This is a genomic window from Nitratiruptor sp. YY08-26 (genome assembly GCF_016593215.1).
GTDB lineage: Bacteria > Campylobacterota > Campylobacteria > Campylobacterales > Nitratiruptoraceae > Nitratiruptor > Nitratiruptor tergarcus.
Genome location: NZ_AP023063.1, coordinates 1 through 55,970 on the forward strand (window position 1 = coordinate 1; position 55,970 = coordinate 55,970).

General features: G+C 38.2%; 63 protein-coding genes and 1 pseudogene (1 of these 64 running past the window's edge). 40 read left to right on the plus strand and 24 right to left on the minus strand.

Annotated elements, in window-relative coordinates:
* Positions 1–95 precede the first annotated feature (95 nt).
* From dnaA to JG738_RS00035, 7 genes are all read left to right on the plus strand, one after another.
* The gene (gene dnaA, locus JG738_RS00005; protein WP_084274948.1) at positions 96–1,418 is read left to right on the plus strand and encodes a chromosomal replication initiator protein DnaA; all 1,323 of its coding nucleotides are present in this window, start codon (positions 96–98) and stop codon (positions 1,416–1,418) included.
* A 176-nt stretch (positions 1,419–1,594) separates the two neighbouring features.
* Entirely contained in the window at positions 1,595–2,662 is a 1,068-nt protein-coding gene (dnaN, locus tag JG738_RS00010; protein WP_201337775.1) for a DNA polymerase III subunit beta, read from the plus strand.
* A gap of 45 nt (positions 2,663–2,707) precedes the next feature.
* On the plus strand, positions 2,708–5,026 hold the full coding sequence (gene gyrB / locus JG738_RS00015) for a DNA topoisomerase (ATP-hydrolyzing) subunit B (RefSeq protein WP_201337776.1): 2,319 nt from the start codon (positions 2,708–2,710) through the stop codon (positions 5,024–5,026).
* Positions 5,027–6,475, plus strand: coding sequence for an EAL domain-containing protein (locus JG738_RS00020; protein WP_201337777.1), 1,449 nt, complete (start codon positions 5,027–5,029; stop codon positions 6,473–6,475).
* Positions 6,462–6,851: a preQ(1) synthase gene (queF, locus tag JG738_RS00025; protein ID WP_201337778.1), complete on the plus strand. Its 390-nt coding sequence runs from the start codon at positions 6,462–6,464 to the stop codon at positions 6,849–6,851. The genes JG738_RS00020 and queF overlap by 14 nt, the downstream gene beginning before the upstream one ends.
* The gene (locus JG738_RS00030) at positions 6,848–7,291 is read left to right on the plus strand and encodes a glycine zipper 2TM domain-containing protein (protein WP_201337779.1); all 444 of its coding nucleotides are present in this window, start codon (positions 6,848–6,850) and stop codon (positions 7,289–7,291) included. Before queF ends, JG738_RS00030 begins: the two co-directional genes overlap by 4 nt.
* Before the next feature lies 1 nt (position 7,292).
* Positions 7,293–8,891: an FAD-dependent oxidoreductase gene (locus tag JG738_RS00035; RefSeq protein ID WP_201337780.1), complete on the plus strand. Its 1,599-nt coding sequence runs from the start codon at positions 7,293–7,295 to the stop codon at positions 8,889–8,891.
* Here the strand turns inward: JG738_RS00035 and JG738_RS00040 are convergent.
* Positions 8,850–10,076 carry an APC family permease gene (locus tag JG738_RS00040; RefSeq protein ID WP_201337781.1) on the minus strand — a complete coding sequence of 409 codons (1,227 nt, stop codon included), beginning with the start codon at positions 10,074–10,076 and terminating at the stop codon, positions 8,850–8,852. The two genes, JG738_RS00035 and JG738_RS00040, sit on opposite strands and share 42 nt — an antisense overlap.
* 89 nt (positions 10,077–10,165) lie before the next feature.
* Here JG738_RS00040 and JG738_RS00045 point away from each other — a divergent pair, with 89 nt between their 5' ends.
* From JG738_RS00045 to JG738_RS00115, 15 genes are all read left to right on the plus strand, one after another.
* The gene (locus JG738_RS00045; RefSeq protein WP_201337782.1) at positions 10,166–10,867 is read left to right on the plus strand and encodes a succinate dehydrogenase/fumarate reductase iron-sulfur subunit; all 702 of its coding nucleotides are present in this window, start codon (positions 10,166–10,168) and stop codon (positions 10,865–10,867) included.
* Positions 10,867–11,538 (plus strand): Crp/Fnr family transcriptional regulator, encoded by a 672-nt coding sequence (locus tag JG738_RS00050; protein WP_084274956.1) that lies wholly within the window; start codon positions 10,867–10,869, stop codon positions 11,536–11,538. The genes JG738_RS00045 and JG738_RS00050 overlap by 1 nt, the downstream gene beginning before the upstream one ends.
* A gap of 61 nt (positions 11,539–11,599) precedes the next feature.
* Positions 11,600–12,475: a YfdX family protein gene (locus JG738_RS00055; protein WP_201337783.1), complete on the plus strand. Its 876-nt coding sequence runs from the start codon at positions 11,600–11,602 to the stop codon at positions 12,473–12,475.
* Between the two features lie 39 nt (positions 12,476–12,514).
* Positions 12,515–12,961 carry a DUF1931 family protein gene (locus JG738_RS00060; RefSeq protein WP_201337784.1) on the plus strand — a complete coding sequence of 149 codons (447 nt, stop codon included), beginning with the start codon at positions 12,515–12,517 and terminating at the stop codon, positions 12,959–12,961.
* Between the two features lie 9 nt (positions 12,962–12,970).
* Positions 12,971–13,552 (plus strand): HdeD family acid-resistance protein, encoded by a 582-nt coding sequence (locus tag JG738_RS00065; RefSeq protein WP_084274959.1) that lies wholly within the window; start codon positions 12,971–12,973, stop codon positions 13,550–13,552.
* Between the two features lie 86 nt (positions 13,553–13,638).
* Positions 13,639–15,495 carry a DUF505 domain-containing protein gene (locus JG738_RS00070; RefSeq protein WP_201337785.1) on the plus strand — a complete coding sequence of 619 codons (1,857 nt, stop codon included), beginning with the start codon at positions 13,639–13,641 and terminating at the stop codon, positions 15,493–15,495.
* A 262-nt stretch (positions 15,496–15,757) separates the two neighbouring features.
* Positions 15,758–16,393: a peroxiredoxin gene (locus tag JG738_RS00075; protein WP_370583689.1), complete on the plus strand. Its 636-nt coding sequence runs from the start codon at positions 15,758–15,760 to the stop codon at positions 16,391–16,393.
* A gap of 290 nt (positions 16,394–16,683) precedes the next feature.
* Entirely contained in the window at positions 16,684–18,030 is a 1,347-nt protein-coding gene (locus JG738_RS00080) for an FAD/NAD(P)-binding oxidoreductase (RefSeq protein WP_201337787.1), read from the plus strand.
* Positions 18,031–18,086: 56 nt separating this feature from the next.
* Positions 18,087–18,815, plus strand: a complete 729-nt coding sequence (locus JG738_RS00085) for a Rieske 2Fe-2S domain-containing protein (RefSeq protein WP_201337788.1) — start codon at positions 18,087–18,089, stop codon at positions 18,813–18,815.
* A gap of 8 nt (positions 18,816–18,823) precedes the next feature.
* Positions 18,824–19,294, plus strand: a complete 471-nt coding sequence (locus JG738_RS00090; protein ID WP_201337789.1) for a thiosulfate oxidation carrier protein SoxY — start codon at positions 18,824–18,826, stop codon at positions 19,292–19,294.
* Positions 19,295–19,303: 9 nt separating this feature from the next.
* Positions 19,304–19,645 (plus strand): thiosulfate oxidation carrier complex protein SoxZ, encoded by a 342-nt coding sequence (locus JG738_RS00095; protein ID WP_201337790.1) that lies wholly within the window; start codon positions 19,304–19,306, stop codon positions 19,643–19,645.
* 8 nt (positions 19,646–19,653) lie between these two features.
* The gene (locus tag JG738_RS00100) at positions 19,654–20,058 is read left to right on the plus strand and encodes a hypothetical protein (protein WP_201337791.1); all 405 of its coding nucleotides are present in this window, start codon (positions 19,654–19,656) and stop codon (positions 20,056–20,058) included.
* Between the two features lie 88 nt (positions 20,059–20,146).
* Positions 20,147–20,452 carry a DUF309 domain-containing protein gene (locus tag JG738_RS00105; RefSeq protein ID WP_084274967.1) on the plus strand — a complete coding sequence of 102 codons (306 nt, stop codon included), beginning with the start codon at positions 20,147–20,149 and terminating at the stop codon, positions 20,450–20,452.
* Positions 20,433–21,704 carry a SagB family peptide dehydrogenase gene (locus JG738_RS00110; protein ID WP_201337792.1) on the plus strand — a complete coding sequence of 424 codons (1,272 nt, stop codon included), beginning with the start codon at positions 20,433–20,435 and terminating at the stop codon, positions 21,702–21,704. Before JG738_RS00105 ends, JG738_RS00110 begins: the two co-directional genes overlap by 20 nt.
* A gap of 11 nt (positions 21,705–21,715) precedes the next feature.
* The gene (locus JG738_RS00115) at positions 21,716–22,309 is read left to right on the plus strand and encodes a hypothetical protein (RefSeq protein ID WP_201337793.1); all 594 of its coding nucleotides are present in this window, start codon (positions 21,716–21,718) and stop codon (positions 22,307–22,309) included.
* Here JG738_RS00115 and JG738_RS00120 read toward each other — a convergent pair.
* From JG738_RS00120 to JG738_RS00155, 8 genes and pseudogenes are all read right to left on the minus strand, one after another.
* Positions 22,306–23,739 carry a CHAD domain-containing protein gene (locus tag JG738_RS00120; RefSeq protein ID WP_201337794.1) on the minus strand — a complete coding sequence of 478 codons (1,434 nt, stop codon included), beginning with the start codon at positions 23,737–23,739 and terminating at the stop codon, positions 22,306–22,308. The two genes, JG738_RS00115 and JG738_RS00120, sit on opposite strands and share 4 nt — an antisense overlap.
* 45 nt (positions 23,740–23,784) lie before the next feature.
* Positions 23,785–24,381 (minus strand): YeeE/YedE thiosulfate transporter family protein, encoded by a 597-nt coding sequence (locus tag JG738_RS00125; protein WP_201337795.1) that lies wholly within the window; start codon positions 24,379–24,381, stop codon positions 23,785–23,787.
* Positions 24,382–24,390: 9 nt separating this feature from the next.
* Entirely contained in the window at positions 24,391–24,891 is a 501-nt protein-coding gene (locus JG738_RS00130) for a YeeE/YedE thiosulfate transporter family protein (protein WP_084274972.1), read from the minus strand.
* Between the two features lie 137 nt (positions 24,892–25,028).
* Complete coding sequence (gene pckA, locus JG738_RS00135; protein WP_201337796.1) at positions 25,029–26,606, minus strand: phosphoenolpyruvate carboxykinase (ATP); 1,578 nt, start codon at positions 26,604–26,606, stop codon at positions 25,029–25,031.
* An 86-nt stretch (positions 26,607–26,692) separates the two neighbouring features.
* A pseudogene (locus JG738_RS00140) lies at positions 26,693–27,031 on the minus strand (ferredoxin-thioredoxin reductase catalytic domain-containing protein); the annotation flags it as partial.
* 60 nt (positions 27,032–27,091) lie between these two features.
* A complete protein-coding gene (locus JG738_RS00145) occupies positions 27,092–27,727 on the minus strand; it encodes a protein-L-isoaspartate(D-aspartate) O-methyltransferase (RefSeq protein ID WP_084274975.1) in 636 nt (211 codons plus the stop codon).
* Positions 27,724–28,431 carry a carbon-nitrogen hydrolase family protein gene (locus tag JG738_RS00150; protein WP_201337797.1) on the minus strand — a complete coding sequence of 236 codons (708 nt, stop codon included), beginning with the start codon at positions 28,429–28,431 and terminating at the stop codon, positions 27,724–27,726. Before JG738_RS00150 ends, JG738_RS00145 begins: the two co-directional genes overlap by 4 nt.
* Positions 28,421–29,446 (minus strand): ribonucleotide-diphosphate reductase subunit beta, encoded by a 1,026-nt coding sequence (locus JG738_RS00155; protein ID WP_084274977.1) that lies wholly within the window; start codon positions 29,444–29,446, stop codon positions 28,421–28,423. Before JG738_RS00155 ends, JG738_RS00150 begins: the two co-directional genes overlap by 11 nt.
* 113 nt (positions 29,447–29,559) lie before the next feature.
* Between JG738_RS00155 and JG738_RS00160 the strand changes: the two genes are divergently transcribed.
* The gene (locus JG738_RS00160) at positions 29,560–30,054 is read left to right on the plus strand and encodes an LOG family protein (protein WP_201337798.1); all 495 of its coding nucleotides are present in this window, start codon (positions 29,560–29,562) and stop codon (positions 30,052–30,054) included.
* A 5-nt stretch (positions 30,055–30,059) separates the two neighbouring features.
* Here JG738_RS00160 and JG738_RS00165 read toward each other — a convergent pair whose 3' ends face one another.
* The 6 genes from JG738_RS00165 to purB all read right to left on the minus strand — a co-directional run bounded on the left by JG738_RS00165 (position 30,060) and on the right by purB (position 35,929).
* The gene (locus JG738_RS00165; protein ID WP_201337799.1) at positions 30,060–30,449 is read right to left on the minus strand and encodes a DUF6858 family protein; all 390 of its coding nucleotides are present in this window, start codon (positions 30,447–30,449) and stop codon (positions 30,060–30,062) included.
* Between the two features lie 80 nt (positions 30,450–30,529).
* A complete protein-coding gene (locus JG738_RS00170; protein WP_201337800.1) occupies positions 30,530–31,351 on the minus strand; it encodes an SDR family NAD(P)-dependent oxidoreductase in 822 nt (273 codons plus the stop codon).
* Complete coding sequence (msrB, locus tag JG738_RS00175; RefSeq protein ID WP_201337801.1) at positions 31,344–31,715, minus strand: peptide-methionine (R)-S-oxide reductase MsrB; 372 nt, start codon at positions 31,713–31,715, stop codon at positions 31,344–31,346. The genes JG738_RS00170 and msrB overlap by 8 nt, the downstream gene beginning before the upstream one ends.
* Positions 31,705–32,232 carry an O-acetyl-ADP-ribose deacetylase gene (locus JG738_RS00180; protein ID WP_201337802.1) on the minus strand — a complete coding sequence of 176 codons (528 nt, stop codon included), beginning with the start codon at positions 32,230–32,232 and terminating at the stop codon, positions 31,705–31,707. Before JG738_RS00180 ends, msrB begins: the two co-directional genes overlap by 11 nt.
* Positions 32,223–34,592 carry a ribonucleoside-diphosphate reductase subunit alpha gene (locus JG738_RS00185; protein ID WP_201337803.1) on the minus strand — a complete coding sequence of 790 codons (2,370 nt, stop codon included), beginning with the start codon at positions 34,590–34,592 and terminating at the stop codon, positions 32,223–32,225. Before JG738_RS00185 ends, JG738_RS00180 begins: the two co-directional genes overlap by 10 nt.
* A complete protein-coding gene (gene purB / locus JG738_RS00190; protein WP_201337804.1) occupies positions 34,592–35,929 on the minus strand; it encodes an adenylosuccinate lyase in 1,338 nt (445 codons plus the stop codon). Before purB ends, JG738_RS00185 begins: the two co-directional genes overlap by 1 nt.
* Positions 35,930–36,073: 144 nt before the next feature.
* On the opposite strand from purB, the gene JG738_RS00195 reads away from it, so the two are divergent.
* Positions 36,074–36,913 (plus strand): RluA family pseudouridine synthase, encoded by an 840-nt coding sequence (locus JG738_RS00195; protein WP_236583167.1) that lies wholly within the window; start codon positions 36,074–36,076, stop codon positions 36,911–36,913.
* On the opposite strand, the gene JG738_RS00200 is transcribed toward JG738_RS00195, so the two are convergent.
* From JG738_RS00200 to hisF, 5 genes are all read right to left on the minus strand, one after another.
* Positions 36,896–37,840 carry an NAD(P)-dependent oxidoreductase gene (locus JG738_RS00200; RefSeq protein ID WP_201337806.1) on the minus strand — a complete coding sequence of 315 codons (945 nt, stop codon included), beginning with the start codon at positions 37,838–37,840 and terminating at the stop codon, positions 36,896–36,898. The genes JG738_RS00195 and JG738_RS00200 overlap by 18 nt on opposite strands.
* Before the next feature lie 81 nt (positions 37,841–37,921).
* Entirely contained in the window at positions 37,922–38,050 is a 129-nt protein-coding gene (locus JG738_RS10465; protein WP_255322335.1) for a hypothetical protein, read from the minus strand.
* Entirely contained in the window at positions 38,034–39,104 is a 1,071-nt protein-coding gene (gene rlmN, locus JG738_RS00205; protein ID WP_201337807.1) for a 23S rRNA (adenine(2503)-C(2))-methyltransferase RlmN, read from the minus strand. Before rlmN ends, JG738_RS10465 begins: the two co-directional genes overlap by 17 nt.
* A complete protein-coding gene (locus tag JG738_RS00210; RefSeq protein WP_201337808.1) occupies positions 39,101–39,634 on the minus strand; it encodes a purine-nucleoside phosphorylase in 534 nt (177 codons plus the stop codon). Before JG738_RS00210 ends, rlmN begins: the two co-directional genes overlap by 4 nt.
* Positions 39,631–40,395: an imidazole glycerol phosphate synthase subunit HisF gene (gene hisF / locus JG738_RS00215; protein WP_201337809.1), complete on the minus strand. Its 765-nt coding sequence runs from the start codon at positions 40,393–40,395 to the stop codon at positions 39,631–39,633. The genes JG738_RS00210 and hisF overlap by 4 nt, the downstream gene beginning before the upstream one ends.
* 49 nt (positions 40,396–40,444) lie before the next feature.
* On the opposite strand from hisF, the gene nth reads away from it, so the two are divergent.
* The 15 genes from nth to JG738_RS00290 all read left to right on the plus strand — a co-directional run bounded on the left by nth (position 40,445) and on the right by JG738_RS00290 (position 52,497).
* Entirely contained in the window at positions 40,445–41,101 is a 657-nt protein-coding gene (gene nth / locus JG738_RS00220; RefSeq protein ID WP_236583168.1) for an endonuclease III, read from the plus strand.
* Positions 41,102–41,332: 231 nt separating this feature from the next.
* Positions 41,333–42,154 carry a 16S rRNA (adenine(1518)-N(6)/adenine(1519)-N(6))-dimethyltransferase RsmA gene (rsmA, locus tag JG738_RS00225; RefSeq protein WP_201337811.1) on the plus strand — a complete coding sequence of 274 codons (822 nt, stop codon included), beginning with the start codon at positions 41,333–41,335 and terminating at the stop codon, positions 42,152–42,154.
* Complete coding sequence (locus JG738_RS00230) at positions 42,111–43,940, plus strand: ribonuclease J (RefSeq protein ID WP_084274992.1); 1,830 nt, start codon at positions 42,111–42,113, stop codon at positions 43,938–43,940. Before rsmA ends, JG738_RS00230 begins: the two co-directional genes overlap by 44 nt.
* 8 nt (positions 43,941–43,948) lie before the next feature.
* On the plus strand, positions 43,949–44,908 hold the full coding sequence (locus JG738_RS00235; protein ID WP_201337812.1) for an SIS domain-containing protein: 960 nt from the start codon (positions 43,949–43,951) through the stop codon (positions 44,906–44,908).
* Positions 44,905–45,681 carry a pseudouridine synthase gene (locus JG738_RS00240; RefSeq protein ID WP_201337813.1) on the plus strand — a complete coding sequence of 259 codons (777 nt, stop codon included), beginning with the start codon at positions 44,905–44,907 and terminating at the stop codon, positions 45,679–45,681. Before JG738_RS00235 ends, JG738_RS00240 begins: the two co-directional genes overlap by 4 nt.
* Positions 45,656–46,051: a secondary thiamine-phosphate synthase enzyme YjbQ gene (locus JG738_RS00245; RefSeq protein ID WP_201337814.1), complete on the plus strand. Its 396-nt coding sequence runs from the start codon at positions 45,656–45,658 to the stop codon at positions 46,049–46,051. The genes JG738_RS00240 and JG738_RS00245 overlap by 26 nt, the downstream gene beginning before the upstream one ends.
* Positions 46,044–47,222 (plus strand): replication-associated recombination protein A, encoded by a 1,179-nt coding sequence (locus JG738_RS00250; protein ID WP_201337815.1) that lies wholly within the window; start codon positions 46,044–46,046, stop codon positions 47,220–47,222. Before JG738_RS00245 ends, JG738_RS00250 begins: the two co-directional genes overlap by 8 nt.
* Positions 47,223–47,307: 85 nt before the next feature.
* On the plus strand, positions 47,308–47,625 hold the full coding sequence (locus tag JG738_RS00255; RefSeq protein WP_201338688.1) for a metalloregulator ArsR/SmtB family transcription factor: 318 nt from the start codon (positions 47,308–47,310) through the stop codon (positions 47,623–47,625).
* A complete protein-coding gene (locus tag JG738_RS00260) occupies positions 47,622–48,035 on the plus strand; it encodes an arsenate reductase ArsC (protein WP_201337816.1) in 414 nt (137 codons plus the stop codon). The genes JG738_RS00255 and JG738_RS00260 overlap by 4 nt, the downstream gene beginning before the upstream one ends.
* Entirely contained in the window at positions 48,036–48,266 is a 231-nt protein-coding gene (locus JG738_RS00265) for a thioredoxin family protein (RefSeq protein WP_201337817.1), read from the plus strand.
* A gap of 1 nt (position 48,267) precedes the next feature.
* Positions 48,268–49,215 (plus strand): permease, encoded by a 948-nt coding sequence (locus JG738_RS00270; protein ID WP_201337818.1) that lies wholly within the window; start codon positions 48,268–48,270, stop codon positions 49,213–49,215.
* Positions 49,212–50,465: an arsenic transporter gene (locus JG738_RS00275; RefSeq protein WP_201337819.1), complete on the plus strand. Its 1,254-nt coding sequence runs from the start codon at positions 49,212–49,214 to the stop codon at positions 50,463–50,465. The genes JG738_RS00270 and JG738_RS00275 overlap by 4 nt, the downstream gene beginning before the upstream one ends.
* A 97-nt stretch (positions 50,466–50,562) precedes the next feature.
* Positions 50,563–51,669: an OmpP1/FadL family transporter gene (locus tag JG738_RS00280; protein WP_201337820.1), complete on the plus strand. Its 1,107-nt coding sequence runs from the start codon at positions 50,563–50,565 to the stop codon at positions 51,667–51,669.
* Positions 51,659–52,096, plus strand: a complete 438-nt coding sequence (locus JG738_RS00285) for a DUF4395 domain-containing protein (RefSeq protein WP_201337821.1) — start codon at positions 51,659–51,661, stop codon at positions 52,094–52,096. The genes JG738_RS00280 and JG738_RS00285 overlap by 11 nt, the downstream gene beginning before the upstream one ends.
* Positions 52,084–52,497, plus strand: coding sequence for an Rrf2 family transcriptional regulator (locus tag JG738_RS00290; protein WP_201337822.1), 414 nt, complete (start codon positions 52,084–52,086; stop codon positions 52,495–52,497). The genes JG738_RS00285 and JG738_RS00290 overlap by 13 nt, the downstream gene beginning before the upstream one ends.
* 7 nt (positions 52,498–52,504) lie before the next feature.
* On the opposite strand, the gene JG738_RS00295 is transcribed toward JG738_RS00290, so the two are convergent.
* Entirely contained in the window at positions 52,505–52,843 is a 339-nt protein-coding gene (locus JG738_RS00295) for a P-II family nitrogen regulator (RefSeq protein ID WP_201337823.1), read from the minus strand.
* A 34-nt stretch (positions 52,844–52,877) separates the two neighbouring features.
* On the minus strand, positions 52,878–54,161 hold the full coding sequence (locus JG738_RS00300) for an ammonium transporter (protein WP_201337824.1): 1,284 nt from the start codon (positions 54,159–54,161) through the stop codon (positions 52,878–52,880).
* Positions 54,162–54,251: 90 nt separating this feature from the next.
* Here JG738_RS00300 and JG738_RS00305 point away from each other — a divergent pair, with 90 nt between their 5' ends.
* Positions 54,252–54,962 (plus strand): sigma 54-interacting transcriptional regulator, encoded by a 711-nt coding sequence (locus JG738_RS00305; RefSeq protein WP_201337825.1) that lies wholly within the window; start codon positions 54,252–54,254, stop codon positions 54,960–54,962.
* Here the strand turns inward: JG738_RS00305 and JG738_RS00310 are convergent.
* Positions 54,952–55,614 carry a hypothetical protein gene (locus tag JG738_RS00310; RefSeq protein ID WP_201337826.1) on the minus strand — a complete coding sequence of 221 codons (663 nt, stop codon included), beginning with the start codon at positions 55,612–55,614 and terminating at the stop codon, positions 54,952–54,954. The genes JG738_RS00305 and JG738_RS00310 overlap by 11 nt on opposite strands.
* 13 nt (positions 55,615–55,627) lie before the next feature.
* Positions 55,628–55,970, minus strand: the 3' portion of a protein-coding gene (locus tag JG738_RS00315; RefSeq protein ID WP_201337827.1) for a methyltransferase domain-containing protein. Its footprint extends 125 nt past the window's final position; the window shows 343 of its 468 coding nt (coding positions 126–468); its start codon lies off the right edge, out of view; its stop codon occupies positions 55,628–55,630.

Below are 55,970 nucleotides of genomic sequence, written 5' to 3' on the forward strand. Positions count from 1 at the left end.
ATTCTCACAAAAAATTGTAGCCAATTTTCGGCTATTTTAGATACAATAGCACTATTATTCACATCACGTTGAAAAAATTATTCACATAAAGGGCACTGGTGCTTGGTGAGAAGATCATTGAAAAATTAAAAGAGGAGATTCCTCAAATCGAGTATGAGCGCTATATCAAAAACCTTCGCTACGATGAGAAACGTTCAAAAGTTGATCATGCCGTCTTCATTGCTCCCAATCTCTTTGTAGCCAATTGGGTAAAGAGAAAATATAGTAAAAAGCTCTCACAGCTTTTTGAGCTTGAAACAGGAGTTGAAACCTTTGTAGAGATTACAACAAAAAAAGAACCAAGCATCAAAAAACTTGCAGAAAAAAAACCAGAAATAAATCAACCAACAACAAGTACAAAAATCAATCCAACATATACTTTTGAAAATTTTGTCGTAGGAAGCTCAAACCAGTTTGCCTATACTGCTGCACACCGCGTTGCAGAAAAGCCAGGAGAGGTGTATAACCCTCTTTATATCTACGGCGGAACAGGGCTTGGAAAAACACACCTTCTTCACGCTATAGGTAATTTCAATCTTAAAAAAAGCAAGACTATTATTTATGCAACCATTGAACAGTTTATGAATGATTTTACCTATCATCTGCGCCAAAAAACTATAGAAAACTTTAGAGAAAAGTATAGAAAATGTGATATTTTACTTATTGATGATATCCAGTTTCTCAGTGGCAAAGAGGGAACGCAAGAGGAGTTTTTCCATACCTTTAATGAACTCCACACAGATGGTAAGCAGATTGTCCTTACAAGCGATCAACCTCCCAAAAAGATTGCTGGACTTGAAGAGAGACTCAAAAGCCGCTTTGAGTGGGGACTCATAGCAGATATTCAACCACCAGAACTTGAAACCAAAATAGCAATTATCAAAAAAAAGTGCGAGCTCAACGGTATTCAGCTTGAAGACGAGATTGTCAACTATCTTGCTGCAAATATGGATAGTAATATTCGAGAAATTGAAGGAATTATTCTCAAACTCAATGCATACTCCACTCTTGTCAATCAAGAGATTACCATGGAGCTTGCAAAAAATGTCCTCAATGAGCAAAAAAGAGAGCAGCAAAAAGAGATATCTCTGAAAGAGATTGTAGATGTAGTAGCGAATGAGCTCAATATCAAACCAAGCGAAATCAAAAGCAAAAGTCGTAACCGTCAAATAGTCAATGCAAGACGTATTGTCATCTACCTTGCACGCAACCTCACACCAAACTCTATGCCATCACTAGCACAATTTTTTGGCATGAAAGATCACACATCAGTAAGTCATGCAATGAAAAAGGTTAAAGAACTTATGGAAAAAGATGCCAATTTCAAAGTCCAAATCGACGAGCTCCTCCATAAAATCAAACACGCAAACAGTGAATAGATGTGAACAAAAAACTTATCCCTCAAAAGAGATATTCTACCTAACAAAGCCCTTTACCTAACTTTTTCACAAATTCACGCCATGATACTACTAAATCTATCTAATTTAAATAATATAAAGCAAACTTTAACGAAATAGAATATACAATATTAAAAAACCCTTAATCGGAGAGCACAATGAAAATCGAAATGCAAAAATCGCTGCTCGAGCAGATCCTTTCACAAATGCAACCTTTTTTGGAAAAAAAGGATCTCAGCCAAATTACATCACACGTATACTTAGCAGCATCAAATGGTATCCTTACCATCAAAGCTACCGACTATGAAACAGGATTAAAAACCCAAACAGATTCTATCAATCTCATTAAAGAGGGAAAAGCTACTGCAAATGGTAAAAAATTCCTTGATATTGTACGCATACTAAAAGATGGTACCATCACAATAGAAACAAGGGATGACCATCTCCAAATCAGTCAAAATCAGTCTAAATTTAAGCTTCCAATGTTTGATGCAGAACAGTTTCCAAAATTCCCAGAAATTGATGCAATGCCAAAAATCGCTATAGAGAGTGATAAGTTTATAAGTTCTTTAAAAAAAATCACTCCTGCAATAGATAATAACAATCCTAAATTTGAACTCAATGGAGCTCTTATTGATATAAAAAGTGATCGCATAAACTTTGTAGCAACAGATACAAAGCGTCTTGCTCTCGTTACACTTTTGCAAAATATGGATAAAGAGTTCAACCTTATAATTCCTAAAAAAGCAATTATTGAAATACAAAAACTCTTCTTTGATGAAATCGATATGCACTACGATGAGACCTATTTCATTCTCAAAAACAATCAATATCTCTTTTTTACCAAACTCATAAGTGGTAAATATCCAGATTATGAACGTATTCTTCCAAAATCTTTACAATATGAGATGACCCTTCCAAAAGATAAGATGATTGAAGCAATTAAGCAGATTACTATTATCTCTAATGAGATTAAACTTACATTTTTAAAAGATAGGATCATTTTCAAAAATCTCTCACAAGAGAATATTGAAGCGCAGACAGAACTTGAAGTAGAAACCCCTTTTGAAGAGAAGTTTATCATGGCAGTAAATAGCCGTTATATCCTTGACTTTCTTACACACATCGAAGATAATGAATTTTTAATGGGTATCAATGAGCCAGAGCTCCCATTTGAGCTTAAAAAAGAGAACTTCATCACTATAGTTATGCCTATCGTTATCTAAAAAAAGATATAATAGAGATAATTTTACTAAAGGGATAGAGAATCAATGAGTCAATATAGTGCCGAGAAAATAAAGGTTCTCAAAGGTCTTGAAGCTGTTCGTAAACGTCCAGGGATGTACATTGGCGATACGAGCATCAAAGGCCTCCACCATCTTATCTATGAAGTTGTAGATAACTCCATCGATGAAGCGATGGCAGGATATTGTGACAAAATCGAAATTACTCTTACAAAAGATGGAAGCGCAAAAATAAGTGATAATGGAAGAGGGATTCCTGTCGATATTCACCCCACTGAAAAGATCCCCGCTGCAACAGTTGTACTCACAGTACTTCATGCAGGAGGAAAATTTGGTGGCGATAGTGCTTATAAAGTAAGTGGAGGTTTGCACGGCGTTGGTGTGAGTGTAGTAAATGCTCTATCGAAAAAGCTCATTATGACTATTAAACGCGATGGAAAAATATGGCGTCAGGAATTTGAAAGAGGTATACCTATTACTGACCTTGTAACTATTGGTGAGACAAATCGCACAGGTACGACTATTGAGTTTTGGCCAGATGATGAGATTTTTGAAACTGTCAATTTTCAATACGATATCCTTGCTCGCAGATTCAAAGAGCTTGCATACCTCAATCCAAACATTACAATAACTTTTAAAGACGAAAGAGAAGAGAAAAAAGAGGTCTACCATTTTGAAGGGGGACTTTCTCAATTTGTAGAGGATCTCAGTAAAAAAGAGCAGATTACTAAAACAATCCATTTCCAAGACAAAGTTGATGATGTAGAAGTCGATATTGCTCTGCTCTATAACACTGGCTATGATGAGAAGGTTTTCAGCTTTGTCAATAATATCCGCACACCAGAAGGTGGTACCCATGAGAGCGGATTTCGCGCAGGACTTACACGTGCAATTTCAAACTACATAGCGCAAAATGCCAATCAGCGTGAAAAAAGCATTAAAATCACGGGAGATGATGTACGCGAAGGGCTTGTGGCTGTAGTCAGCGTCAAAGTACCTGAGCCACAATTTGAAGGGCAAACAAAAGGGAAGTTGGGATCTTCTTATGTGCGCCCTATTACGCAAAAGCTCACCTATGAAAAATTAACAAAATATTTTGAAGAGAACCCCATCGATGCTAAAGCAATTATGCAAAAAGCACTAGCAGCTGCAAGAGGAAGAGAGGCTGCTAAAAAAGCGAGGGAGCTGGTACGTAGAAAAGATAGTATGAGTGTGGGTACCCTTCCTGGTAAACTTGCGGATTGTCAAAGTAAAGATCCTGCAATTAGCGAGCTCTTTTTGGTTGAGGGTGATAGTGCAGGAGGAAGCGCTAAGCAGGGGCGTGATAGAGTTTTTCAAGCGATTTTGCCTTTAAAAGGAAAAATACTTAATGTAGAAAAAGCGCGGCTTGATAAGATCTTAAAATCTGAAGAGATTAAAAATATCATTACTGCTCTTGGATGTGGCATCGGCGAAGAGTTTGATGAAAATAAACTTCGCTATCACAAAATAATCATTATGACAGATGCAGATGTAGATGGGAGCCATATTCAAACACTTCTTTTGACATTCTTCTTTCGTTTTTTGTATCCTGTGGTGGAAAAGGGTTATCTCTATATGGCGCAGCCTCCTCTTTATCGCTATAAAAAGGGAAAAAAAGAGGTATATCTCAAAGATGAGCATGAGCTCAACCAGTTTTTGATAGAAAATGGTGTAGATGTATTGCTAGAAGATGTGAATCTTGGCAGATACGATCTCATAGATTTTCTCAAACTTGTTGCACATTACCGGATGATTTTAAAAGATCTTGAAAAGCGCTACGCTCTCATTGAAGTGGTACGCTATCTCATTGAAAATAGAGATCTTCCATCACTCCCAAATGAGGAGCTTTATAAAAAAATTGAGGTTTTTCTTGGACAAAAAGGATTTAATATCCTCAATAAGACGATTGATGAGCAAAAAATCCATCTCTATGTACAAACGGAAGATGGACTTGAAGAGATCATTATAGATGATGAGCTTTTTACCAATCCATTCTATGTAGAGGGAGTCTATATTTATGAAAAAATTGAAGAGAGAATGCCAGAAGAGTTTAGGGATAAAGATCTCTTAGAAATTTTAGAAAAAGTAGAAAAAAATGCCAAAAAAGGTGCCTATATTCAACGCTATAAAGGGCTTGGTGAGATGAATCCCGAACAGCTTTGGGAAACTACAATGGATCCGCAAAATAGAAGGCTTTTGCGTGTGACTGTAGATAATGCAGAACATGCAAGTGAGATTTTTACACTCTTTATGGGTGATGAGGTAGAACCACGCAAAAAATATATTGAAGAACACGCCAAAGATGTCAAACATCTGGATGTATAAGTGTACTCTTTAAATACCGAAAGAAGGGAGAAATTTCTCCTTTCCCTTCGCACTTCTATTCCTATTGTACTTCTTACTGCTCTATTAGTCTATGTGATTTTTACAGAAAATCGCTCCCTTGCTTTTAATCTATTTTTAGGTGTGGGAGCACTCTTTATTGCCGTTTACTATATTTTTCTCATGATATTTCGTGCAAAAGAAGAGAAGATTCTAGATGAAATCACTGATACTTTTGATAGACACTATTTTGAAAAATATTTTAGTAAACTTGCACAAAAGAAAAATTATTTGATACTTCTTTCTGTTGATAATATAAGAGAGATAAATGAGCGCTATGGTCTTGAAAATGGAGATAGAGTTTTAAGAGAGTTTGCAAAGATTGTGGATGGTTTTTTTAGCCTCTATTTTGGTTCTGTTCCTATTGCTAGGCTCAAAGCAGGAGATTTTCTGCTTCTTGTAAGAAGTAATGCACAGCTCCAAAAGGTCTTAGAGAAATTTTTGCAAACATATGATAATAGCTTTATAAACAATATTGAGATCAAGCTCTATGCAGCCTATCAACCTCTCAATCATAAAAGTCTCAAATTTCTTATTGATCGTCTCTATGAAGATCTCTACTTTTGTAAAGGAGAATGTAAAAAAGAGACAAATAAAGGTGCTTTGTATAGTAAAAAGAGGGAAAATATAAGTGATTTTGATAAACTCATTGAAGAGATAGTCAAACAAAAACATTTCTCTTTGCTTTTTCAGCCTGTATATAATCTTAAAACCGAAAGTTTTGATTTTGCTGAAATTATTGTGAAACTCTTAGATGATGAGGGAAAACTTATTCATCCAAGTCAATACATTCCTACTATTAACCGTTTAGGTCTTGAAAATGCATTTGATATTGCTTTAACAGAAGCTCTTCTTGAAATAATTGTATCTCATAAACTCATTATGGATTTTTCCTACTGTTTTAATATCTCTCCCTATTCTGTGCGTAATAGGCGCTTTACACAGAGATTTTTTGAAACTTTTGAGAAATATGATGTTTCAAAGAGACTTTTTATCATAAAATTGTATGAAAACAGTATCTATAAAGATGTAAAATATTTTAGGAGTGTGATTCAAGGATATCAAACGGAAGGATTTTCCATCGCTTTTGACAATTTTGGGGCTTGCAATGCATCGATAGAGTATATTAAAAGTATCGATGTAGATTATCTCTTTTTTGATAAGTTCTTTACAAGAAATATTGAAAATATACGTTATCGTACACTTTTGCAAACGTGGATTGATGCATTGCATACATTAGGAATGAAAAGTGTTGTAAAATTTATTGATAATCAAGAGATCCTTGAGAGAGTAAAAACTTTGAATGTAGATTTTGTAGAAGGATTTGCTATTGCAAAGCCAATGGAAAGCAAAGAATTTTTAGAGTGGAGGAGTAAAAATGCGCTATGGTGAAAAAGAGATAAAAGAGTTTGATCCCAAAAAAGATTTAGAAATATGGGAAAACAAGCACGAAAAGAGTTATAAAATTCGTATAACTCTCCCAGAGTTTAGTTGTCTTTGCCCCAGAAGCGGATATCCAGACTATGCTACAATCTATCTTGAATATATTCCAAATAAGCATGTTGTAGAGCTTAAAGCACTTAAACTCTATATTAACTCATTTCGTGATCGCTATATCTCGCATGAAGATAGTGCTAATGAGATTTTTGATACATTGTATGAAAAATTGCAGCCAAGATATATGAAACTGGTTGCAGATTTCAACCCACGCGGAAATGTCCATACTATAATAGAGATAGATTCAGACCAATTGGAGAAGGAAAAATGAGACAGATAATATTTTCTGCTTTATTATTACTCTTTTTTTGGGGATGTGCACAAAGAGGCTATACCACAGCGCAAATAAATGAAGTAAGTTATCCTCGCTATGGAAGAGTAATTGCTGCAAGAGCTGTGAAAGTGCACGATACAGGGGAAGGAACTATATTAGGAGCGATTATTGGAGCTATCATTGGCCACCAGTTTGGAGGTGGAAGCGGTAACGATATAGCGACTGCTGCAGGTGCAATTGCAGGTGGAGTAATTGGAAGTAGACTTAATGAAGCAAATGCCCAAGAGCTTATTATTCGCCTCGATAATGGTGAAGAGATTGCAACAGTGGTGCGAGTCGATTATGCAAAAGGTTTTTGGTTCCGTAGAGGAGATAGAGTCAGAATATTTTTGAAGCGAAATCGCATAGTCAAAATTGAGCCAGTTTTTGGGGAGTAGGATGCAAATAGTAATTATTGGAAGCGGTGGAGCAGGTCTTGTAGCAGCACTTGAAGCAAGAAGTCAAGGTGCTGAGGTTGTAGTTGTGACAAAAAATTATCCTACGCAGGCACAAACCTCTATGGCGCAAGGTGGTATCAATGCGGTATTGAGCGAAAATGACTCTATAAAGAATCATATAGAAGATACACTGCGTTCTGCTGCTGGGCTTGGTGAGAGGAGAGTTATCGAATTTGTTTGCAATGAAGCTCCAAAAGCTATAAAGTGGCTTGATAGCATTGGTGTTCCTTTTAGTAGAAAAGAGGAAAAAATTGCGCAAAGAAGACTAGGTGGTGCCTCAGCGCCACGCGCATGTTATGCGCAAGACTATACGGGGCTTAAGATTTTACACTCTTTATATGATAACTGTATAAAAGCTGGTGTGAAGTTTTTGCATGAAAAGTTTCTTCTCAATATCATTACTGAAGATGAGAGAGCTTATGGCGTAACGCTCCTTGATATTCGCACAGCAAAAGTGGAGCAGCTCTTAGCTTCGTCAATTATTTTAGCAACTGGCGGATATGCAAAAATCTATGGAGAATTTAGCACTAATGGCAATGGAAGCTTTGGAGAAGGCGTTGGGGCTGCTATGCGAGCTGGAGCGAAGCTGAGCGATCTTGAATTTGTTCAGTTCCATCCTACAGCATTAGCGAAAAGCTCGATTTTGATAAGTGAAGCTGCAAGAGGCGCTGGAGGCAAAATCATTAATCAAAATGGTGAGCGTTTTGTTGATGAGCTCACAACCCGCGATAAACTCTCACGTGCAATCTATGAGCAGATAGAAAGAGGAAATCAGGTCTTCTTGGATATAACCCATTTGGGAGAGGATTTTATACAAAAAGAGCTTCCTCAAGAGCGAAAACTCTCACTCATCTATGAAGGGATCGATCCAGCAAAAGAGCCAGTACCTATTAAGCCTGCTGCGCACTACACTATGGGGGGAATTGATACCGATATAAATTGTGCTACCAATATTAAAGGGCTCTTTGCTGTGGGAGAGTGTGCTAATGTAAAACTCCATGGTGCAAACAGGCTTGGAGGCAATTCGCTTTTAGAACTTGTGGTGATGGGGAGAGTTGCAGCAAAGAGTGCTGTGCAGATAAAAGATAAACCTCAAGAGAAAAAATATGAAAGAACTGTTATAGATGAGCAGTTTATCAAAGCTGTTTTTGGGTTGCCAAATAAAATAGATTTCATGGAAAGAAAGGATTTTTTGCATAAAGTGCTCTATAGAAATGCTGGAGTTTTTCGCGAAGAGCTCTCGCTCAAAGGGGTGCTGAGCCTTGTACGCCAACACCAAAAAGAGCTCGCTTTTATGGGTATCAAAGATAAAAGCCCTCTCTATAACAAAGAATTGGTACAATTTTTAGAGTATGGCAATATGCTCGAAATCACTGAAGCAGTGCTCGTAGGAGCAATCCAAAGAAACGAGAGTAGAGGCGCACACTTTCGCACGGATTATCCCGAACAAAATAGTGCTTTCGATGCACACACTTTTATATGGAAAGAGGATGGCGTTTTATGTGCTGATTTTCAAAAGGTCCCAGAAGAGTTTAAGTAAAAGTAGCGTTGCATTAATAAAAATAGCGATATAGGGTATAGATAGAGGAACTTTGAATCCAGAAAAGTTTGGCTCTTTTTTCTTAATTTTTATGAGTGCTATGTTGATGAGGATAAAAACGATAAAAATACCATAACTTGTAAGCTCAGCAAGTTTAACAAGATCGATAAAATAAGCAAAAAGAAGTATAAATAATCCTGTAATGAGAGTAGCGTAGATTGGTGTTTGGGTAGCAGGATGAATAGTTGCTAAAAATTTTGGAAAGACTTTCTGTTGTGCTAGACCATAGAGCATCCTTGAGACCATAATAATCTGCACAAGTACTCCATTGACAATAGCAAAAAGCGCTATGATTCCTAAAATATGATGCTTATCTCCGGTGAGCTTTTTGAATACCTCATCCAAAGGTGCATCACTCTCTCCTAAAGTTTGGGGATCTAATGTAATGATACTCACAAAAGCGACAAGTATATAGAGGAGTGTTACAAGGATGAGTGTGATAATAATGGCTCTAGGCATTGTTTTTTGTACATCTACTACCTCTTCAGAGAGTTTGACAATATCTTCAAAACCGATAAATGCATAAAATGCTAGAAAGCTTCCCAGTGCGATATGGATCCAGACATCGATTTTTAATGGAGGGATATAATGCTCAAATGGGATATTTGTTACATCTATCGATACAAAACCGTAAAAAATAATGAGCAATAGACCAAAAATTTCGACAAGGGTAAAGAGTGCAGTTAATGTAACAGACTCTTTTACTCCCCATACTGCAACGCTAGTTAAAAAGAGCAGTATCAAAAACTCTGTTGCGAGCTCACCTATATCTACTAAGGGCTTGAGATAACCATAAAATCCACTAATTATTGCAGAAGATGAGAGAATGCCAGTGATAATGATAACTAAACCCACAAGAGTAGAAATATCTGGTAGAGAGAATGCACGCTCAAGATAATAGGCTTCTGCTGATGCATAAGGGTAGCGCGCTGCAAGTTCAGCGTAGCAAAGAGCCGTAAAAAGAACTGCAATGCATGCAAGTAAAAAGGAAAAAGGTGCATAATATCCACTTATTTGTGCAATTTTTCCGATAAGCACATATATTCCAGCCCCTATTATATTGCCAGCTCCATAAAAAACGAGATAAGGAAGTGTGACAACGCGTTTAAGAGAAGTTTTACTCATATTTTTCTCCATCTGTTTTCTTAATATAATTGTAATCAAATTGCACTATAATTACTTATAGAAATGCATAATAATGAGAAGAAGTCGATATGAAGATAAAAGTACGAAGATATCATCCACATTTTGAGCCTCCATCAATTGTAATGGAGTATGAAGTTCCTTGTGATCTTACACTTTTAGAGAGTTTGGAATTTATCAAAAAAGAAAAGGATAGAACTCTTACATTTTCTTCTATGTGCCGCAGTGGAGTATGTGGTAGTTGTGCCGTGCGGGTGAATGGTAAAGAGGTGTTAGCGTGTGAATATAGCGTGCAAGAGGGTGATTATATTGAGCCTTTGAATTTTGTGGATTGTATCCGCGATTTAGTGGTCGATTTATCTCGTCCTTTAGAAAAGCTCAAAAGTGCTAAAACATATCCTCTTGTGATGCATGAAGGGATGAGTGAAGAGGAAGAGAAACTTATAGAGCGGCAGAGTGATTGTATTTTATGCCATAGCTGCTATAGTAGCTGTCCTATTTATGAGACAAATGCTTCCTTTTTAGGACCATTTGCACTCAGTAGAGCATACCGATATGTTGCTGATAGCAGAGAAGAGAATAAAAAAGATCATATCGATGCAGTAGTAACTAATGGCATTTGGGATTGTACACTTTGCGGTAACTGTACAGAGGTTTGTCCTCAAGGAATTGATCCAAAAAATGATATATTGATGTTGCAAAGCTGGGCTGTTAAATTTGGTCATACTAATCCGCATATGGCTGGTTTTGGCAGTTTTGGATTGGAGTTTTGATGGAGGCGAGAGAGTATAATATTGAGCTCTTTTCTGCTGTGCCAAAATTCATCATCGATGATATTAATCGCTATGGCAAAATTGTAGAGTTTTATAAAAATATGCCTGCTATGAGCAGTGACGATACAATGAAGTATTTCTATTTCATTATTGAAGGGCGTATTAAAGTCTATCAGTTCAATTTTGAGACATCAAAAGAGCAGACTATTAAGATCCTTTCACGAGGGGATATGTTTGATGTAATTGTTCTTTTAGACAATAAACCCCATGATGTAGTTACTGAAGCCTATGAAGATTCTAAGGCACTGCGTGTTCCATTGGATCGCGTACGTGAATGGATTGATACCAATGCAGATTTTAGAAAACTTTTTTTTCGCTATGTTGCAGGTGAGATGCGCAGTCTCGAAGAGCTTGCAACAGATCTCTCCCTTTTAGATACTTCCACGCGTTTTATAAAGCTTTTGCTCAAACACTTTGACCCCCAAACTGCAAAACTCAAACTCATTCACGATCTCCCTCATGAAGAGTTGGCCTCTTTAATAGGAACTGTCCGACATGTGGTAAATCGCCATATTCAAGAACTCAAAAAAGAGGGCTCACTAGAAGTCGAGAGAAAGAAGATAAAACTTACTAATATTGCCAATCTATTAGATAGGTTGCAACTAAAGTAGCAGTTTTGTTGATAAAAAAGTACTAAAATTTTATCAACCAAAAAACTTAAGGAGGTTGATAATGAAGAAACTGCTACTTTCATGTGTAGCTGCTGGTCTTTTGGTCACTGGTGCTTTTGCATCTACTGCAACAAAAGCCGAATCAAACAAAGCTGTGAGCCAAGCAAAAGAGCAAGTTGCTAAAGAGCAAAAAGAGGTAAAAATTGTTAATGAAGCAGTAGAGGCAGTTGCGTTGACAAATAAAGTATTAGTGGAGCTAGATAAAGGTCAAAAGGATGAGGCCATTAAAGATCTAGAAAAGGCTATAGGAAAACTTGAAGTAGTTCTCTCAGCTCCTAACGCACCTGCACTTATTCCAATCGATAGTGCTATTGAGGTAGTCGATTTTCCTGGAAGTGTTCAAGATATTAAAACAGCTCTCATTAGCGCAAAGGCACTGCTTGCAGAGAATAAAGTTCAAGAAGCAAGAGCAATCCTTGATACATTGCGCAGTGAGATTGTGCTCAAAGTTATCAATTTACCATTGGCATCATACCCAGCTGCTTTGAAACTTGCAGCAAAATTCTTACATGAAAACCGTGTAGATGAAGCAAAAAATATTCTCAATCAAGCTTTGGCAACGTTTGTTGAGGTAGATGTAGTGACACCTATTCCTCTTTTGCAAGCGATTCATCTTGTAGAAGTTGCAAAAGATGCTGCAAAAAAAGATAAAAAAAGAGCACTTGATATGCTCAAAAGTGCTAAAAATGCCCTTAAAAAAGCAGAAGCTTTAGGATATACAAGTGATTCTGATACAACATATAAGATGCTTGTAGAAGAGATAGAAAAAATTGAAAAAGAGGTCAAAGGTAAAAATAGTGCAGAAAAACTCTTTGAAGATCTCATAGCAAAACTCAAAGAGTTCAAAGAAAAAGCGGTCAAAACAATCAATAAATAATCTAGGGGCTTTGCCCCAAAAAAAAATAAAGGAGGAAACATGGCAGTAGTTGGATTTCATCATCTAGAGGAACTTTTTAGAAGAGGTGCAAGTCTTAATATCAAAAAAGGACATGCAAAAGAGGTAACTGATATTGTTGAGCAAAAGTTGTATGATTTGCTCCTTATGGGACAAAAAGCTGCAAAATATAATGGGCGAGATGTGATTTGGAAGTACGATCTTCCTATTACAAAAGGTTTGGAAGAGACAATAAATGAGTTTAAAAAGCTTGAGCAAGAGTTGGATCTCAAAGATATTTTAGAGCGCCTTGCAACATATCCTCCACTCTTAGAGCTTGAAGCTGAGCTTGAAAAGAGTCTACCTGAAATTGTGGGTGGTTTGACCCTTGTTTTAGCACGCATTATGAAAAAGATTGATGAAGAAAACAGAGCCGTATCTCATGAGCTTATTGAAAAAGCCAAAGAGGTAATGGATCTGACCCTTTAGGAGGATATTATGGTCGGATACAATAATCTACTTCAAGATAAAGAACTGTTAAAAAAGTTTGAGAAACACTCCAAAATTGCTGGAGTGATTTTTCTCCTTTTGGGATTAGTTGGGATCTTTTATCCTGTGATTATGTCACTTACTGCTGCATATTTTGTAGCATTTTTGTTTATTTTTAGTGGTCTTACATTTGGGTATCACACTTGGCAGACTGACAAAAAAGATTGGTTAGGATGGCTCAAAGCCTTCATCTATCTACTCACAGGTATTTTAGTCACCATCTTTCCAGTCCCTGGAGTTGCAGCACTTGGTATTATTTTGGCAATTTACTTTTTTATGGATGGATTTGCATCTTTTGCGCTTAGCTCTCAGATGAAAGGACAAAAGTATAACTGGCTTATTATTCTCAATGGTATTCTCTCCATTATTTTGGGAGTTATTTTTCTTGTTTACTGGCCATTTGGATCTTTAGTTTTAGTAGGGCTATTTGTTGGAATAAGTATGTTTTTTGATGGTATTGTTCTCCTTTCTATGAGCTCTGTTGTAAAGAAACTGGAAGACGAAGACTCTTCAAACGACTCCAATGCATGAGGTTTTGCCTCATGCACTGCTACCTAAGTTGCTGAAAATCTATATAAATCACTATAAAATCTTTTAAAAAATTCAAGGAGAATGGTATGGTTATTAAAAAAGAGGCTGCTAAAATATTGCTGGCTTTACATAGGAGTGATGACAAAACAATCAACGTTGAAAAACTAAACAGTGAAGCAGTAGAGGAACTTAATCTCTCTGGTCTTGTACGCTTTCCCATACCAGCAAAAATTGAGCTTACATACAGTGGTGCAATAGTGGCACAAATCTTGGCTGATGTGGAAAATAGCATTGAAAAGATTGAAGATTGGAAAGAGAGCTTCAAATGGGTCAGCTCTGAAGTGATTGCTATGATTGATGCAGCCATGAAGGGTAAAAACAAAACAACAAAAATAAGTAATGATGAGCTTGAGAGACGTGGATTTGCAAAAGATGGAGAATTAACTCAAGCAGCTTTGGATCTCTTTAACGCGTATGCAATTACTGAGCCGGAACTATCCATTGATGCAAAACTGGCAGAATATATTCGAAAATCTCCAATGGGACCGACTGATGCACACTATTTGCCAATTGAAGGAAACAGCAAAGATCTGCTAGAAGCAATGCGACTGATTGCCTACTCTGTACCTCATGGAGACTTTTTTACCTTCACTGAGCTTGGACAAGCAGTAAAAGAGACATTGAGCTTAGGTGGTTGGGCAAATGAGGGAAGTGTATTGGATATCTCAATTTTAGATTCAATTGCTTTGGTGGCAGATGGCGAAGATGTGGATGTAGATACGCTTTTGCAGTTGGAAACTCTTGGCTATGTTACCGATGTAGATACATTAACAAAGGCTGGAGAAAAAGCGTTAGAAGTCTATAGAATTTTCAAAGATAAAACAGAAAAACCACTCTACTCTTTTGCAATAGAAAAAGAGGAAGTAGAAACTCTTAAAACAATTGATCGAATCTGGAAAGAGAAATATACCTCCAATCCTGAAGAGACAGCACACTTTGATGAGATCAAAAAGGAGCTTGTAGATAGAAAAGTAAGAGAATATAAAAAGATTTTAGAAAAGTACGGCAGACGACTAGATGAGATGCCAAAGAAAAAGCAAGAGATTGCCAAAAAATTTGGTGAAGCAAAAGATATGATCAAATGGTTTGAAGAAAATTTTGACTTAAGAGAGCATCTATACAGCTTAGAGGCATTTGGACTTATTAGTGAGGGAGTTGATAGCAAAGGAAGATCGGTCTACTATGTAACTGAAGATGGACAAAGAGTGATTGAAGATCAAGCTGATGAGCGAAGTATTCACTCTTGGAGTGTGAAAACCCTAACTATTTCAAATAAAATCTTTAGCTCACCAAACAGAGAGTGGGTAGAAGAGGCAAGAAAAGAGCGAATTTTAGGAACTTATGAGCCAAGTAGCTCAGGTCTTTTGTATGAAGAGCTTGCAAATAAGGAGAAACTCCCTTTTATGACTCGATATGAGATGGATATTTTTAAAATGATTTCAGATGCTGGAGTGGCATGTGAAGAGATTTTGAATGAGTCACTCCATGAAGATGAGTATATACATCGAAAAGAAGCTCTTGATAAACTTGAAGCAAAAGGATTTATTGAGATACTTCCTGATGGACATATCATTGAGACTGAGTATGGAAAACTTATGGATGAAGCTTTAAGTGGTGTTCCTGAAGGTTTTGGTGTACCAGTTAATCCTACAATTTATAGGGTTGTTAAAGCGATTGCTGAGACTGGAAGTATGTATGTCAAAGAGCAAAAGGTGCGCATCATGCCAGAAAATATCAAAGAAGCGATCAAAAGAAGTGGGCTTAGTAAAGAGAGCTTTGAAAAAGCCTATGTAGCTGCAAGAGAAGCAAAATTTTTAGGCAAAAACAGTGTTAATGAAGCGGGTCTAAAGATGCTTGAAGCTGTTGAAATTCTCAATAGTTAATTGCAACAAAAGTTGCAGAAGAATTTAGCAAAGTGATGTAAAATATTTTTACAAATATCCCATGAAGGAGGAAAATATGGGATTTAATGAAAAGTTACAAGAGATCTTAGATTCTCAGGTAGATGTTGTCAAAAAGGTTATGAACCTTGTGAGTGAGAGTATTGATGAACTGAAAGAAAAAGCAAAAGCAGAAAAGCGCTCTTTGGATGATGTGATCGATGAGATTTTACAAAAAGTGAATATAAATAAGAAGGAGGGGAGCATGGGAATGCCACTACTTGGAGATAAGTTTCCATCAATAAATGTGCAAACAACACATGGACCAATGAGTTTACCAGATGATTTGAAAGGAAAATGGACAGTGCTTTTTAGTCACCCAGCTGATTTTACACCAGTATGTACAACTGAGTTTGTCAGTTTTCAAAAACATAAAAGCGAATTTGATGCTATTGGTGTACAATTGATTGGTCTTTCAATCGATCAAGTTTTCAGCCATATCAAATGGGTAGAGTGGATTAAAGAAAAACTCAATGTTGAAATAGAGTTTCCAATTATTGCAGCGACTGATACATTAGCAGCGCAAATTGGTATGGTGCATCCAAACAAAGGAACCAATACTGTTCGAGCAGTATTTATCATTGACCCTGAAGGTGTAGTGAGAACAATTCTTTACTATCCACAAGAGATTGGTCGAAATATTCCTGAAATTGTTCGAGCTGTCAAAGCACTTCAAAAGAGTGATAGCGATGGCGTTGCAACTCCAGCAAACTGGCCGGAAAATGAGCTCATTGGTGATAAAGTTATTATCCCGCCAGCAACTGATTGTGAAACTGCTGCAAAACGACCTAAAGAGTATGAGTGTTTTGATTGGTGGTTTTGCTACAAAGAGTCTAAATAATCTTCGCCCCTTAGGGGCACATTTATATTTTCCCTCTTATAAAAGTTTCCATACGTGAATTAAATCCCCATTATTTATCTCAAATGATAACAACTATCATAATTAGTTATTAAATTACATTTATGAATGTTATTATTTTTTAAAATAATAATACTTTGTTATGGTTATCATAAACTAAATATAAGTAAAATTAATAATAAATTAAGTTGATTAAGTTTATCATTTTAATTGAGCGATGTTTCTCTTGGAATTTCGCCCCAACGAAGAAACATTAACATAAAGGATGAATCATGGCACTTAGTAGAAGAGATCTGCTAAAACTCGGTGGTGTTGCTGCTGCTGGAGCAGCTTTAAGTGGTTGTACGGCATCGAGTGGTGGTGCAAAACCAAGTGCTGCAAAGGCAGGTTTAAGAATGGCACCGATTCCAAAAGCCAAGGGGCCAAGAGTAGTTGTAGTAGGTGGTGGATGGTCTGGACTATCCATTGCTAAGTATGTAAAAAAATACGCGCCTGAAGCAGATGTTGTGCTTATTGAAAGACGTGCATCTTTTATGAGTTGTCCTGTAAGTAATTTGTGGCTCGTTGGTTTAGTAGATTTGGAGTTTTTAACACATGACTATTTGCAAGCTGCACGCAATAATAACTATACATTCTTAAACGCAATGGTACATGATGTTGATCGAGATAGTAAGCTTGTTTTTACCAATGAGGGAGCTGTGAAGTATGACTATCTTGTACTTGCTCCGGGAATTGACTATGACTATTCCCGTTGGACAAATGGGGATGTGGAGTTTGAAAACAGACTTAGACAAGAGTATCCTGCAGGATTTATTCCAGGAAGTGAGCACTTGAGTCTACGAAACAAAGTGCAAGATTTTGAAGGAGGCAATTTTGTATTGACAGTTCCTGGAGGAAACTATCGATGTCTACCAGCTCCATATGAGAGGGCATGCTTGATTGCATGGTATATGAAAAAAGAGGATATCCCTGGAAAAGTTATACTTCTTGATGAGAACCCTGATATTACCATCAAAAAAGATGGTTTCCATTCAGCATTTGAAAAACTCTATAAAGATTATATTGAGTATTTACCAGGTTCCACCATTACAAATATTGATCTAGAGAAAAAAAGAGTCGAAACAGAACTGGGCGAAGAGATCGAGTTTGCTGATGCAGCACTCTATCCAAGAGTAAGAGGTGGAAAGATATTAGAGATTGCGGGTGTGGCAAAAGATAGTGTCTTTAACAAAGCAGAAGCCGATATAGATCCATTTACCTATCAAACAAAAGCGGATCCGGATGTGTACTGTGCTGGGGATGTGAGACCAATGGGATTTAGCAAATCTGGAAATACAGCAAACTCAGAAGGTCACATCGTTGCAAGCATGATAGCAACACGTATAAAAGGAAAAGAGCCGAAATGGAAATCACCTCTGACAGTGTGCTACTCTGCTGTATCAGGAGATCCTGTACGAGCCATATCTGTAAATGCAGAATACAAATATAACGAAAAGAAGAAAGCGTTTGGCTTCCATAATGCTGCTACAAACGAAAAATGGGATGGAAAAGTTGGTGTAATGAATGGTAAGGGACTTTTTGAGTGGGCAAAAGGAATGTATCGAGATATGTTTATGTAGACCCAAAAGGGCCTACAAAGTCGCGCAACATAATTATATCTTGATTAGGATAAAAAATGGATAGAAGAGGATTTTTTAAAGTTGTAGGAGGCGGAACACTGCTTGTAGCTGTTTCGCCTTCATTAATAAAGGGCTATCTGTATGCACAGAGTGGCGAGCTTTTTAAAGTATACGAAAAAGTGCAGCTTGTAGATGATATAGGACAACCGATTTTGTGTAGTAAACTCAAAAAAGAGGTGCCTTATATTTTCCAGTACCCATACGCTTCTACACCAAACTTTTTGCTAAGAACTGATACAAAAACGCTACCTGAGGTAAAACTTAAAGCAGAAGATGGAACAGAGTATGTCTGGAGAGGAGGTGTTGGAAAAGAGAGGGATTTAGTTGCCTATAGTGCAATATGTCCTCATCAGCTAACCCATCCTACTCCAAATGATAGTTTTATCACCTATGTGCCAAAAGGTAAAAAAACGATGGCCTACAAAGAAGGAGGTGTAATTGTTTGCTCTTCTCACCTCTCAGCGTATGATCCAAAAGCTGGAGCGAAGGTTTTAGGGGGACCCGCTCCACAACCACTCGCTTCAATAGTTATCGAAGTGGATAAAAAGGGACATATTTGGGCTGTAGGAGTGTTGGGATCGGATAAATTTCATGACTATTTTCGATCTTTTAAGCCGGAGCTCAAAGAGTTTTACCGAAATATCAGAAATGCCAAAAAGATAGTCAAAGTGAGCGCTAAAACTGTGCCGCTTAAAGAGTATACAAAAGAGACAATCCAATACTAAGGATGGATATGAAAAGAAGAGAGTTTTTAGAGTTTTGCAGTTTCACGCTTGCAGCTCTTTTAGTTGGAAGGGTGCAGATACGCGCAGATGAGGATGATAATGAAGCTATTGAGATCCCTTTTAAAGAGGCGTATACGAATGCAACTAAAGGTGCAAAAAAAGTTATAAAAAATGCTAAAGAAATGAAACTGAATATCCCAGATGCTCCAGAAAATGGTCTTGTAGTGCCTATTGAGGTGGAAGTAAATTATCCAATGGAGCCTAATAAGTATATTAAACGGATCGATGTGTTGACTACTAAGAATAAGGTAAATAAAGTCATAACTGCCCACTATTCGCCAGATAATGGCAAAGCATATCTCTATGTCAATGCCAAACTCGGTGGTACACAAGATGTAGTTCTTTTGGCTAGAACCAATGATGATATAGTATTTGAGGCAAGAAAAAAAGTAAAAGTCGCCCTTGGCGGATGTGGTTAAGGAGAGGGGATGAGAAAGTTTAGTTGGAGGCGTGGTGTCATTAAACCTACTACGCGTGATTACAAGGTTGGTGATGTAGTTATTTTTCAAGCCATTACGATCCATCCTATGGATACTGGTTTTCAAAAAGATAAGCATTCAGGCCAAGTAAAACCTAGGTTTTTTGTAGAGACGCTCAAAATTTTTTATAACGATAAGGAGGTGTGTAGCTTTGATTTTGAAGTGAGCTCAAGTCCAAATCCAAAGGTTAAATTCCCGCTGCGTATTAAGGGACCAGGTGTTGTGAAAGCGATCTGGGAAGACAATATAGGTAATAAATTTGAAAAGAGCACAAAAATTTCTCTAAAATAGGATAGAAGATGAAAAAGATAATGATTGCTCTATTGGCTCTATCTTTGGCAACATCTCTTTTTGCTGATAAAAAAGGCAGAACAAAACTGCAGATTGAGATGCAAAAGTTTGCTGCCGGTATGGATCTTTTGCAAAAAGGGATTTTATATAACTGTAAAGAGTGTCTGGATGATGGATCTGATCGGATACTTGAAAATATAAAGGTATTGGAAAAGGTGGATGTCAAGCATTTCTTGCCAGAAAACCAAAAATATGCCTACAAATTTGCACAAAAGACGGCAAGACTCATTGAGATGTATGCCAAAGATATAAAGGAGTCCTTTGCCAAAGGCAACATGGATGATGTAATGAATGATCACGCACAGATCCTAAGACAATGCAACAGTTGCCATATAAGAATACGGGGATGGTAGCTTAGGCTATTCTCCCCTCATCCTATTAATTTTCTCCTTTATCCTCTTGCAAACCTTCCCTTGTTATAGTAAAAAAAAAAGGTTTATCATGCATGATGCATGTCAAAAGTTTATGACTTTGATAAAAGAAGAGAAGTTTTATGATGCCCATGAAGCGCTTGAAGAGGTATGGTTTCCAAGAAGAAAGAGCAAAGATACTGATGTTTTGGTTTTGAAAGGTTTTATTAACGCTTCTGTTGCTCTTGAGCTTAAGCGTCTAGGACGCGATGCGAATGCTCTTAAAGTTTGGCAAAACTACTTAAAGTATCGTCCTCTTATCAAAGAGTGCAATGAAAATATATTTTATGAGATAGAAGATTTTTTGGATAGTTGTTATGACAAATACCTATCATGAAGCAACAAAACACTCCTACTGGAGTGTCCGCAGAAATCCAAACTATCTTGATTGGTCAAAGCAGCCTAATCCATTTAAAATTTACCCTACAACCTACCCTTTTATTCCCCTTGATATGGAAAACCCTTTACACAAGTTTATCTACCGCATTGGTGGGATCAATGCAAAAAAGGTCTATCCCGGAGTCGAATACTATCTTCGTACTATTCCCAGTGCAGGGGCTCTGTATCCAGTTGAAATCTATTTTCAAGCAAGAGATGTTGAGGGGCTAGATAATGGGATCTATCACTTTAGTGTGGTAGAAAATGGGCCAAGACTTTTACACACATTAAAAGAGAAAGAAGGAATAGAGATATTTTTTGCAAGAAAGAGGAAGATTAAAGGGTTCATATTTCTCTTTTCTATCATCTACTACCGCTCCAGCTGGAAATATAAAAATAGAGCTTTTCGCTACTGCCTGCTTGATGCAGGACATGTTCTTGGGGCATTGGAAGTGAGTAGCTATCTATTTGAGAGGGCTTACTATATTTTGTATGATTTTAATAAGGAAGCTCTCAATGAGGCTTTTGGATTTGAAAACAAAGAGTTTTTTGTAAGTAGTGCAGTTGTAGGTGTACCAACGCAGACAGAGGCAAAAGAGTTTGGAATGAAACTTCCTTTTGTGGATGGTACAAAAACATTTGAACAAAATAGCCTCATAGAAGAGGCTTATAAAGATACACTGCATTTAAAAAATTGCAAAGCTAACTTTCGTTTTCCAAAGTTTCCTTTTGAAGCAACAAGGTTAGAAGAAGCTATTTTGAAGCGAAGAAGCATTCGGGATTTTTCTGCAAAAGTGATAAAAAAAGAGCAGTTTAATTTTATCCTCTCTTGGATGCAAAGTCCTATTCCAAGTGATTGTGATGAAGAAGTGAAAGTTTGGTATGTTGTCAATAGAGTTGAGGGAATGGAGCAAGGACTCTATAGAGATGGTGAGCTCATTAAAATGGGTGATTTTCACAAAAAAGCCGGGTATCTTTGCTTAGAGCAAGCTCTTGGAAGTCAAAGTAGCGTGACCTTTTTTCTTACAAGCAATGGCAAAAATTATCAACCCCTCTATCAAAAAGCTGGCCACATTGGACATCGTTGCTATATCGCGAGCGAATATTTAGGAATTGGATGTAGTGGTATTGGTGCATATTATGATGATGAGGTAAATGAGTTTTTAGGAAGCAATGATATGGTATTATATGCATTAGCAATTGGTCTATAAAAGGTGAAAATATGCGGGGTTTTTTGCTTATATTATTTGCTTTGGCCTCTTTTGCAGCAGAGAGTAATAAAACAAAAGAGTATTTTCATCTGCTTATGCAGCAGCAAAATCCTTACGTTTTTGATAAAAAAGCGCGATTAGAGCTTCAAAAAGCAAAGATTGCTGCCCAAGTGCAAAAAGAGAAAGCACAACTTGATTATAAAAAGGCAGTTGAGACAGCCAAAATAAAAAAAGAGTCAATTGTACAGGCCAAAAAACTTGATGTTGATAAAGAAAAAGTTGTTATAACTCCTCAGTTGGAAGAGGCAAAGATTAAAAAGAGTATGGTTATTTACTTCCTAGCTTTTGGAGTTTTAACACTTATACTCATCTACATTATCTTTAAGCGCTACCAGGCCCATAAAGAGAAATTAGAACTAGAGAGGTTGCGCATAGAAAAAGAGATCCATGAAAAAGAGCTTGCAGTAAGAGAGCAAGAGCTGCGTGCACAGATGGCTGCAAAACTTATGGAGACACTTGCAAGTGGAAAATTGACAAAAGAGCAGGAAGAACAACTTTTACTCATAGCAAAAGGTAGTTCAAATCTCTTAGAAAAGAAAAACTAACAAAAGTGACAGAGCGCGCATTGGAAATTTTTGCGTAAGACTTTTAATTTTTTGCGTTTTTTGAGAAATGTTTTGCGCCTCTTTTTAGCTTTTTTCTCTAGAAACTGTATGAGAAATAGTATTGCTTCATTCTCTTGCATTTGCTGTAGTTTTCGGAGATACTCAATCTGTACCTCAAAGTCTTGATGTTCACCAAGAATTGTCTGGAGCTCTTTTGCAAGATCCAGTGCTTTAGTAAATGATTCTGGTTCCAAAAGAGAGCTAAAAAGCTCTAAGAGGTAGCGTAACTTCTTTGCTTCTATGCGAACTTTATGAAAATCTTTTGGATCTGACTTTTTACAGAGTTTGTTGCTCATTTTTTTTAGTTTTTTTAGCTGCTTATTGATTATCTTCTTTGCAGCTATTATTGCGGGGAAATGGGCAATTTCATCTTTGTGACAAAACTTTTTGAGTTGTGTAATTGCTTCTTCAAACTCTTTTGTTTGCAAAAACTCTTTTAACTGCTCCTCAATGCTTTGCTTTTGCTCTTTGAGGCTCTCTTGGATGGCATCGAGATTGGATTTGAGTTTTTCTGGAAGCTCTTTTTTAAACTCTTCTATCCATAGAAGTGCTATATCAGTATCTCTTGCTCTGTTTGTTTGTTTCATAAGAGATGAGAGTTTTTTTTCTAAATCTTCTGGGATAGGATATATATGGGAAAAAAGAGTAAGGTAGCTGCGAATTTTTCGTAAGGCTACACGCAGTTGGTGGAGTCTTTCACTATCTTTATCTCCTGCCAAAATTGCCTCTTTGTTATGGAGCACTACATGGAGAAGTGCATAAATAGAGGCTTTAAGAAGATAGAACACATCATAATATGGGTGAAATACTAATTCTATTTTAGCTTGCAGTTTTCCTTGAACAGCTTTTTGTGCATCTGCAAGAAGTTGCAAAAGATGTATCTGTTTAAGAGGTATTCCATGAAGTGCAATTGCTGCATTCGTAAAGTTTGGATCTTCTGTGACTTCATCGAGGATTATGCGTGATATTTGTGTAGGAGGTGAGAACTTTATAGCCTCTTCAAGATTTGAAAACTCTATCTCGACAAATGCTAAGCCTTTAAGTTCTCCTTCAAACCAGTCAAACTCATATACTTGTCCATCGATTGTAGCAAAATAGCGAATTTTGTGGATAATTGCACCTTGAGCATACATGAAAGCTTTTGCAAACTCTTTTTGTGAAATGATATTTTCGATTTCTACTCTCTCAACTCCTTCTCCTTTTTTTATAGTTTTATAGAAGCTATTATCTTTTTGACGATAACGTTTATGATCTTGTGTATAAAACTGTACAATTTTGCTCTTTTTATAGGGGATATGGAGAGATTTGAGGAGCTTTTTGGGGTTACATGGAGGCAAGAGATATTTACGCTCAATCTCCTTAGATTCCAATGCGTACTCTTTTTCTTTTATTGTAGCACAAAAAAGAAGAGGAGATTAAATTTCTCCTACCTCCTCTTCGATTTCTCTATTTGGCAGCAAAAAGGCTATGGCTATGAGGGCGACACCATAGACAAAGATAAACCAGTCATGACCGATAAGCTGTGCAAGAGTGAGTTTGCCAAAATTTGGGCCCATGATGGTTTTGAGATCGGGATAGAGATAGGTAAAGAGTGCCCCAGCTAAAAGCCCACCTACAAGACCAGTAAAGACATCGATATTTCCTTCACTCACTGCTACTGGTCCAGTTCCTGGACAAAGTCCCAAAATTGCCATCCCTATTGCAAATAAAACTCCTCCGATAATGAGCCCTCCAAGGGTAATTGGCTTGATGTGGTAGTGTGCATAGCCAAGTTTAATCATAAAATAGAGGCCAATACTTGCAATACCGATAGTAAAGAAAAGCATTTTTGGGACTTTAAAACCATGGAGCATTGCAAACCCTGCGATTTTGTCAAAAGTATCTACCCTACTCCATTGTATGATTACACCAAAAACGATACCAATAGCCATAATAAGCCAAATACTTCCATGATTTTGTACTGCTACATACTCATAAGTTTGGCGAAAAAACTCTATAATATTAAAATTCATTGAAGCTCCTTAGAGATTTTTGTAAAAGAGACGGCCAGTTAGCAAAAGTACAATAATAGCTACTCCCCCAAAAATGAGACCACTGACAGCTGTCTGGCTAGCTCCACTGAGAAAATGCCCACTTGTACATCCTCCCGCTAAACGTGCACCAAATACCACCAAAAAACCACCCACAAAACTCCAAAAAAGTCTTGAAACTGGTGAGCTATTTTTGTGTTTCTTCCAAAGGGGTGGCAAAATACGAAACTTGAACGTTTTAGTTATAAAGACAGAAGTCAAAAAGCCTCCAATGAGTACTCCAATGAGGAAAAAGACCTCCCAGCTACCACTATTTTTAATATGTTTAAAGTACTCAGTATCAGTAAGCCCAAAGATCCATGCACCCATATAGGCAATACCTGTAGAAGCACCTATTGGTCTATTAGCTCCATATGTAGAGAAGGTAAACCAAAGAAGCAGTGCAAGTGCAATACCACCCGGTATCCATCCTAGTCTTCGTGGAAGATTCATAATAATTCCTTATGAAAAAAATTTTTAATAATTATAATAAACAAAAAGAGATAAGTAAAATATATGAAATTTAATAAAAGATTCAATTAAATTGAATAATAGAAGTTAGGTTATTCGCCCCATGAGGGCGAAATATATTAAAGTTGTGGTCCAGCTTGTGAGTAGTCGAAGTTTCCGTACCCTTCATAGCGTTTGAAATTATCTATAAAGAGTTTTGCGAGGTGCTCGAGCTGCTTATCATACGCAGTTTTATCTTCCCATGTATTGCGAGGATTAAGGATATTGCTATCAACTCCATTAATACTTTTTGGAATTGCAAGATTAAATATCGGAAGTGTTTCAAACTCACTTGTCTCAATACTACCATCAAGAATTGCATTGATACAAGCGCGTGTGGCAGGAAGACTCATACGTTTGCCTACACCATATGGTCCGCCAGTCCATCCGGTATTGACAAGATAGACATTGACACCATGTTTATCTATTTTTTCTCCAAGAAGTTTTGCATAGACAGTTGGATGGAGCGGTAAAAAAGCTTCCCCAAAGCAGGCACTAAATGTAGCTACCGGCTCTGTGATACCCCTCTCTGTTCCAGCTACTTTTGCTGTATAGCCGCTTAAGAAATAGTACATCGCCTGCTCTTTTGTGAGTTTACTTACAGGTGGCAATACACCAAAGGCATCAGCGCTGAGGAAAATAATATTTTTTGGATGTGGTCCTTGGAGATCCTCTTTGTGCTTGCAGATATGGTAGATTGGATAGCTTACACGCGTATTTTCTGTTTTACTTGCATCTTCAAAGTCTATTTCCCCGTTTTCTTTGACAACTACATTTTCTAAAAGAGCATCTCTTTTGATTGCGTTGTAGATATCAGGCTCTTTCTCTTTGTCAAGTCCAATAACTTTTGCGTAGCAGCCACCTTCAAAGTTAAAAACACCTTTATCATCCCATCCATGCTCATCATCACCAATGAGACGTCTATTAGGATCGGCGCTGAGTGTTGTTTTTCCTGTACCACTGAGGCCAAAGAAGAGCGCCACATCATCTTTTTCTCCGATATTAGCAGAGCAGTGCATACTAAGCTTACCTTCAAGCGGCAGCCAGTAGTTCATCATAGAGAATATTCCCTTTTTTATTTCACCCCCATACCAGGTACCACCAATGATTGCAACATTCTCTTCAATATTAAAAATGATAAACACATCTGAATTGAGGCCATGCTCTTTATAACGATCATTTTTGAGATTTGCTGCTACATAGAGGGTAAAATCTGGATGGAAGTTTTTAAGCTCTTCTTCAGTTGGGCGGATAAACATGTTTTTCACAAAGTGGGCCTGCCAAGCAATCTCTGTGACGACGCGGATCGCCTTTTTGCTATCATCACTTGCACCCGCAAATGCATCCATTACATAAAGCTCTTTACCACTGAGGTACTCTTTTGTTTTTGCAAAGAGCTCGTCAAAAATCTCTTTGGAAACTGGTTGATTAATCTCACCCCATGCGATATATTTTTCACTTGGAGGCTGCTTGACAAAGTATTTGTCTTTTGGGCTGCGACCTGTAAAGATCCCTGTATCGACTGCTACTGCACCAAGATCTGTTTCTACCCCTTCTTGCTGCTCAATCTCTTTTTTGAAGAGTGTTTCGTAGTCTGGGTTGTAATAGACCTTCTTGACATCTTTGATGTCAAGTTTGTCAAAATCGTTTATCTCCATTTTGACCTTCTTTGAATGATTTTGTAATGAAATTGTAACACTTCTTACTTAAAATATGCAAAAAATTATTATTAAAGTCTTTATTGCTTATGTGTCGCTGCATATTCTGGTGTGCAAAAAATACCACAGTGACACTTCCCTATTTCTGGGATCTCTTTTTCTATTGCTGGTTTACAAGGACAAATTCTGTCATCTGCACTTTTAAATTTTCCATCCTCTTCTATGACCATAAAACAGGGACAAAATCTTTTTCCATACATCAATTTGTTACGCGCAAGTCCCATAGTGACACCCTCATTAACCTCTTCATTGGGGTTGTAAACCCAACCAAACTGCTTACATACTTTATCAGTGAACTTTTTTGTCTTTTCAAGCTCATCCAAAAACTCTTGGCTACTCATATCTACATCGCGTCTTTCGGCCATCATATCTCCTTCGTTTTTTTTATAGTAGCAAGTGGAATGTTTAAATAAATTAAAATTTTTTTACTCTACGCCACTCTTAGAGTTAATAAAGTAACAGGTGTCCAATTCTTCTACATTTCCATCTTTAAAAAAGCGGGTAATGATCTGTTTATCTTTTTGGATGATAGGGGCAACTATGATTCCTCCATCACTTAATTGTTCAAATATATTTTGAGGGACTTTTGTAAGTGCAGCAGAAAAGATTATGCGATCATAGGGCGCAAACTCCCTCCATCCAAGCATTCCATCTGCGTAGCGCACATGGACATTTGTAATATCAAGCTCTTTAAATCGCTGTTTTGCTTCAATGACAAGCCTCTCGATCCGCTCCACTGTAAAGACTCTTCGGACAATTTTACTCAAAATTGCTGCTTGATAACCGCTCCCGCAACCAATCTCTAATATGCTATCAGCTCCAACAGGTTCTAAAAACTGTGTCATTTTTGCTACTGTCAGGGGGGAGCTTATCCACTGGTTTCCAGCAATTGGCAGGGCGTCTAGTTTATAGGCATGGTGTGTAAAGCCAACTGGGACAAAGAGCTCACGACGAACCTTTGCAAATGCTTCTTTGATTTTGGGATGCAAAGGAAAGATTTTGTTGATATTTTCTGCCATTTTTTGGCACTTTTGCAGTTCGATCCGCTCTTGCAAATTCATAATCCAATATCCATATAGCGTCTCATCTTCTTAATATCATTGAGATCTACTTCTTTATTTAATAATCTTTTTCTATCATCACGGAAGGCAACTCCAAAAGGATTGATAATAGCACTGCTTTTTGCCATATCTTCATTTGCACTATTACTTGCAATGACAAAGCATTGATGCATGAGAGCTAAAGTCTCGGTAAACTGCTCAAAGTGGCGTTTTCTGAGACTCCCCCACATTGCTGGAACAAGGATGATGTCAGCTCCTTTGAGGCGCTGCCATATTTCAATGAAGCGCAGCTCAAAGCAGATTAAAAGCCCAAATTTCCTCCCCTCTATTTCAAAGAGACTAATCTGCTCAATATTGCCTGCACTAAAATAGTCTGTTTCTCCACCAAATTTAAAGAGTTTTACTTTTGGTTGCTCATAAACTACTTCTTCTTTATAGAGCACTTTTGCAATATTGTAAAATTTACCGTCTCTTTTTTCAATTTGTGTATAGCAGATGATGCGCTTTTGGGAGAGTGGCAGCAGCTCTTCAAGCGCCCTTTGACCAAACTGGGCAGCCTCTTCGAAGCGATCATAAGTAAATCCAGTGAGTACCACTTCAGGAGCGACGACAATATCGCCGCTTTTTTGGATGAGCTTTTTTAAGGTTTTGAGATTTTTTTCAAAATCAGGTTTTGTTTGGCACTGAATAGCACTAAAAATCATCGAAATCGAGACTACCTTTCGAATAGTTGGTTACATTTCCCTCAAAGAAGTTTGTCTTTTGGTCATTAAATTTTGCAAAATCATCCACCCATTTGATTGGATGCTCTACATTGTACATTGGCTCTAACCCTACTCTTTGTAACCTGTCATCTGCAAGATATTTAATATACTGCTCAATAATCTCATCGGTAAGACCCAGGATTTGTCCTTGGGTGATATATTTGCCCCAGCTGCTTTCAAGATCCACTGCCCCTTCAAACATCTTGTATACATCATCAATCAGCTCTTTTGTAAAAAGTTCCGGGCGCTCTTTTTTGAGGGTATTGATCATATTTTGAAAAATAAGCAGATGCGTTACCTCGTCTCTTTGGATAAAGCGAATCATCTGTGCGCTTCCTAGCATTTTCCCACTGCGAGCAAGGGTGTACATATAGGTAAAGCCGCTATAAAAGTAGATGCCTTCTAAAATCTGGTTGGCAAACATCGCTTTAACGATATTCTCATCTGTCGGATCGGCTGCTAAATCCTCATACACTTTTGCGATATAGTCATTTTTTTGTTTGAGTTGGAGATCTTCACGCCACAGCTCATAAATCTCATCGGTATTTTGACTGATGGAATCTACCATGACCGCATAGCTTTGTGAATGCAGCGCCTCTTCAAAGGCTTGGCGCACCAAAATAAGGTTGATTTCGGGTGCAGTGATGTAGGGGTTGACATTGTCTATAAGGTTGTTGGTTTGAAGACTGTCCATAAAGATAAGTTGGGCTAACACTTTATCGTATGCCAGCTTTTCCGCGTCAGTTAAAAGCTTGTAATCCCTTGCATCCTGAGTCATATCGACCTCTTTTGGGAACCATGTGTTTGCCAGCATCATCTCCCAAAGATTGTATGCCCACTGATACTTGATTTTATTGAGTTCAAAAATTCCCGTAGGATTGCCACCAAAAATCTTTCTCTCATTGACGCTTTCGTGTGAGTTTGGATTGTAAATCTTTTTTCTGTGATAGGTCATCTTTTGCTCCTTGAGTCCCATTGCAAAACATTTTAGAAATGTTTTACAATATGACTGAATTTAGGAATTAATTATATTGAGATAGCATTAAAATAAATTTAAGGAAAAATTATATGAAAGTAGCTACTACTTTTGGGGCATCAAAAGCGAATCATGATTCTGTTGAATATCAAGAAGGAATCGAACTAGGAAAATTTTTGAGTCAAAAGGGTTTTATTGTCAAATGCGGAGGTTATGGAGGATTGATGGAAGCAGTGAGCAAAGGAGTGTATGAGGTTGGGGGTACTTGCATTGGCATTGGATTAGAAGCTTTTGATAGATTTCGCCCTCCAAATCCCTATCTATCAAAAAAGATCCTCGCAAAGACACTCTATGAAAGATTGGAGCTTTTGATAGAGGGGAGTGAGCTTTTTGTAGCGCAAAAGGGGAGCATTGGAACACTCAATGAGATATTTATGGTAGCAGCTTTAAAGTATGGAGGATTGAAACCTAATATTCGTATCGTTTTATTAGGGGAGTTTTATAAGAGTCTTAACTGCTTTGACGAGAATTTTTTACAAAATGTCGAAATCTATCTTAGTTTAGAGGAGTTTCAAAGAGGGTTTTAGGCATTTTATGCCCTCAACCCTTTTGCCCACTCCTCCATTGCTGCATTTGCTGTTGGATTTGGTGCTTCAAGAAAACTGATTACAAACTTTTCACCTAAATCTGCTACACCAATACTTCTTGGACGTACGCCCATTACTTCAGGTTTTGGTAGCTCTTTACCAAAGCAAAAAACGATATTTTTTGCTGCTTGAATCTCAGGATTTATCTGCCCATCTGCCAAAGATTTTGTGTGCGCATAGTGATCAAATGTTGCTATGTAGGTTGCTACAGGGTGTGCTTCGATTTTCTCTTTAAAATAGGCGATGATTTCATCAACATTTTTATAGTTTGTCTCATTTTTATTTAGTTCCAAAATAAAAAGAGGATATTTCTCCATCAGTGTTATCTGTTTCATGCTGCTCCTTTAGTAAAATTTTTATAATTATAACTATAAAAAATGAAAGTCATTAGATAAGATTATATAAGAATAATGCGTTAAATTTTTTGCAAGATTTTATCAAGGAGCGATGTGGGTAGAGCCCTTTTGAGTAGAGCCAAAATAGTCGAGGCCTTTGTGATATAGTATCTTGGTTTTGGATAAGGTGTTTGCATAATATCTACAATAATTTTTGCTGCCTCTTCGCTAGTAAGAGTAAATGGGGGATTTTTTGAGCCTTCCATTCTTTTGAGCTCCTCTTTGTAGAGTCTCTTATGAGGGCTCTTTTGCATATCGATATATCCTAAAAACTTTTGCAAGGCATTTTTTCTAAAGTTACTTATTACAGGGCCGGTGTTGAGTGTTATTACATCTATACCGCTTCCTTGTAGTTCCAGACGTAAAGTATCGGTGTAGCCTTCCAGTGCAAATTTGCTTGCATTGTAGGCTCCGCGATATTTTAACGCTACCAATCCTAAAATGGAGCTGTGTTGGATGATGCGTCCAAAGCCCTGTTTTCGCATAATAGGGATAATTTTTTGTGTTAAGGCATGCCAGCCAAAGAGATTGGTTGCAAACTGCTCTTGGAGTGCTTTAAGGGGAAGATCTTCCAAGGCACCTGGCTGTCCATAAGCTGCATTGTTAAAGAGGATATCGATTTTTCCGTTGCTCTTTTGCAAAAACTTTTCAACTGCTTTATGTATCGATTGAATATCGGTTAGTTCTAAATAAATTGGCTCTAATCCAAGGCTGGTTAGTCTTTGAAGATCTTTTTCTTTCCTTGCAGTAGCAAAGACTTTAAAACCCTCTTTTTTACACAGTTTTGCAGTCTCTAGTCCTATACCACTGCTACAGCCAGTAATAAGAACTATTTTACTCATTAGGAATAAATCTTAAGCAGACTCCATTGATACAGTAGCGAAGTCCTGTTGGAGGTGGACCATCGGGGAAAACATGACCCAAATGGGCTTTGCATTTGGAGCAATGTACTTCTGTACGAACCATTCCGTGGCTTGTATCGGTAGATTCTTCTATTACTTCTTTGCTGATTGGCTTATAAAAGCTTGGCCAGCCAGTGCCTGAGTCAAATTTTGCATGTGATGAAAAAAGAGGCGTTTGGCAGCATTTGCACTGATAAACTCCTTCTCTTTTTTCACTATACAAAGGACTTGTATAGGCTGGTTCCGTTCCATGCTCAAACATCACATGGTGTTCAAAGGGAGTGAGTTTCTCTTTACACTTCATAGTTAATCCTCAACTCTTGTGCTGTTTTGATATAAATTTGGTAGTCTTTTTCGTTATGCAATACACAAATAACTTCCATTGGATAGTAAGAGCACTCTTGTAAAAACCAATTAACTGTAGAAAGTGCTACTTTGCTAGCTTTCTCAATGGGATAGCCATAAACCCCGGTGCTGATAGATGGAAAGGCAATGGAGCGGAGTTCATAGCTTCTGGCAATACACAAAGAGTTTTCATAGCTGTGTTGCAAGATCACCTCTTCATCGTGATTGCCGCCTTGCCATACAGGGCCTGGAGTATGGATGACCCATTTTGCCGGAAGGTTGTATCCATGGGTGATTTTTGCCTGTCCTGGATTTGCACCCCCAAGTGTTTTGCACTCTTCCAAAAGTTTAGGACCAGCGGCTCTGTGAATGGCTCCATCAACGCCCCCTCCTCCAAGCAGGCTTGGATTGGCGGCATTGACAATGGCATCAACATGAAGCTTTGTAATATCGCCTTGAATGATTTTTATTGACACCCCAGACACTCCATACTTCTATCTGCAACATCTTGAGCAACTTCTGGGGACTGGCTTCTAAGATAGTAGGTAGATTTAAGTCCAAGTTGCCATGCAAGGGTGTAGATCTCATGCAAATAGCGTCCACTTGCTCTATCAAGACGGATAAAGATATTGACACTCTGGCCCTGATCGATCCATTTTTGTCGTACAGCTGCCGCTTTAATAAGAAGACGCTGGTCAAGATCGTATGCAGGAGTGTAGTACTGCCAAGTATCAGCACTGAGGTTTGGTACAACTACCGGAATGAGTCCTGAGAGATTCTCTTCAAACCATTTTCGCTTATAGACTGGCTCAATTGTTTGTGTAGTTCCAGTAAGAATTGAGATAGAGCTTGTGGGTGCTATTGCCATAAGATAGCCATTGCGCATACCATCACGTTTTACTTTTTCCCTTAGTTCATTCCAGTCATAGATGTAGCCAAAAAGTCCACCCCTCTCAGGTGTGAGTTTTTTAGCCTCTTTGTTTGCCGTATCGATTGGGAAAATCCCCTTTGCCCATTTGGAGTTTTCAAAGAGTGGATAGACACCTTTTTCAACTGCTAAGTTTGAGCTGGCTCGAATAGCGTTGTAGCTAATCATCTCCATAATCTCATCTATTGTTTTTAGATGCTCATCGCTTCCCCACTCTACTTTTTTCTCTGCTAGCATCTGGGCTTCACCCATGACACCAAGTCCAATAGCTCTTGTTTGCAGGTTTGTCTTTTTTACCTTTTCTAGTGGATAGAAGTTAAGATCGATTACGTTATCTAGCATTCTAATGGCGATAGGTACAACCCGCTCAATATCCTCTTTCGTATTGACTTTGCTAAGGTTCACACTGGCAAGGTTACACACAGCAGTGAGTCCATCGATTTTCTCTTTTTCTACAATGAAAACCTTTTTGCCGTTGATGGTATCGATACTGGATATCTTTTTAGCTTTTTTTACGATTCCTGTATCGATTTTTACTTCATCCTCTTCATCGTAGAGCTCCACACTTCCATCTTCATATTTGACTTTGACTTTATAGTAGTTTGGCTCTGTGTTTTGGAAAATCTCTGTACAAAGATTGGAGCTGCGAATTATTCCTGCATGATCGTTTGGATTGCATCTGTTGGCATTGTCTTTGAAGCAAAGAAATGGATTTCCTGTCTCAAAATAGCTTCGTAAAATCAGTTTCCAAAGCTCTTTTGCCTTGACCTGTTCTTTGAGAATATCATCTCTTTGCTCATACTCAATATATCTTTTCTCAAACTCTTCGCCCCATACTTCTGTCAGATCACTTGTTTGGTAGGGATCAAACAGCGTCCAGATTCCATCTTCGGCAACCCGCTTCATAAAAAGATCATTTATCCAAAGAGCCGGAAAGAGATCATGGGCGCGTCTGCGCTCCTCCCCACTATTTTTTTTGAGATCAATAAAGTCTTTGATATCCATATGCCATGGCTCAATATAGACTGCAATCGCCCCTTTTCGAGTACCCAACTGATCGACTGCAATAGCGATGTCATTGGTGATTTTTAAAAATGGAATGATTCCTCCAGCTGCGTGCTTATGCCCATCAATGTAGCTTCCCATTGCACGTACTCTGCTCCAGTCCCAGCCGATACCACCACCATATTTGCTTAGCAGCGCCATCTCTTTGTAGCCATCAAAAATCCCTTCGATATTGTCTGGAGTTGATCCGATATAGCAGCTAGAGAGCTGATGGCGTGTAGTTCTTGCATTGGAAAGTGTTGGTGTGGCTACCATCACTTCAAATTTGCTGATTACATCATAAAACCGCTTTGCCCAGCTTTGACAATCAAGCTCATTTTGAGCCAAAAACATTGCAACCGCCATGAAAAGTTGCTGTGGAAGCTCTATGGGCTTATTATCTTTATCTTTAAGCAGATATCTGTCGTAAAGTGTTCTAATGCCAAGATAGGTAAACTGCAGATCACGTTCAGGCTTTATATAGTCATTGAGATCATCGAGGTCATATTTTTCTTTAAGTCCTGGGATAATACGCCCCTCTTTCTCTCCTCTTTCAAAATATTCTCTTAGGTGTCTATAGCCGGTAAAACCACTCACTTTATGATAGAGATCGTATAAAAAGAGTCTTGCAGCTACAAAGCTCCAGTTGGGTCTATCCACATCGATTTTATCCACTGCTGTACGAATGAGGGTTTGCTGGATCTCTTCTGTGGTGATGCCATCGCGAAACTGGATCTTTGCATCGACCTCCAGCTCGCTTTGGCTAACTCCCTCTAATCCTTCGCAAGCAGCTTTTGTATATTTTTGTATTTTGCTAATATCAAGGGGCTCAACCCGACCATTTCGCTTAATAACGCGAATCATTAATCCTCCTCTTTGAAAACTCTTGCGAAAATCCTGTCAACATTTTTTGTATAGTAGCTATAATCAAAAAAGCTTCGTATCTCTTCTTCGCTAATCTTTTGGGTAAGCTCTTTATCTTCTAATAGATATTGCAAAAAGAGGCTCTCTCCTGCTTCATTGATAGGCGCATGCCCCTCTTGGATCTGCTCCCACACCTTCATAGCGTTTCTTTGTACAATCTTATATGCATCCTCTCGTGTTACACCTCGTTTGGTAAGCTCAAGCAGTACTCTTTGGCTAAAGACAAGTCCTCCTGTTAAGTTGAGATTTTTCATCATATTTTTTGGATAGACCACAAGATTGGCAATAACATTATTGAGTCGATGCAAGGCAAAATCGAGGGTGATAAACCCATCTGGCAAAATGAAGCGCTCCACTGAAGAGTGGCTGATATCACGCTCATGCCAAAGAGCCACGTTTTCTAGGGCTGGTATTGCCATAGAGCGAATTTGTCTTGCAAGACCTGTGAGGTTTTCACTAAGAACTGGATTGCGCTTATGTGGCATAGCGGAGCTTCCTTTTTGCCCTTTGCTAAAAAACTCCTCAGCTTCATACACTTCTGTTCGTTGAAAGTGGCGGATATTGACGGCAATTTTTTCGATAGTGGAAGCAACCAGTGCCATAGTGGTAAAGAGTCTTGCATATCTGTCACGCTGAACTACCTGATTGGAAACAGGAGCTGGTTTGAGACCAAGCTCCTCACACACATACTCTTCAAGTTCCATCGGTGCATGGGCAAAGTTCCCCATGGCCCCACTCACTTTGCCAACACTTATGACTTCCAATGTCTCTTCGAGGTTTTTAAGATGCCTTGCAAACTCGTCATACCAGATAGCCAAAACGAGCCCAAAGGTGATAGGCTCTCCGTGGATTCCATGACTTCGTCCAACCATGAGAGTCATTTTGTGCTCAAATGCTCTTTTTTTGATGGACTCCATTACCATCTTCACATCTTCGATAATGAGTTTCAAAGAGTCTCGCATCTGCAAAGCTACAGCTGTATCTATTGTATCGGAGCTTGTCATTCCGTAATGTACCCAGCGCGACTCTGGCCCCAAAGACTCTGCAACGCTTGTCAAAAAAGCAATCACATCATGTTTTGTCTCTTTTTCAATCTCATCTATTCTTTGTACATCAAATTTTGCATTTTGTAGGATCTTTTCCATATCCTCTTTTGGAATAAGTCCCAGACGGTTCCATGCCTTTACTGCGGCTAATTCTACATCAAGCCACGCTTGATATTTTGCCTGCTGCGTCCATTTATCGGCCATCTCTTTTCGTGCATATCTCTCTACCATTGCTATCCTTTTTTACTAAAAAGCTTACTGAATTTATTATAATGCTATCAAAAGAAAACTTCTGAATTGATTAAAAGGAAAAGTTTGCCATTTGTCCGAAAGATAATAAAATCTAATGAACCAATCAAGCTCTTTTTACTCTTGATGAGAACGTTTGATATCTCCCAGTCTCAGGCACAAAAGATGATTGATACAAGAAAAATTTATCAACATGGAAAACTCATAACTGATAAATCAGCTGTTGTGCAAGGGGAGCTAGAAATAGTGACATTTGAGCCCATGACAAAAGGGCTTAAGCCTCTTTTTGAGACAAAAGATTTTGCTGTGTATGATAAGCCAAGTGGCATCATGGTGCATCCACGCAATAGAAATACGCACTATACACTAATTGATGAGATTCGTTACCATTATGGAGATGAGGCAAATATTGTACATAGAATCGATAAAGAGACAAGTGGCCTCGTACTTGCCAGTAAAAACAAAAAGGCAGAAAAACTGCTCAAGCAGATGTTTGAGCATAAACAGATCCAAAAGCGTTATCTAGCACTTGTTCGCGGAGATATTCAACAGCAGATGGTGATAGAAGCACCAATTGCTCTCAATAGAGATTATTCGACTATTAAACTCAAAGTCATGATCCATCCTCAAGGAAAGTATGCAAAGACAATTATAAATCCATTGCAGTGTTTTGGAAATTTTACACTGGTGGAAGCATTTCCCGTGACGGGAAGGCAGCACCAAATACGTATCCATCTGTTTCACGTGAAACATCCGATTCTTGGTGATCCGATCTATGGCCCATCTACGCAAGATGCTATTCGATATCTTGATGGTTTAATGGATAATGAGGAGCGTTTGGCAGTAACCGGAGCAACAAGACTTATGCTTCATGCTCATGCAATAGAGTTTGCTTATAACGATACAAAGTATAAAATTGTTTCAAATAGAGACTTTCTCCAGGAATGCTTAAGCTATACGATGTAAAATCTCTTTTTGCTCAATAAATCGCTTCATATTCTCTACAGATATTTTTCTTATTCTCTCCAGTGCCTCTTTGATGAAGTAAGCCATATGGGGTGTATAGCGAATATTTGGTTTTTGGATAAGTTGTAAAAATTGAGGTGTTGGATTTTTCAAAAGCTCTTTTTCTCCCTCAATTACATCAACTCCTATACCATAAATACGATCACTTAGATACTCTATAGCTTCTGTGCTGATTACTTCGCCTCTAGCAACGTTGATAACAACCGCGTGAGGTTGCAGTAGCTTTGCTTGTTGGAGATCCAACATATGATAAGTTTTTGGGGTAAGAGGTACGGCAAACATAACTATATCAATGGTTTGAAGAAGCTCTTCATAATCACACTTTTCAATATTGTATTGTGCGCAAAAGGTTTCATCATAGTGCCTGGTGTAGGCTTTGATTCTCATGCCAAAGCCTGAAGCGATACGTGCTATCTGTTTCCCGATAGTTCCGAGTCCTATTATGCCAAGAGTCTTTTCAAATAGTTCAAATCCCAAAAGATCTTTATAGGAAAAATTACCCTCTTTTGCTCTAGCAATTGCGATGTCTGTTTTTCTAGAGATATTGAGCAGAAGTGAAAAAGCAAATTCCGCAACAGGTGGACCTGCATATCCTTGAACATTGGAGACGGCAATTCCTCTTTTTCTACACGCTTCGATATCGATGTGATCAAATCCGGTAGAACGTGTTTGGATATATTGTAGATTTGGTAAAAGATCTAAAATACTGCTATCTATTTTAGAGCGGACAAAGATACTAATAGCTTCATATTGTGCTTCTTTTTTGAGAGTATGGTTGATATCTTCTTGATAAAAATCGATTGTTGCATTAAGTTTTTTAAAAACTTCTTGACACTCCTTGTCTGCTTCAAAAACAGCTATTTTCATCTCTTCCCTTTAAATGTGACTATGATAAATCCTATAAGCCCTACTAAAACAGTTCCAGCAATGATGAGTAGCATCGCATCATCAAGCATTGTCATCTTTGTGCTCCTCATGTTCTATTGTGATTTTTACAAATGCCACTACCATAAAAATAACGGCTATTATAAGTATCATTGCCATAATCAGCTCATAATTTTTAAAGGGTACATCCATGACTCTTCTCCTTTAGCTGTCCGCATGCTGCACTGATGTCAAGCCCTTTTGATTCGCGAATAGTGCACAGCACGCCATGATCTAAAAGATAGTGTTGGAAAGTCTCCACATCTTTAGGCTCTGGTCTTTGAAATGGACTACCTGGATATGGGTTAAAGTAGATGAGATTCACTTTTGCTTTTATGCCATGGAGAAGCTTGACAAGTTTTTTTGCTGCCTTTAAATCATCATTGAGATCCTTTATCATCAAGTACTCAAACATCACTCTCTTTCTTTGATCAATTGGAAACTCTTTGACAGCTTCTATGACACTTTCTATGTTATAGGCTTTGTTAATTGGCATCAGTTTTTGTCGTAGCTCATCATCTACCGCATGGAGGCTAATTGCAAGGAGTACTCCAAGATTCATCTTTCCTAGTTTTTTAATCTTTGGTGCTAGACCACTCGTAGAAATCGTTTGGCGTCGTGGACTGATGCTCATCCCATGCTCATCACTAAAAATTTTTACAGCTTTGGCTACATTCTCAAGATTATCGAGGGGCTCTCCCATTCCCATATAGACGATATTTACTCTTCTATTTGCTGGAATATTATTATCCTCTCGGATGGTGAGTACTTGTCCGACAATCTCACCAGGGGAGAGATTTCTTACAAATCCACCTTTTGCAGTGAGACAAAACTCACACCCTACTTTACATCCTACCTGGCTTGATACGCAGATAGTATAGCGCGCTTCTTTGACGATATCACCCTTTTCATTTCTCTCCTCTTTTTTCATAGGAAGTAAGACGCTTTCGATAGTGTGACCATCATGCAAGCCTAAAAGATATTTTTTACTTCCATCTTTACTGATTTCTACATTTAAAATTTTGGGAGGAGTAATTGTAAATGTTTCTTTGAGTTCCTGGCGCATTGATTTTGGAAGATTGCTCATTTCCTCAAAATCTTTTGCTCCTTTTTGGTAGAGCCATTGAAAGATCTGGTTGGCTCTAAATTTTGGAGTTACCTCTTGTTGTAACTCCTCTTTTGTAAGATCTAAAATGTTTTTTTTCATATTTGAAACTTCTCCTTCACAAAACCTTCCAATTTTTCCATCGCCTCGCGAATATTGTTTGTATACGTTTCATGGGCATTCGTATCACAAAAATTGGTTACGACGAAAATACCCGCTGCCGGAATTTCAAACTCTTTTGCCACTTGCAATATAGAAAAAAACTCCATATTTTCCAAATCAATTCCAGCTTTTTGAAAATATTGCCAGGTAGATTTGTCTGTAGTAATATAGTTTGAGGAGTTGACTATTGTTTCATGTGAAACATTGATGCCTTCGCTTACTACTACATTATCGATTGGAGTATAGGATTTTTTTTGCCAAAAAGAGAGCTCTATTTGTGATGCGCCCCTGCTTTGTACAATATCAAAGATATTATATTTTCCATAACTGCCTGCAGAACCGATAAAAAGCAAGAACTCCGGTTTGTCAAAAAGAGCGAGTCGCGTAAGGTTGATAGCAGACTCTATAAGACCCACTCCTATGGGATAAGCAAAAGAAAAAAGTTCTGTTTTACCTGCGCACACTATCATAATCGAACGGGGATCCCTTCATTTTGCAGATACTGCTTTAACTCCGTGATATCTATCTCTTTAAAGTGAAAGATGCTAGCAGCTAGTGCAGCATCTGCATGTCCCTTGGTGAATGCATCCTTGATATGCTCCATTGTTCCGGCACCACCACTGGCAATTACCGGAATTTCTACTGCATCACTGATAGCTCGGGTAAGTTCCAAGTCATATCCGGCTTTTGTGCCATCTGCATCCATGCTGGTAAGAAGGATCTCGCCAGCTCCTCTATCATATACCTCTTTTGCCCATTCGATTGCATTTTTACCGCTGTCATGTCTGCCACCAGCAGTAAAAACATGCCAACTATCACCTACCCTTTTGGCATCAATCGCTACCACAATGCACTGGCTTCCAAATCTCTTTGCTGCTTCATTAACAAACTCAGGATTTTTTACAGCAGCTGAATTGATACTCACCTTATCGCATCCTACTGCAAGGAGCTTATAAATATCTTCTAGTTGTCGAATACCGCCCCCCACAGTGAGTGGAATAAAAACCTCTTTTGCCACCTCTTCTACAATGTGTACAATCGTATCGCGCTCTTCATAGGTTGCTGTAATATCGAGAAATGTAATCTCATCTGCCCCCTCTTCGTTGTAGCGTTTAGCTACTTCTACAGGATCTCCTGCATCTTTGAGGCCTACGAAATTTACTCCCTTTACAACACGCCCTTTATCAACATCAAGGCAAGGGATAATACGTTTTGCAAAGTACTCTTGCATCGCTTGCATACCTTCTTAAGTTTTTCTATATTATACTATGTTTATGACAATGCAACAGTTTCAAAAAATTTTAAAGATCCTACACATCGAATATGAAAAGTGGGATGCCCCTGCAAAGAGATTTATAAAAGAGTGCAGATATGAGCGAACGCCTTATACAATATTAATAGCAACAGTTCTGAGTTTTCGTACGAAGGACGAAGTTACTTTTGCAGCTGCACACCGACTCTTCGCACAGGCAGATAAACCGAAAGATATGTTGAATGTTTCACGTGAAACGATAGAAAAAGCAATCTATCCTGTAGGTTTCTATAGACAAAAAGCAAAGAGTATTCATCACATTTCACAAGAGTTAGTAGAAAAGTTTGGAGGTGATGTTCCCGATACTCTTGAAGAGCTCACAAGTATCAAAGGCGTTGGACCTAAAACTGCTAAAATTGTGCTAGAACAAGCCTTTGGGAAGCCCTATGTGGCAGTAGATACCCATGTGCATCGTCTCTGTAATATATGGGGGCTTATTGAGACAAAGAGTCCCGAAGAGAGTGATAAAGTGCTTGAAGAGATGGTAAGTGATGAAGAGAAAAGAGACCTCAATAAACTTCTCGTTGCCTTTGGACAAACCGTTTGTAAACCGCAAAAACCAGATTGCAAGAGGTGTCCATTGCAAGAAACTTTAAAAAATTTTGGAATACAATGCAAGGTATAATTGTTTTTGAACTGGTAATGATTCAATTCACTCAAAAAAGTGCAAATTTTTTTAATATTACAAAAAGCTATAAAATGCAAACAGCTGCTTGTCCTACGAGTTAAGTGCACTTTTTTAGCTAAAATTCATAACTTTTTTTGTTTTTTTGCCACTGTCTTTGGGCTTAATTTGACATATTTATATAAACGCGCTATATTTAATCCATTCTTTATCAAGAATAGGATAGAATCTTTGAAAATTGCAGCGAAAAAGAAGTTTGGCCAAAATTTCTTAAAAGATGAAGCGGTTTTATACAAAATCATCGAATCGATGCCCAAAACAGAAAATGTAATTGTAGAAATTGGGCCTGGATTAGGTGATTTAACAAAAAAGCTATTAGCACAGCAAAGAGATGTGATAGCTTTTGAGATCGATGAAGATCTATGTCGTCTTCTTGAAAAAGAGTTTCATGAAGAGATTACAGCAAAGAGTTTCTCACTAGTTTGTGGAGACGTCATAGATCATTGGAAGCAAAATCTTGTGGATAAAGATTATGATCTTGTCGCTAATTTGCCCTACTATGTAGCTACCAATATTGTGCTTCGTGCACTGCAAGATGAACGGTGCAAAAATATATTGGTCATGCTACAAAAAGAGGTTGCCGACAAGTTTTGCGCAAAAGAGGGAGAGAAAGAGTTTTCATCTTTGGCCGTTTTGGCACAGAGTGTTGGTCAAGTAAAGAGAGTGTGTGTTGTCAAACCACAATCATTCTCCCCTGCGCCAAAAGTGGACTCAGCGGTTTTGTTGATACAAAAGAGAGCTAATCTAGATGATAAGCATTTCATGCAGTTTTTAAAAGCTGCATTTTCTCAACCGCGTAAAACCCTTTTGAAAAATTTATCCAGGCTCTATCCCAAAGAGCAGTTAGAGCAGATTTTTACTACACTTGGGATTGCTTCCAATATTCGACCTCATGAAGCTAGCACATCTATCTATCACCAGATTTTTGGAATGTTAAAGGAGAAGATAGATGGAGCAAAAGCAGTCCCAACAACCACAACAGCAACAAAATAGAAATCAACAAAAAAATGCTCAAAGACGAAGCGGCCATAGTGGTGGCGTATATAAAGATATAAAAAAAGCGATAGCTGCAAACGAGCGGATGCAACAATCGCGTCTTACACCTCGCATTAATACAAAATCAAATGGAAAAGTGCGCATAACACCTCTTGGTGGTCTTGGAGAAATCGGTGGGAATATCACTGTATTTGAGACAGAAAAGAGTGCGATTATTATTGATGTAGGGATGAGTTTCCCCACTGAAGATATGCATGGCGTGGATATTTTGATACCTGATTTTAGCTATTTACACGAGATTAAACATAAAATCCATGGAATCGTTATTACCCATGCCCATGAGGATCATATTGGTGCAGTGCCCTACCTTTTTAAAGAGATGCAGTTCCCTATATATGGTACACCTCTACCTCTTGGAATGATAGGGAATAAATTTGATGAGCATGGGATGCGAAACTATAAGAGCTATTTTCGCTATGTGGAAAAGAGAAAGCCGATTAAGATAGGTGATTTTGAAGTTGAGTGGATGCATATGACCCACTCTATTATCGATGCTTCATCTTTGGCTATTACTACAGAAGCGGGAACTATTATCCATACAGGAGATTTTAAAATCGATCATACTCCTATAGATGGATATCCAGCAGATCTGCATAGATTAGCGTACTACGGAGAAAGAGGTGTTTTGCTTCTTCTTTCAGATTCAACGAACTCCCATAATCCTGGTATTACCAAGTCTGAAGCAAGTGTAGGCCCTACTTTCGATCTGCTCTTTTCAAGAGCTAAAGGACGGGTTTTGATGAGTACCTTCTCATCTAATATTCACCGAGTATACCAAGCGATCGAGCATGGAATAAAATATAATCGTAAAGTCTGTATTATCGGACGCTCTATGGAAAAAAACCTCGATATCACAATGGAACTCGGATATGTGAAATTGCCGCAAAATATTTTTATTGAACCGCATGAGATAGGCAAATACAGAGATGATGAGATCTTGATTGTAACAACTGGCAGCCAGGGCGAAGCGATGAGTGCTCTTTACCGCATGGCAACAAACGAACACCGCCATGTAAAAATTAAGCCCACCGATACAATCATACTTTCAGCTAAAGCGATTCCGGGAAATGAGCGAAGTGTCTCAAGTCTTATTAACTTTATCCAAAAGTGTGGAGCAACAGTAGCGTATCAAGATTTTAGTGAAATCCATGTCTCAGGTCATGCTGCACAAGAGGAGCAAAAGCTGATGATTCGCCTCACAAAACCAAAATTCTTCCTCCCTGTGCATGGCGAATATAACCATTTAATGAAACACAAAGATACAGCAATGAAATGCGGTATCCCCGAGCGAAATATCTATCTCATGAGCGATGGGGATCAGATTGAAGTAACGCCAAAATATATGAAAAAGGTGCGATCTGTTCGTACAGGAAAGGCCTATATTGATAATCAGCTCAATGAGGAGATTGAGAGTGATGTAGTGATCGATAGACAGAAGATGGCTACTGAAGGTATAGTTATTATCGTGGCACAAATCTCTAAAGATACGAAAAAATTTATTAGTAAACCAAAAGTAAGCAGCTTCGGGCTTGTTGCAGATAAAAAAGATAAAGAGTTTGAGCAAGAGATAAGTGGGCTTCTTGAGCAGTTTTTGACAAATAAACCAGAACTCGTGGAGACACCGAAAAAGTTAGAGAACGATTTTAGACAGGTAGTGCGCAAACATATTTTTAGAAAATATAAAAAATACCCAACTATCGTGCCAACTATTTTTATTATGTAGGAATAAGGATGGATTTTAGTCAAATAGCAAAAGAGGTGCTAGAGATTGAGTCACAAGCTTTGCAAGCTTCCAAAAAGCGCATCGGGAAAAATATCAATGAAGCAGTGGAGCTTATCTATAACCTTAAAGGCAAACTTATTGTTACAGGTGTAGGAAAAAGTGGATTAGTTGGAAGCAAAATGGCTGCTACATTTGCTTCCACAGGGACACCAAGCTTTTTTATCCACCCTACCGAAGCACTCCACGGGGATCTTGGTATGATAGGTAAAGAGGATGGCGTTTTAGCCATTAGCTATAGTGGTGAGAGTGAAGAGCTTATTAAGATCCTTCCCCATATCAAACGTTTTAATATTCCCCTCATTGGTATGAGCAGCGATCCTGAATCTACTTTAGGGCGTTATAGCGATGTATTTATATCGATTGCGGTAGAGCGTGAAGCCTGCCCTTTGCAGGCTGCTCCTACAGCTTCTACTACTTTAACAATGGCACTGGGGGATGCACTAGCAGTATGTTTGATGAAAAAGCGTGATTTTAAAGTAAGCGATTTTGCCTCTTTTCATCCGGGAGGCTCTCTTGGTAAAAGGCTTTTTGTCAAAGTAAAAGATCTCATGCGTACAGAAAACCTCCCTATTATTGATGAAGAGACAAAGCTTAAAGATGCAATTGTTACAATGAGCGAAGGTAAATTGGGAAATGTGTTGATTACAGACAAAAAGGGAAAACTTAAAGCTGTTTTGAGTGATGGAGATCTAAGAAGAGCACTCATGCAGGAGGGTTTTGATCTAGAAAAAGCTGCAATAGCATATGCAACGCTGCAACCAAAAACGATAGAGGATGAGAATATGCTTGCAAGTGAAGCACTCAAAGTTATAGAAAATTACAAGATCCAGATGCTTGTTATTGCTAAAAATAATCAGATCAAAGGTGTTTTACATATTCACGATCTCGTAGAGGCTGGAATAAAATGAGACTCAATAAATATATTTCACACAATACAACCTACTCCAGGCGTGAAGCCGACAGGCTTATTCAAGAGGGTTTTGTCAAAGTCAATCGCCAAATAGTTAAAGAGCCCTTTTATGATGTGCAAGAGGGCGATAAGGTCTTTGTAAAAGGCAAACTCATCAAGCCAAAGGTAGATTACACGGTAATTGTATACAATAAGCCAAAAGGAGAGCTTGTTACCAAGAAGGATGATAGAGGGAGAAAAACGATCTATGATTCTCTGCCTAAAAAGTTTTCTCATTTTATTCCTATTGGAAGACTTGATTTTGCAAGTGAAGGGCTACTGCTTCTTACCGATTCTCCAAGGATTGCTGGGGCTCTTATGGAGAGCGATATTCCAAGAGTATATAATGTTAAAATCAAGGGTGAAGTGACACCAAAAATGGAAGAGGCGATGCGAGAAGGTTTGGAGCTGGAAGATGCAACAGCCGGCGCTCATGAAAAAAGCAGTATCACTTCAATGCGGTTTGCGCCTTTTTTTGCATACAGGATTGATAAAAATGCACCAACTTTTAGTAAACTCAAAGTTGCTTTGATTGAAGGAAAAAATAGGGAAATTAGACGATTTTTTGCCCATTTTGGTAAAGATGTGGTAGACTTAAAGAGAATAGAATATGGTTGGATAAAACTCAATGCCTTGCCTATAGGAAAAACGAGATATTTAAGCAAAAAAGAGTATGAAAAACTTCGAGAATTTTTAAAGGAAGTAGATGAGAAGAATAGAGATAAGCACTAACCACAAGAGTGAAATGATAGAAATAACGGAAATTGTGAAAGAGGAAGTGATTAAAAGTGGTGTTACAAATGGTAGCTGCATTGTCTATTCTCCACATACTACTACGGGGATTTTACTTTTTGAAAATGTGGATCCAGGATTACAGCGAGATTTTTTGGCACATATGAGCCGTTTAGTGCCTAAAAGCGATCGCTATGCGCACGGAGAGAATGCAGATGCGCATCTTAAATCAGCCCTCACAGGCAACAGCGTCGCTATTCCTGTAGTGGATGCAAAGTTGATGTTAGGTAAATGGCAAGGAATCTATTTTTGTGAGTATGATGGGCCACGGGAAGTAAGAGAGTTTTTTGTCAAAGTGGTCAATGGATAGAGAGTTTCGCCCCCAAAGTCTTGAAGAGTTTATTGGACAGCGCCATTTAGTAGGCAAAGATGCCCCTTTTTATAAACTCATCCAAGCAAATGCCCTCCCCCACTCCTTCTTTTATGGTCCTCCTGGGACTGGTAAGACGACGCTTGCGCGTATTGTTGCATCTATGCTTGATAGAGATTTTTATGAGCTTAATGCAACGAGCCTCAAAATAGATGAGATACGCAAAATCATCGCTCGCTATAAAAACTCCCTTTTGCAGCCTCTCATTTTCATCGATGAGGTCCATAGACTTTCCCGTACCCAGCAAGAGGTATTGTTGCCAATAATGGAAAAAGAGGAGGCTTTAATAATAGGCGCAAGCACTGAAAATCCTTTTTTCTCACTCACTGCTGCGATTAGGTCGCGATCTTTTCTCTTTGAGTTTAAGCCTTTGAGTGATGAGGAGCTCAGCCAGCTTAGCCAAAAAGTTGCACAAAAACTCTCCCTCACACTTGATGAAGATGCAAGAGAGTATCTTATTCGCATAGCTCAAGGAGATGCAAGAAATATTATAAAGATACTGCAAGCTGCATCTATTATAAACAGATATATAACAAAAGAGATTCTTAGTAAACTTGTACCAGCAAGTTTTCATGAAGGTAGCAGTAGTGCTGAGACACACTATACTTTGGCTAGTGCTCTTATTAAGAGTATTCGCGGTAGTGACATAGATGCAGCGCTCTACTATCTTGCAAGACTTATTGCAGCTGCAGAGCCGCCAGAGTTTATTGCAAGGCGTCTTGTGATTTTGGCAAGTGAGGATATAGGTAATGCAAATCCAAACGCTTTAAATCTTGCAGTCTCTACACTCACAGCAGTAAAAAATATCGGCTATCCTGAAGCAAGGATAATTTTAAGCCAGTGTGTTATATATCTAGCAAGCTCCCCAAAATCTAATGCTGCTTACAAAGCAATCAATAAAGCACTTGAAGTCGCACAAAATGATAACTTCCCTATTCCAGCACATCTCAAACCTCCAAAATTTCAAGGCTACAAGTATCCCCACGACTATGGTGGCTATGTAGAGCAAGAGTATATGAGTAAGAAGATGCAATTTTATCAAAGTAGTGGAATAGGATTTGAAAAGAAGTTGCAAGAATGGTTAGAGAAAATTAAAGGAAAAAAGCAATAGTTTATCTATTAATATATCAATATATCTTGATATAAACAATTCTATTGGCTATAATCTCTTTGCAAAAGGATAAGAAATGGAAGCTATGGAGGATTTTTTACGCACAGTTGGTGCTTTGTATGATGAGACGAGAGTAAAGCTTCTCAAATTCATTGATATGCATGGGCCTTTGTGTGTATGCGATCTTGAAGCCTCTTTTGGAATGTTGCAATCTCGCCTCTCACGCCACTTGAAGATCCTCAAAGATGCTGGGTTTTTGCACAGCCAAAGGAAGGGACGCTGGAGCTACTATGCAGTGCGCAGTCCACTTGATCGCTTTAGGAGTGAGGCTCTTGAAGAGATAAGAATATTGCCGTTAGAGCTGCCAAAATTGGAAAAACTCTCAGGAGAATGTAAATTATGAAAAGGGTGTTAATTCTTTGTACAGGTAATAGCTGCAGATCTATTATCGCAGAAGGACTTGTCAATAAGTATCTTAAACCTCAAGGAATAGAGGCTTTGAGCGCTGGCAGCAATCCTAGTGGCCGTATCAATCCCAATGCAAAAAAGGTTTTGCAAGAAGAGGAAGCTTGGGATGAGAGGTATCACTCAAAGAGTATTGAAGAGGTGATGGAGCAAGGACCATATGAACTGGTAGTGACTGTGTGTGATAATGCAAAAGAGAGTTGTCCCGTGTTTCCTGGAGAGACAAAAACGATTCATGAAGGATTTGAAGATCCTGATGGAAAACCCTATGAAGCTTTTGTAACTACAAAAGAGGAGATAAAAAGAAGACTTCTTCCAAGAATAGAAAAAGAGTTACAAGGAGCGTAAATGAAAATAGAGATTTTAGGAACAGGGTGTGCGAAGTGCAGGGCACTTGAAGAGAATGTAAAAAAAGCGGTTGCGCAAAGTGGCAAATTTGCTCAGGTAGAAAAGGTTGAGGATATATCAAAGATTATGGAATATGGTGTGATGAGTACACCAGGGCTTGTTATTGATGGGAAGGTAGTAAGTGTAGGAAAAGTGCTCAGTGTAGATGAGATAGCAAAGCTGATAGGCTAATATGTGGCGCGAAGTTGTAGATCATTTTGTCTATAAAACCCTTGGATTGAGTGGCAAGATTGCTGATGCTCTCGATTTTTTTATCTATGATACCGTTAAAATCTTTACACTTTTAGTAGTTATTATTTTTGTTGTAACGCTGCTGCGCAGCTTTTTTCCAACTGAAAAGGTGCGAGAATATCTCAGTCGCAAACATCCCCTCTTTGGCCATATAGCTGCAGCTTTTTTTGGTATTATCACACCATTTTGTAGCTGTAGTGCTATTCCTCTTTTTTTAGGATTTTTGCAAGCACGCATACCCCTTGGAGTCACATTTAGCTATCTTATTTCAGCTCCTATGAATAATGAGATAGCTATTGCCATGCTGCTTACGCTTTTTGGCTGGAAGGTAACGGCGCTCTATATTGGATTTGGCCTCTTAGTAGCGATAGTTGCAGGGATTGTTATTGGAAAAATGGATCTTGAAGATGAGGTACTCATAAAGGTGCAGCCTCTTGAAAAAGAGGTGCCAACCTGTGCTATTGAGCTTACAATGCGCGATCGCGTGCGTGATGCATGGGAGTATACAAAAGATATTATCAAAAAAGTGTGGCTCTATGTGATTGGAGGGATTGCAGTTGGTGCATTTATTCATGGATATGTTCCTACTGATTTCATAGTAAAAGTAGCAGGAAGTGATGCTTGGTATGCAGTGCCTTTAGCCACGCTTCTAGGCGTGCCTATGTACTCAAATGCAGCAGGCGTTATGCCACTCATTGAGGTTTTGACAGATAAGGGAATGCCTATGGGAACGGCCCTAGCTTTTATGATGGCAATTACAGCTTTGAGCCTGCCTGAGGCGATGATTTTAAAGAGGATTCTCTCTTGGAAGCTCATTATCATATTTTTTTCAACAGTAGCGGTTGGTATTATGGCTATAGGGTATCTCTTTAATTGGATCTTGGGATGATAATTGCTTTGACTATTTTTCTCGTTACGCTAGTTTTGGTTATATGGCAGCCTAAAGGCTTGCAAATTGGAACAAGTGCTGTTTTAGGAGCAGTTGCTGCTTTGCTCTTTGGCGTAGTTTCATTGCAAGATGTCTTGGAAGTGACTTCCATAGTTTGGGATGCAACGCTGGCATTTATTGGAATTATACTTCTATCAATGGTACTTGATGAGATAGGTTTTTTTGAGTGGGCAGCAGTGAAGATGACAAAGTTAAGTTATGGCAGTGGAACTTTGATGTTTATCAATACGCTTTTACTTGGAGCACTTGTTGCTGCATTTTTTGCCAATGATGGAGCTGCTCTTATCTTAACACCTATTTTACTAGCAAAAATGCGCTATTTACAGATGGATAACAGAGCAATATTTGCATTTTTAATGGCAGGTGGCTTTATTGGCGATAGCGCGTCCAATCCTTTGGTAATCTCTAATCTAACAAATATTGTTACGGCTGACTATTTTCATATAGGGTTTGTAGAGTATATGCAAAAGATGTTTTTGCCAAATCTTTTAGCAATTATTGCATCTATTGCAGTTCTTTGGCTCTTTTTTAGAAAAGCTATTCCAAAGAGGGTTGATATCTCAATTTTGCCTGAAGCGCAAAGTGTTATAAAACATAAAAAGATGTTTCAGATTAGCTGGATCTTTTTGGCACTGCTACTAGCAGGATACTTTATAGGTGATATATATCATATTCCTATCTCCTTTTTTGCCTTAGGAGGTGCACTGCTCTTTTTGATGATTGCTGCAAAATACAGAGCTACAAAACCGTTGATGACAATAAAGGCTGCTCCTTGGCAGGTGGTCTGGTTTTCTATTGGGTTATATGTGGTGGTTTTTGGTTTGAAAAATGCAGGGCTAACGGACGAGATTGCAGAGTGGATTATTGCGCTGAAGCAGCATGGAAGAGAAGTTGCAACCATTGGGACAGGATTTTTGTCTGCATTTTTAAGTGCAGTGATGAATAATATGCCCACTATCATGGTTATGGATCTTGCAATAGATAAAACAGGTGATACATTTTTGGCTTATGCAAACATTTTGGGAGCAAATCTAGGGCCAAAAATGACACCTATTGGCTCTCTTGCTACACTCCTTTGGCTTCATGTATTAGCAAAAAAAGGAGTAAAAATTGGTTGGGGAGAGTATATGAAAGTAGGATTGATTATTACTCCTCCAGTCCTTTTTATTGCACTACTTGGGCTTTTGTAAGCCCTTCTTCGTTATTCGGCTACAATCTTGACAAAATATATAGACTTTATTGACATTGGTGCGGCTTTTGTGTAAACTTCTTCAAAAAAGGTCTACTATGAAAAAGCTTCTCCTTCTTGCCCCTTTGGCTCTGTTTGCTACAGTTGGAGATAATTTAGTAGGTGCAGGAGCAAAATCGCGAGGTATTGCAGGTGCAGGAATCGCTGCATATCAAGGTGGTGAGTCGATTTTTATCAATCCATCCCTCCTCTCTTTTACAAAAAAGAGCAGTTTTGAAATAGGTACGACTTTTTTTATACCACAAGTACATGCAAATGTGTATAAGAGCAAAGCCGATTTTGAACTGATACCCTATGTGGGATATACCAAAAGTTTGGATCAAGAGAGTGCTTTTGGTGTAGGAGTGTTTGGTGTTAGTGGTATGGGTGTGGATTATCCTGTTCCTTCACTTGCAAATATGAAGACAAAATTTGCCTATGCAAAACTGATTGGAGCATACGCGAAAAGATGGGGAAGATTTGGCATAGGAGTTGGAGTAAATTTCTCATATGGTGCTCTCCGTATGGCTGCACGTATGCCAAGCCAGCTTGGTGATAGAATGAGTAGAGATATTGGAATAGGAGCAAATGTAGGGATCTATTATGATTGGGAGAGTGTGACCTTTGCAGCAACAGCCACCTCCTCTGTTCCTACGAAGTATAAACGTGTATTTGATTTCGATCGTGATGGTGCACAAGAGGATTTTCATCTTACTCAACCCGCAGAGGCGGGTATAGGTATCGCTTATCATAGCAATGGATGGCGGTTTATGGGGGATTTCAAAAGAGTTTTTTGGTCCCACGCGAGAGGATATGAGGATTTTAATTGGAAAAGTCAAAATATCTATACTTTTGGAATTCAAAAGAGTTTTGGAAAATCAATAGTACGAGCAGGATATAGCTATGCTACGAAGGTTATGAATGGATTTACAAGTACAAATATTGAAGGTGTGCCTTTTCAGGCTCAAGATATAGCATTTTTTAATCTTGTTGGTTTTCCAGCAATTACCAAAAGACATGTAAGCATTGGGATGACAATGGATCTTCAGCCCTATAAACTCCATTTGGCATATCTCTATGCTCCAAAAGAGCATATTGCAAGCGGTCCCATAGAAGCCTTTAATCGTCAAAGTTCAATCAGTATAGGGATAGAGTATGGCTTCTAGTTGCCCTATCTCATCTGAAAGAGTTGATGCAAATGCTATACGGCTAAGTGCACTCTTTATGTTTCTTTTGCTTCTATGGGGATATGTTTCAGTGCTAGCTCTCTTAGTCATCATAATGGAGCTCGCAATTCGTGTATTTATGGGATCATTGTATGCTCCTCTTTTTGTTGTAGCCAAAAAAATTTTAAAATTTTTCAAAATAGATGAGGTAAAGGAGGATGCAGCTGCGAAAAAATTTGCTGCTAGGGTAGGTTTGATTCTTATGATTTTTTTACTTTTAGCAAAACTCATGGGATGGGAACTGGTAGGGGAAATACTCTATGGCATTATGGCAGTCTGCATCGCTTTAGAAGCTTTTTTTCATTACTGTGTAGGATGTACACTTTATAATTACTATATACGAGGAGTACAATTATGCCGAAAATAACTACAAAGAGTGTCTATGCTTTGGCAGCTGTTTACTTTCTCTACTCCCATATGCATAAGCTTCCGATGAAAATTGAGAGTATTGCAGAGGGGGCACATATTCCAAAAAATTTTTTAGAGCAGCTGCTTTTACTCCTAAAAAAAAGCGGTATACTCAAAAGTATTCGCGGTGCGCGAGGAGGATACACTTTTGCCAAAGATGTACAGGAGATTCTTTTTTTAGATATTGTCAAGGCTGTGGAGAGTGAATGCTGCAATGATGTGTGCAAGACGCACAATCCAGTATTGAATCTTTTTTGGAAAGATTTAGGAGCATGTATACAAGATTTTTTACAAAGACCAATTAGTGATTTAGATACCTATATTAAAAAAACGCAAGAGGCTTCTATGTTTATAATTTAAAAGAGGCTTAAAGAGCCTCTTCGTCTGTTTCTCCCGTTCTGATACGAATAACTTTTTCTATATTACTTATAAATATTTTTCCATCACCGATTTTACCTGTACGAGCAGCTTCACTTATTTTTTGTGTAACCATTGCTACATCATCATCTTTGACAACAACTTCTATTTTTACTTTTGGTAAAAAGTCCACTACATACTCTGCTCCTCTATAGAGCTCACTGTGACCTTGTTGGCGTCCATAACCTTTAACTTCACTCACTGTCATTCCAGTAATTCCTGCTTCACTCAGTGCCTCTTTGACATCTTCAAGCTTAAATGGTTTGATAATTGCTTCTATTTTTTTCATATAAATCCCCTTTTGGTATTTTGGAAAGTTCAACCTACTTGAGGTTGAATCCTTTCTCTCCATGGACTGCTTCATCAAGACCTATGATTTCTATCTCTTCATCAACTCTTCCACCCCCAGTAAGGAGTGATGCGATAAAATATACAATTGCTGTGACAATACCAGTGAAGATCATTGTAACTGCTACAGATTCAAGCTGTACGAGCATTTGGGCAATTCTATCTCCGTGATCTTTAAGAGGGCTTCCATCCCATGCAAGATCTTGGAGTGCAAACATTCCAGTTGCCAAAGCACCCCATAGACCAGCGAGGAAGTGGACACCAAAAGCATCAAGGCTATCATCATATTTAAACACCTTTTTAAGCCATGCTACTCCCCAAAATCCCACGACACTACCACCAATGCCTATTATGAGCGCACCCAAAACATCTACAAAACCAGCTGCAGGCGTAATAGCTACAAGACCAGCTACTGCCCCTGTTGCTCCACCAAGAAGTGTTGGCTTTTTGTATACGAACCACTCTATGAAGATCCATGTTAAAGCACCAATAGCTGCAGCAAAGTTTGTCATAAGAAGTGCGCTACCAGCTACTCCATCTGCTGCAAATTCACTTCCTGCATTAAATCCGAACCATCCAAACCAAAGAAGTGCAGCACCAAGAGCTGTAAGGATAACAGATGATGGATGCATAGCCTCTTTTGGATACCCTTTTCTCTTACCAAGTATGAGAGCAAGTACCAATCCTGCAAGACCACCATTCATGTGCACCACTGTACCACCGGCAAAATCGAGGGCACCATCATTGTATAAAAATCCTCCACCCCACACCATGTGTGTAATAGGTACATAGACAAAGGTTACCCAAAGTACAGTAAAGAGTGTCCAAGTAGAGAATTTTATTCTCTCAATAGCTGAACCACTAGCAATTGCCACTGTGATTGCAGCAAATGTTCCTTGGAATGCTATAAAGACAAATTCAGGATAGGTTCCACTAAGACTATCACTCGAGACACCTTTTAAAAAGAGTTTGCCAAGATCACCGATGATCGCACCATCACCACTGAATGCGAGTGAATAGCCCCACAAAACCCATACAATAGAGCCTATAACATAGGCGATAAATACCATCATATAAGTGTTGAGCACATTCTTTGCTCGTGTCATACCACCATAAAAAAGTGCCAGCCCTGCTGGTGTCATAAGCATAACAAATGCAGTTGCTACAATCATCCATGCCGTATCGCCACTATTGAGTTTGTCTTCCGCCATTGCTAAGGTTGGCAGGAGAGCCATAAGAGGCGCTATCCATTTTTTCATAGAAACTCCTTGGAAATTTTTATCAAGGAAATTGTATCTTTAGTAGTACAAAAATATTGTATAATTTTTATACAATTACAAGGAGATAGCATGCGAACCTTTGTAGCCAAGTCGCCACAAACTATAAAAGCTTTTAATATCTTGCAAGCTGCAGCAAATCTTCCTGTAAATATTGCTATTATAGGTGAAAGAGGTACAGGAAAGGAGACGCTTGTTAATGAGGTTTTTCCTCATATACCCAGATATAGTGTAGCTTCACTTCCTCAAAAAATCGAATCCAAAGAGATCTTTATACGCGACTTTGAAAATATTGAAAACCTCCATTTTTTTATGCGTAGTATCCAAGGTGTGCGTTTAATTGTAGCTGTGACAAAGTTTCAAGAAGAGCTTGATGAATTTTTTCCTATTCAAGTAACTATTCCACCCTTGCGAGAGCGCCCAGAAGATCTTGAAGAGCTCAAACACATCTATATACAAAAGGTCAAAGAGGAGTTTGAGTTAGAGGAGTTTCCACAAGATTTTATACCAGATTTACAAAGTAATGCAATATCACTAAAAAAATCTATCTATGAGAAAGCTCTTCTCTCTTCTATGGATGAGGAGGAGATTATGCAACTATTAGAGCAGTATTTGGAAAATAGAGTAGAAGAAGGGTATAAAGAGCTTCTATATCTTTTTGAAGTACCATTACTTCGAGCAGCAAAGAAAAAATGTAAAAGCGTTCTTGCTATGTCGAAGGCTTTGGAACTCAATCGTGCTACACTCACAAGTAAATTGAAGAGATATGCATCTAAGATATAAAGGGGAGTTCAATGTGCAGTTGATTATTGTCTACAGTGATAATAAACTGCTCATCTTCTATTTTATCAAGTCTTTTTATCTCTTCACTCTCGATGATAACCTCCACTACTCTATAGCGTTTTTCATCTATTTTCAAACTTCTCCCCATAGCAATATGTACTTTTATAAAAAGCTTTTGTGCATTTTTTAAAGATCTGAAGATTTTATTGAGAAGCTTGAGAAAGTGGTTTATATCGAGTTTGAATTCAGGTATGGAGATATCATACTCTGCTGTAATTTTTGTTTGGTCAAAATGGGTATTGATTGCAATATCAAGAAGAGTAAAGATATTGGCAGGTTGGAGATCTTTGCTGCTCTTTTGTACCTTTGCTCCACAGGTATTTTTATGCAGCATGAGCCCGATATGCTCACTATCAAGATAGCCCACAGTTATAGCACAATAGGTAGCGTGTCCAATATCTAACTGCAAAAAGGTATGCTTAAAACCAAAGCTCATAGATGCATGGCTTACAGCAAGATTGTAAAGATCTTCTTTAGGTGCGATAGAGAGGAGATACTCTCCCTCTTTATTATATTCAATAATTTCGCCTGTTTCACTAAAGAGTATAAATGGATTAATGCAATTTTCTATAAGCTCTCTATAAAAATTCATGAAAAAATTATAACTAAACTTTTGCCCATCCATGCATCTTTTTGGCACTGAGTACCAAGCCTTTACTGTAAGAGATTGGATTGATTGCTACATAGTTTAAATCTTCTAAAAGTTTTGTGAACTCTTCTATTTTTGCTTCATCTAAAAAAAGCAGTAGATCTGCTGCATTTTTCATCATGCGGTAAATTTTGCGCAAAAATTGTTCAGGATTGTGGAGCCTTGTAATATTGTAATTTACAAAAATTGTATCAAACTGCATAGATCGTAAGTTATAGCGCTCCTTATCCTCATTAATGCGGCGCACTTTTGCTGGTAGCTCTTTAATCTCCTCATAAATTGCATCTTCTAAAGCAGCA

Excerpts from the sequence above, each read along its gene's own strand:
- dnaN (WP_201337775.1), top strand. The coding sequence starts at position 1,595 with ATGAAAATCGAAATGCAAAAATCGCTGCTCGAGCAGATCCTTTCACAA.
- gyrB (WP_201337776.1), top strand. The coding sequence starts at position 2,708 with ATGAGTCAATATAGTGCCGAGAAAATAAAGGTTCTCAAAGGTCTTGAA.
- queF (WP_201337778.1), top strand. The coding sequence starts at position 6,462 with ATGCGCTATGGTGAAAAAGAGATAAAAGAGTTTGATCCCAAAAAAGAT.
- JG738_RS00030 (WP_201337779.1), top strand. The coding sequence starts at position 6,848 with ATGAGACAGATAATATTTTCTGCTTTATTATTACTCTTTTTTTGGGGA.
- JG738_RS00035 (WP_201337780.1), top strand. The coding sequence starts at position 7,293 with ATGCAAATAGTAATTATTGGAAGCGGTGGAGCAGGTCTTGTAGCAGCA.
- JG738_RS00040 (WP_201337781.1), bottom strand. The coding sequence starts at position 10,076 with ATGAGTAAAACTTCTCTTAAACGCGTTGTCACACTTCCTTATCTCGTT.
- JG738_RS00045 (WP_201337782.1), top strand. The coding sequence starts at position 10,166 with ATGAAGATAAAAGTACGAAGATATCATCCACATTTTGAGCCTCCATCA.
- JG738_RS00050 (WP_084274956.1), top strand. The coding sequence starts at position 10,867 with ATGGAGGCGAGAGAGTATAATATTGAGCTCTTTTCTGCTGTGCCAAAA.
- JG738_RS00055 (WP_201337783.1), top strand. The coding sequence starts at position 11,600 with ATGAAGAAACTGCTACTTTCATGTGTAGCTGCTGGTCTTTTGGTCACT.
- JG738_RS00060 (WP_201337784.1), top strand. The coding sequence starts at position 12,515 with ATGGCAGTAGTTGGATTTCATCATCTAGAGGAACTTTTTAGAAGAGGT.
- JG738_RS00065 (WP_084274959.1), top strand. The coding sequence starts at position 12,971 with ATGGTCGGATACAATAATCTACTTCAAGATAAAGAACTGTTAAAAAAG.
- JG738_RS00070 (WP_201337785.1), top strand. The coding sequence starts at position 13,639 with ATGGTTATTAAAAAAGAGGCTGCTAAAATATTGCTGGCTTTACATAGG.
- JG738_RS00075 (WP_370583689.1), top strand. The coding sequence starts at position 15,758 with ATGGGAATGCCACTACTTGGAGATAAGTTTCCATCAATAAATGTGCAA.
- JG738_RS00080 (WP_201337787.1), top strand. The coding sequence starts at position 16,684 with ATGGCACTTAGTAGAAGAGATCTGCTAAAACTCGGTGGTGTTGCTGCT.
- JG738_RS00085 (WP_201337788.1), top strand. The coding sequence starts at position 18,087 with ATGGATAGAAGAGGATTTTTTAAAGTTGTAGGAGGCGGAACACTGCTT.
- JG738_RS00090 (WP_201337789.1), top strand. The coding sequence starts at position 18,824 with ATGAAAAGAAGAGAGTTTTTAGAGTTTTGCAGTTTCACGCTTGCAGCT.
- JG738_RS00095 (WP_201337790.1), top strand. The coding sequence starts at position 19,304 with ATGAGAAAGTTTAGTTGGAGGCGTGGTGTCATTAAACCTACTACGCGT.
- JG738_RS00100 (WP_201337791.1), top strand. The coding sequence starts at position 19,654 with ATGAAAAAGATAATGATTGCTCTATTGGCTCTATCTTTGGCAACATCT.
- JG738_RS00105 (WP_084274967.1), top strand. The coding sequence starts at position 20,147 with ATGCATGATGCATGTCAAAAGTTTATGACTTTGATAAAAGAAGAGAAG.
- JG738_RS00110 (WP_201337792.1), top strand. The coding sequence starts at position 20,433 with ATGACAAATACCTATCATGAAGCAACAAAACACTCCTACTGGAGTGTC.
- JG738_RS00115 (WP_201337793.1), top strand. The coding sequence starts at position 21,716 with ATGCGGGGTTTTTTGCTTATATTATTTGCTTTGGCCTCTTTTGCAGCA.
- JG738_RS00125 (WP_201337795.1), bottom strand. The coding sequence starts at position 24,381 with ATGAATTTTAATATTATAGAGTTTTTTCGCCAAACTTATGAGTATGTA.
- JG738_RS00130 (WP_084274972.1), bottom strand. The coding sequence starts at position 24,891 with ATGAATCTTCCACGAAGACTAGGATGGATACCGGGTGGTATTGCACTT.
- pckA (WP_201337796.1), bottom strand. The coding sequence starts at position 26,606 with ATGGAGATAAACGATTTTGACAAACTTGACATCAAAGATGTCAAGAAG.
- JG738_RS00145 (WP_084274975.1), bottom strand. The coding sequence starts at position 27,727 with ATGAATTTGCAAGAGCGGATCGAACTGCAAAAGTGCCAAAAAATGGCA.
- JG738_RS00150 (WP_201337797.1), bottom strand. The coding sequence starts at position 28,431 with ATGATTTTTAGTGCTATTCAGTGCCAAACAAAACCTGATTTTGAAAAA.
- JG738_RS00155 (WP_084274977.1), bottom strand. The coding sequence starts at position 29,446 with ATGACCTATCACAGAAAAAAGATTTACAATCCAAACTCACACGAAAGC.
- JG738_RS00160 (WP_201337798.1), top strand. The coding sequence starts at position 29,560 with ATGAAAGTAGCTACTACTTTTGGGGCATCAAAAGCGAATCATGATTCT.
- JG738_RS00165 (WP_201337799.1), bottom strand. The coding sequence starts at position 30,449 with ATGAAACAGATAACACTGATGGAGAAATATCCTCTTTTTATTTTGGAA.
- JG738_RS00170 (WP_201337800.1), bottom strand. The coding sequence starts at position 31,351 with ATGAGTAAAATAGTTCTTATTACTGGCTGTAGCAGTGGTATAGGACTA.
- msrB (WP_201337801.1), bottom strand. The coding sequence starts at position 31,715 with ATGAAGTGTAAAGAGAAACTCACTCCCTTTGAACACCATGTGATGTTT.
- JG738_RS00185 (WP_201337803.1), bottom strand. The coding sequence starts at position 34,592 with ATGATTCGCGTTATTAAGCGAAATGGTCGGGTTGAGCCCCTTGATATT.
- purB (WP_201337804.1), bottom strand. The coding sequence starts at position 35,929 with ATGGTAGAGAGATATGCACGAAAAGAGATGGCCGATAAATGGACGCAG.
- JG738_RS00195 (WP_236583167.1), top strand. The coding sequence starts at position 36,074 with ATGAGAACGTTTGATATCTCCCAGTCTCAGGCACAAAAGATGATTGAT.
- JG738_RS00200 (WP_201337806.1), bottom strand. The coding sequence starts at position 37,840 with ATGAAAATAGCTGTTTTTGAAGCAGACAAGGAGTGTCAAGAAGTTTTT.
- JG738_RS10465 (WP_255322335.1), bottom strand. The coding sequence starts at position 38,050 with ATGGATGTACCCTTTAAAAATTATGAGCTGATTATGGCAATGATACTT.
- rlmN (WP_201337807.1), bottom strand. The coding sequence starts at position 39,104 with ATGAAAAAAAACATTTTAGATCTTACAAAAGAGGAGTTACAACAAGAG.
- JG738_RS00210 (WP_201337808.1), bottom strand. The coding sequence starts at position 39,634 with ATGATAGTGTGCGCAGGTAAAACAGAACTTTTTTCTTTTGCTTATCCC.
- hisF (WP_201337809.1), bottom strand. The coding sequence starts at position 40,395 with ATGCAAGAGTACTTTGCAAAACGTATTATCCCTTGCCTTGATGTTGAT.
- nth (WP_236583168.1), top strand. The coding sequence starts at position 40,445 with ATGCAACAGTTTCAAAAAATTTTAAAGATCCTACACATCGAATATGAA.
- JG738_RS00230 (WP_084274992.1), top strand. The coding sequence starts at position 42,111 with ATGGAGCAAAAGCAGTCCCAACAACCACAACAGCAACAAAATAGAAAT.
- JG738_RS00235 (WP_201337812.1), top strand. The coding sequence starts at position 43,949 with ATGGATTTTAGTCAAATAGCAAAAGAGGTGCTAGAGATTGAGTCACAA.
- JG738_RS00240 (WP_201337813.1), top strand. The coding sequence starts at position 44,905 with ATGAGACTCAATAAATATATTTCACACAATACAACCTACTCCAGGCGT.
- JG738_RS00245 (WP_201337814.1), top strand. The coding sequence starts at position 45,656 with ATGAGAAGAATAGAGATAAGCACTAACCACAAGAGTGAAATGATAGAA.
- JG738_RS00250 (WP_201337815.1), top strand. The coding sequence starts at position 46,044 with ATGGATAGAGAGTTTCGCCCCCAAAGTCTTGAAGAGTTTATTGGACAG.
- JG738_RS00255 (WP_201338688.1), top strand. The coding sequence starts at position 47,308 with ATGGAGGATTTTTTACGCACAGTTGGTGCTTTGTATGATGAGACGAGA.
- JG738_RS00260 (WP_201337816.1), top strand. The coding sequence starts at position 47,622 with ATGAAAAGGGTGTTAATTCTTTGTACAGGTAATAGCTGCAGATCTATT.
- JG738_RS00265 (WP_201337817.1), top strand. The coding sequence starts at position 48,036 with ATGAAAATAGAGATTTTAGGAACAGGGTGTGCGAAGTGCAGGGCACTT.
- JG738_RS00270 (WP_201337818.1), top strand. The coding sequence starts at position 48,268 with ATGTGGCGCGAAGTTGTAGATCATTTTGTCTATAAAACCCTTGGATTG.
- JG738_RS00275 (WP_201337819.1), top strand. The coding sequence starts at position 49,212 with ATGATAATTGCTTTGACTATTTTTCTCGTTACGCTAGTTTTGGTTATA.
- JG738_RS00280 (WP_201337820.1), top strand. The coding sequence starts at position 50,563 with ATGAAAAAGCTTCTCCTTCTTGCCCCTTTGGCTCTGTTTGCTACAGTT.
- JG738_RS00285 (WP_201337821.1), top strand. The coding sequence starts at position 51,659 with ATGGCTTCTAGTTGCCCTATCTCATCTGAAAGAGTTGATGCAAATGCT.
- JG738_RS00290 (WP_201337822.1), top strand. The coding sequence starts at position 52,084 with ATGCCGAAAATAACTACAAAGAGTGTCTATGCTTTGGCAGCTGTTTAC.
- JG738_RS00295 (WP_201337823.1), bottom strand. The coding sequence starts at position 52,843 with ATGAAAAAAATAGAAGCAATTATCAAACCATTTAAGCTTGAAGATGTC.
- JG738_RS00300 (WP_201337824.1), bottom strand. The coding sequence starts at position 54,161 with ATGAAAAAATGGATAGCGCCTCTTATGGCTCTCCTGCCAACCTTAGCA.
- JG738_RS00305 (WP_201337825.1), top strand. The coding sequence starts at position 54,252 with ATGCGAACCTTTGTAGCCAAGTCGCCACAAACTATAAAAGCTTTTAAT.
- JG738_RS00310 (WP_201337826.1), bottom strand. The coding sequence starts at position 55,614 with ATGAATTTTTATAGAGAGCTTATAGAAAATTGCATTAATCCATTTATA.